The 57,671-nt window shown below is 70.4% G+C and carries 51 protein-coding genes and 1 tRNA gene; 25 read left to right on the plus strand and 27 right to left on the minus strand.

Translation table 11 applies throughout. The features are described from left to right. Window positions 1-43: 43 nt before the first annotated feature. The 13 genes from Vau01_RS13445 to Vau01_RS13505 all read right to left on the minus strand — a co-directional run bounded on the left by Vau01_RS13445 (window position 44) and on the right by Vau01_RS13505 (window position 14,268). Entirely contained in the window at window positions 44-1,336 is a 1,293-nt protein-coding gene (locus Vau01_RS13445) for a DUF4032 domain-containing protein (RefSeq protein ID WP_203991686.1), read from the minus strand. Window positions 1,337-1,389: 53 nt separating this feature from the next. Further along, a complete protein-coding gene (locus Vau01_RS13450; RefSeq protein WP_203991689.1) occupies window positions 1,390-2,604 on the minus strand; it encodes an ABC transporter ATP-binding protein in 1,215 nt (404 codons plus the stop codon). 7 nt (window positions 2,605-2,611) lie between these two features. Next, window positions 2,612-3,433, minus strand: coding sequence for a carbohydrate ABC transporter permease (locus Vau01_RS13455; RefSeq protein ID WP_203991691.1), 822 nt, complete (start codon window positions 3,431-3,433; stop codon window positions 2,612-2,614). Continuing rightward, on the minus strand, window positions 3,433-4,392 hold the full coding sequence (locus tag Vau01_RS13460; RefSeq protein ID WP_239151560.1) for a carbohydrate ABC transporter permease: 960 nt from the start codon (window positions 4,390-4,392) through the stop codon (window positions 3,433-3,435). The genes Vau01_RS13455 and Vau01_RS13460 overlap by 1 nt, the downstream gene beginning before the upstream one ends. Continuing rightward, window positions 4,389-5,705 carry an extracellular solute-binding protein gene (locus Vau01_RS13465; protein WP_203991694.1) on the minus strand — a complete coding sequence of 439 codons (1,317 nt, stop codon included), beginning with the start codon at window positions 5,703-5,705 and terminating at the stop codon, window positions 4,389-4,391. The genes Vau01_RS13460 and Vau01_RS13465 overlap by 4 nt, the downstream gene beginning before the upstream one ends. A gap of 250 nt (window positions 5,706-5,955) precedes the next feature. After that, window positions 5,956-7,089, minus strand: coding sequence for an ABC transporter substrate-binding protein (locus Vau01_RS13470; RefSeq protein ID WP_203991697.1), 1,134 nt, complete (start codon window positions 7,087-7,089; stop codon window positions 5,956-5,958). A 22-nt stretch (window positions 7,090-7,111) separates the two neighbouring features. Next, on the minus strand, window positions 7,112-7,876 hold the full coding sequence (locus Vau01_RS13475) for an ABC transporter permease (protein WP_203991700.1): 765 nt from the start codon (window positions 7,874-7,876) through the stop codon (window positions 7,112-7,114). Continuing rightward, window positions 7,873-8,670, minus strand: a complete 798-nt coding sequence (locus Vau01_RS13480; protein WP_203991702.1) for an ABC transporter ATP-binding protein — start codon at window positions 8,668-8,670, stop codon at window positions 7,873-7,875. The genes Vau01_RS13475 and Vau01_RS13480 overlap by 4 nt, the downstream gene beginning before the upstream one ends. Then, window positions 8,667-9,521: an ABC transporter permease gene (locus tag Vau01_RS13485; protein WP_203991704.1), complete on the minus strand. Its 855-nt coding sequence runs from the start codon at window positions 9,519-9,521 to the stop codon at window positions 8,667-8,669. Before Vau01_RS13485 ends, Vau01_RS13480 begins: the two co-directional genes overlap by 4 nt. Beyond that, window positions 9,518-10,516: a TIGR03842 family LLM class F420-dependent oxidoreductase gene (locus tag Vau01_RS13490; protein ID WP_203991706.1), complete on the minus strand. Its 999-nt coding sequence runs from the start codon at window positions 10,514-10,516 to the stop codon at window positions 9,518-9,520. The genes Vau01_RS13485 and Vau01_RS13490 overlap by 4 nt, the downstream gene beginning before the upstream one ends. 4 nt (window positions 10,517-10,520) lie before the next feature. Beyond that, window positions 10,521-12,005 (minus strand): CoA-acylating methylmalonate-semialdehyde dehydrogenase, encoded by a 1,485-nt coding sequence (locus Vau01_RS13495; protein ID WP_203991708.1) that lies wholly within the window; start codon window positions 12,003-12,005, stop codon window positions 10,521-10,523. 10 nt (window positions 12,006-12,015) lie between these two features. Beyond that, window positions 12,016-13,419, minus strand: coding sequence for a dihydropyrimidinase (hydA, locus tag Vau01_RS13500; RefSeq protein ID WP_203991710.1), 1,404 nt, complete (start codon window positions 13,417-13,419; stop codon window positions 12,016-12,018). Window positions 13,420-13,428: 9 nt separating this feature from the next. Next, on the minus strand, window positions 13,429-14,268 hold the full coding sequence (locus Vau01_RS13505; protein WP_203991712.1) for a nitrilase-related carbon-nitrogen hydrolase: 840 nt from the start codon (window positions 14,266-14,268) through the stop codon (window positions 13,429-13,431). Between the two features lie 246 nt (window positions 14,269-14,514). On the opposite strand from Vau01_RS13505, the gene Vau01_RS13510 reads away from it, so the two are divergent. The 5 genes from Vau01_RS13510 to Vau01_RS13530 all read left to right on the plus strand — a co-directional run bounded on the left by Vau01_RS13510 (window position 14,515) and on the right by Vau01_RS13530 (window position 19,472). Further along, entirely contained in the window at window positions 14,515-15,891 is a 1,377-nt protein-coding gene (locus Vau01_RS13510) for an aminotransferase-like domain-containing protein (protein ID WP_203991714.1), read from the plus strand. Between the two features lie 57 nt (window positions 15,892-15,948). After that, window positions 15,949-16,614 carry a DUF998 domain-containing protein gene (locus Vau01_RS13515; protein WP_203991716.1) on the plus strand — a complete coding sequence of 222 codons (666 nt, stop codon included), beginning with the start codon at window positions 15,949-15,951 and terminating at the stop codon, window positions 16,612-16,614. 202 nt (window positions 16,615-16,816) lie between these two features. After that, window positions 16,817-18,037: a cysteine desulfurase-like protein gene (locus tag Vau01_RS13520; RefSeq protein WP_203991719.1), complete on the plus strand. Its 1,221-nt coding sequence runs from the start codon at window positions 16,817-16,819 to the stop codon at window positions 18,035-18,037. Continuing rightward, window positions 18,034-18,471: an organic hydroperoxide resistance protein gene (locus Vau01_RS13525; protein WP_203991722.1), complete on the plus strand. Its 438-nt coding sequence runs from the start codon at window positions 18,034-18,036 to the stop codon at window positions 18,469-18,471. Before Vau01_RS13520 ends, Vau01_RS13525 begins: the two co-directional genes overlap by 4 nt. Next, window positions 18,468-19,472, plus strand: coding sequence for an NADP-dependent oxidoreductase (locus Vau01_RS13530; RefSeq protein WP_203991725.1), 1,005 nt, complete (start codon window positions 18,468-18,470; stop codon window positions 19,470-19,472). The genes Vau01_RS13525 and Vau01_RS13530 overlap by 4 nt, the downstream gene beginning before the upstream one ends. A gap of 85 nt (window positions 19,473-19,557) precedes the next feature. Here the strand turns inward: Vau01_RS13530 and Vau01_RS13535 are convergent, their stop codons facing one another. Beyond that, window positions 19,558-20,070 (minus strand): hypothetical protein, encoded by a 513-nt coding sequence (locus tag Vau01_RS13535; RefSeq protein WP_203991727.1) that lies wholly within the window; start codon window positions 20,068-20,070, stop codon window positions 19,558-19,560. An 820-nt stretch (window positions 20,071-20,890) separates the two neighbouring features. Next, complete coding sequence (locus tag Vau01_RS13540; RefSeq protein WP_203991729.1) at window positions 20,891-21,958, minus strand: NAD(P)/FAD-dependent oxidoreductase; 1,068 nt, start codon at window positions 21,956-21,958, stop codon at window positions 20,891-20,893. A 105-nt stretch (window positions 21,959-22,063) separates the two neighbouring features. Here Vau01_RS13540 and Vau01_RS13545 point away from each other — a divergent pair, with 105 nt between their 5' ends. Next, the gene (locus Vau01_RS13545; RefSeq protein ID WP_203991731.1) at window positions 22,064-22,840 is read left to right on the plus strand and encodes a maleylpyruvate isomerase family mycothiol-dependent enzyme; all 777 of its coding nucleotides are present in this window, start codon (window positions 22,064-22,066) and stop codon (window positions 22,838-22,840) included. 60 nt (window positions 22,841-22,900) lie between these two features. Here the strand turns inward: Vau01_RS13545 and Vau01_RS13550 are convergent, their stop codons facing one another. Continuing rightward, complete coding sequence (locus Vau01_RS13550) at window positions 22,901-23,479, minus strand: rRNA adenine N-6-methyltransferase family protein (protein WP_203991732.1); 579 nt, start codon at window positions 23,477-23,479, stop codon at window positions 22,901-22,903. A 120-nt stretch (window positions 23,480-23,599) separates the two neighbouring features. On the opposite strand from Vau01_RS13550, the gene Vau01_RS13555 reads away from it, so the two are divergent. Next, a complete protein-coding gene (locus Vau01_RS13555) occupies window positions 23,600-23,863 on the plus strand; it encodes a hypothetical protein (protein WP_203991733.1) in 264 nt (87 codons plus the stop codon). A 7-nt stretch (window positions 23,864-23,870) separates the two neighbouring features. Here Vau01_RS13555 and selD read toward each other — a convergent pair whose 3' ends face one another. After that, entirely contained in the window at window positions 23,871-24,869 is a 999-nt protein-coding gene (gene selD / locus Vau01_RS13560) for a selenide, water dikinase SelD (RefSeq protein ID WP_203991734.1), read from the minus strand. Between the two features lie 34 nt (window positions 24,870-24,903). Here selD and Vau01_RS13565 point away from each other — a divergent pair. The 7 genes from Vau01_RS13565 to Vau01_RS13595 all read left to right on the plus strand — a co-directional run bounded on the left by Vau01_RS13565 (window position 24,904) and on the right by Vau01_RS13595 (window position 32,251). Continuing rightward, window positions 24,904-24,999 (plus strand) — tRNA-Sec (locus tag Vau01_RS13565). 49 nt (window positions 25,000-25,048) lie between these two features. Then, window positions 25,049-26,347 carry an L-seryl-tRNA(Sec) selenium transferase gene (gene selA, locus Vau01_RS13570; protein ID WP_373320235.1) on the plus strand — a complete coding sequence of 433 codons (1,299 nt, stop codon included), beginning with the start codon at window positions 25,049-25,051 and terminating at the stop codon, window positions 26,345-26,347. Then, complete coding sequence (selB, locus tag Vau01_RS13575; protein ID WP_203991736.1) at window positions 26,348-28,126, plus strand: selenocysteine-specific translation elongation factor; 1,779 nt, start codon at window positions 26,348-26,350, stop codon at window positions 28,124-28,126. A 104-nt stretch (window positions 28,127-28,230) separates the two neighbouring features. Further along, the gene (mptB, locus tag Vau01_RS13580) at window positions 28,231-29,721 is read left to right on the plus strand and encodes a polyprenol phosphomannose-dependent alpha 1,6 mannosyltransferase MptB (protein WP_203991738.1); all 1,491 of its coding nucleotides are present in this window, start codon (window positions 28,231-28,233) and stop codon (window positions 29,719-29,721) included. 61 nt (window positions 29,722-29,782) lie between these two features. Then, entirely contained in the window at window positions 29,783-30,949 is a 1,167-nt protein-coding gene (locus Vau01_RS13585) for a glycosyltransferase (RefSeq protein WP_203991741.1), read from the plus strand. Window positions 30,950-31,027: 78 nt separating this feature from the next. Next, the gene (locus tag Vau01_RS13590; protein WP_203991744.1) at window positions 31,028-31,831 is read left to right on the plus strand and encodes a serine hydrolase domain-containing protein; all 804 of its coding nucleotides are present in this window, start codon (window positions 31,028-31,030) and stop codon (window positions 31,829-31,831) included. 30 nt (window positions 31,832-31,861) lie between these two features. After that, window positions 31,862-32,251, plus strand: coding sequence for a cupin domain-containing protein (locus tag Vau01_RS13595; RefSeq protein WP_203991746.1), 390 nt, complete (start codon window positions 31,862-31,864; stop codon window positions 32,249-32,251). A 145-nt stretch (window positions 32,252-32,396) separates the two neighbouring features. Here Vau01_RS13595 and Vau01_RS13600 read toward each other — a convergent pair whose 3' ends face one another. Both Vau01_RS13600 and Vau01_RS13605 read right to left on the minus strand, forming a co-directional pair. Continuing rightward, complete coding sequence (locus Vau01_RS13600) at window positions 32,397-33,446, minus strand: sugar phosphate isomerase/epimerase family protein (protein ID WP_308440458.1); 1,050 nt, start codon at window positions 33,444-33,446, stop codon at window positions 32,397-32,399. After that, window positions 33,443-34,582, minus strand: coding sequence for a Gfo/Idh/MocA family protein (locus tag Vau01_RS13605; protein WP_203991748.1), 1,140 nt, complete (start codon window positions 34,580-34,582; stop codon window positions 33,443-33,445). The genes Vau01_RS13600 and Vau01_RS13605 overlap by 4 nt, the downstream gene beginning before the upstream one ends. Before the next feature lie 158 nt (window positions 34,583-34,740). On the opposite strand from Vau01_RS13605, the gene Vau01_RS13610 reads away from it, so the two are divergent. Beyond that, on the plus strand, window positions 34,741-35,751 hold the full coding sequence (locus Vau01_RS13610; RefSeq protein ID WP_203991750.1) for a LacI family DNA-binding transcriptional regulator: 1,011 nt from the start codon (window positions 34,741-34,743) through the stop codon (window positions 35,749-35,751). 48 nt (window positions 35,752-35,799) lie between these two features. On the opposite strand, the gene Vau01_RS13615 is transcribed toward Vau01_RS13610, so the two are convergent. Continuing rightward, window positions 35,800-37,155, minus strand: coding sequence for a pectate lyase family protein (locus Vau01_RS13615; RefSeq protein ID WP_203991752.1), 1,356 nt, complete (start codon window positions 37,153-37,155; stop codon window positions 35,800-35,802). A 90-nt stretch (window positions 37,156-37,245) separates the two neighbouring features. Here Vau01_RS13615 and Vau01_RS13620 point away from each other — a divergent pair, with 90 nt between their 5' ends. Further along, window positions 37,246-38,634, plus strand: a complete 1,389-nt coding sequence (locus Vau01_RS13620) for a glycoside hydrolase family 88 protein (protein WP_203991753.1) — start codon at window positions 37,246-37,248, stop codon at window positions 38,632-38,634. Beyond that, window positions 38,631-39,428: a 3-ketoacyl-ACP reductase gene (locus Vau01_RS13625; protein WP_275423938.1), complete on the plus strand. Its 798-nt coding sequence runs from the start codon at window positions 38,631-38,633 to the stop codon at window positions 39,426-39,428. The genes Vau01_RS13620 and Vau01_RS13625 overlap by 4 nt, the downstream gene beginning before the upstream one ends. Window positions 39,429-39,436: 8 nt before the next feature. On the opposite strand, the gene Vau01_RS13630 is transcribed toward Vau01_RS13625, so the two are convergent. Genes Vau01_RS13630 through Vau01_RS13650 form a run of 5 tightly spaced genes read right to left on the minus strand, consistent with a single transcriptional unit; the run spans window position 39,437 to window position 46,186 of the window. Then, complete coding sequence (locus Vau01_RS13630; protein WP_203991757.1) at window positions 39,437-40,573, minus strand: Gfo/Idh/MocA family protein; 1,137 nt, start codon at window positions 40,571-40,573, stop codon at window positions 39,437-39,439. Continuing rightward, window positions 40,570-42,063 carry a mannitol dehydrogenase family protein gene (locus Vau01_RS13635; RefSeq protein ID WP_203991759.1) on the minus strand — a complete coding sequence of 498 codons (1,494 nt, stop codon included), beginning with the start codon at window positions 42,061-42,063 and terminating at the stop codon, window positions 40,570-40,572. The genes Vau01_RS13630 and Vau01_RS13635 overlap by 4 nt, the downstream gene beginning before the upstream one ends. Beyond that, on the minus strand, window positions 42,054-43,343 hold the full coding sequence (locus tag Vau01_RS13640) for an enolase C-terminal domain-like protein (protein WP_203991762.1): 1,290 nt from the start codon (window positions 43,341-43,343) through the stop codon (window positions 42,054-42,056). Before Vau01_RS13640 ends, Vau01_RS13635 begins: the two co-directional genes overlap by 10 nt. Before the next feature lie 2 nt (window positions 43,344-43,345). Next, window positions 43,346-44,782 (minus strand): glucuronate isomerase, encoded by a 1,437-nt coding sequence (uxaC, locus tag Vau01_RS13645; RefSeq protein WP_203991776.1) that lies wholly within the window; start codon window positions 44,780-44,782, stop codon window positions 43,346-43,348. Window positions 44,783-44,839: 57 nt separating this feature from the next. Continuing rightward, window positions 44,840-46,186 (minus strand): Gfo/Idh/MocA family protein, encoded by a 1,347-nt coding sequence (locus Vau01_RS13650; protein WP_203991778.1) that lies wholly within the window; start codon window positions 46,184-46,186, stop codon window positions 44,840-44,842. Between the two features lie 228 nt (window positions 46,187-46,414). Here Vau01_RS13650 and Vau01_RS13655 point away from each other — a divergent pair, with 228 nt between their 5' ends. The 8 genes from Vau01_RS13655 to Vau01_RS13690 all read left to right on the plus strand — a co-directional run bounded on the left by Vau01_RS13655 (window position 46,415) and on the right by Vau01_RS13690 (window position 56,343). Then, window positions 46,415-47,452: a LacI family DNA-binding transcriptional regulator gene (locus Vau01_RS13655; protein WP_203991817.1), complete on the plus strand. Its 1,038-nt coding sequence runs from the start codon at window positions 46,415-46,417 to the stop codon at window positions 47,450-47,452. Between the two features lie 91 nt (window positions 47,453-47,543). After that, complete coding sequence (locus Vau01_RS13660) at window positions 47,544-48,815, plus strand: ABC transporter substrate-binding protein (RefSeq protein WP_239151562.1); 1,272 nt, start codon at window positions 47,544-47,546, stop codon at window positions 48,813-48,815. Between the two features lie 132 nt (window positions 48,816-48,947). Beyond that, window positions 48,948-49,820, plus strand: coding sequence for a carbohydrate ABC transporter permease (locus Vau01_RS13665; protein ID WP_239151563.1), 873 nt, complete (start codon window positions 48,948-48,950; stop codon window positions 49,818-49,820). Between the two features lie 97 nt (window positions 49,821-49,917). Next, window positions 49,918-50,772: a carbohydrate ABC transporter permease gene (locus Vau01_RS13670; RefSeq protein WP_203991823.1), complete on the plus strand. Its 855-nt coding sequence runs from the start codon at window positions 49,918-49,920 to the stop codon at window positions 50,770-50,772. A gap of 204 nt (window positions 50,773-50,976) precedes the next feature. Next, window positions 50,977-51,567, plus strand: a complete 591-nt coding sequence (locus Vau01_RS13675; protein WP_203991782.1) for a DUF624 domain-containing protein — start codon at window positions 50,977-50,979, stop codon at window positions 51,565-51,567. Window positions 51,568-51,706: 139 nt separating this feature from the next. After that, window positions 51,707-53,689 carry a GMC family oxidoreductase N-terminal domain-containing protein gene (locus tag Vau01_RS13680; RefSeq protein ID WP_203991784.1) on the plus strand — a complete coding sequence of 661 codons (1,983 nt, stop codon included), beginning with the start codon at window positions 51,707-51,709 and terminating at the stop codon, window positions 53,687-53,689. Next, a complete protein-coding gene (locus tag Vau01_RS13685) occupies window positions 53,686-55,122 on the plus strand; it encodes an aldehyde dehydrogenase family protein (RefSeq protein ID WP_203991785.1) in 1,437 nt (478 codons plus the stop codon). Before Vau01_RS13680 ends, Vau01_RS13685 begins: the two co-directional genes overlap by 4 nt. A 108-nt stretch (window positions 55,123-55,230) precedes the next feature. After that, window positions 55,231-56,343 (plus strand): MBL fold metallo-hydrolase, encoded by a 1,113-nt coding sequence (locus tag Vau01_RS13690; RefSeq protein ID WP_203991787.1) that lies wholly within the window; start codon window positions 55,231-55,233, stop codon window positions 56,341-56,343. Between the two features lie 33 nt (window positions 56,344-56,376). On the opposite strand, the gene Vau01_RS13695 is transcribed toward Vau01_RS13690, so the two are convergent. Together Vau01_RS13695 and Vau01_RS13700 are read right to left on the minus strand one after the other, a co-directional pair. Next, a complete protein-coding gene (locus Vau01_RS13695; RefSeq protein WP_203991789.1) occupies window positions 56,377-56,760 on the minus strand; it encodes a VOC family protein in 384 nt (127 codons plus the stop codon). A 75-nt stretch (window positions 56,761-56,835) separates the two neighbouring features. Further along, window positions 56,836-57,594 carry a hotdog fold domain-containing protein gene (locus tag Vau01_RS13700; RefSeq protein ID WP_203991791.1) on the minus strand — a complete coding sequence of 253 codons (759 nt, stop codon included), beginning with the start codon at window positions 57,592-57,594 and terminating at the stop codon, window positions 56,836-56,838. Window positions 57,595-57,671 lie beyond the last annotated feature (77 nt).

Consider the following 57,671-nt stretch of genomic DNA (forward strand, 5'->3'; position numbering starts at 1 on the left):
GAGCCGGGCGACGGCAACGGCGTCCAGAACAACGCGACCGGAATCAGTCCACGTCCGGATCCAGCTCGGCCAGCACCCCGGGCGAAAGCGCGCGCATCTGGCCCGTCGACGCCTCGGCGACGAGCATCTTCGCGGCCGAGTCCGGTGGTACCGAGCTCTTCGACAGCGCGTCCAACGCGACCGTGTCACCGACGTCCTCGCCCGCCCGCTCGCTCAGCAACCAGCGGACCTCCAACAGGTCGCAGTAGGCCTGGATGGGCTCGCCGACCCCGCCCACGGCCTTGTGCGCGCGGTCCATGCCGGGATTGAGCACCTCGTCGGTCCACCGGCGCGCGGCGATCTGCTCGGAGATGAACGCGCTCGTCTCGCGTTGCAGCTTGCCCTGATAGGCCCGCAGGTCGGCGAGCAGGATCTTGGCCTGGCCCTCGCCCACGTCGAGGCCGGTGATGTTCTGCAGTTGCGTGGCGTGGAACCGGCGGGCCGCGACGACCAGTTTCAGTTGCAGCGTCTGGGTTCCGTCGCCGGTGAACTGGAGGTTGACCTCGTCGACGGCGAAGCCCAGTTCGTGGATTTTTCGGATCTGACCCTCGATCTGGAACCGCTCGTCGTAGGAGATCACCGGCTCGGCGTGCAACACGTCCCACAGCGCCTCGTACCGCGTCGCCACGCTGGCGGCCTCCTCGACCAGCGCGTCGAACATCTCTTCGGACTGGTCGAGACGGAGGGCCAGGTCGTACAGGCCGGCGGCGACGTTCTCCACCAGGATGTCGACGTCGTGCTGGCGCTGGCCGGAACTGAGCTGCGGGTGGATCTCGCTGGTCTCGGCGTCGACCAGCCAGGCCTGCAACACCTGGCCGTCGCGCGAGAACAGTGTGTTGGCGAGCGAGCAGTCGCCCCAGAAGACGCCGTTGCGGTGGAGGTCGACCAGGAGGCTCGCCATCGCGTCGAGCAACCGGTCGCGGTGGGCGCGTTGCTCGGGCGGGATGCGCATGAGCAACCGCCGGTACTGCCAGGAACGTTCAAGATACCGGGTGACGAGGATCGCGTTGCCCTCGTCGGGTTGCACCACCAGCCCAGCGGGGCGCACGGCGGGCAACGACCGCGCCTCCAGGTCACGCAGGACGGCGTACTCCTTCTCGGCGATACGTTGCGGAAGCTCCTTGAGCGCCCACAGCGCCCCGTCGGTCTCCACGAAGCGCACGAGGTGCCGGCTGGGGCCGACGGGGATGTCGCGGAACGGCACCTCGGTGGCGTCCCAGTCGCGCAGCGGTTCCAGCCACGGAAGCGCGAGAAGCCCGGGTGTCGGTACCCGCAGCCGTATGGCCGGTGCTGGCACGATGCAGCCTCCTATCCTGGGGACCCCGATGACAGGGTCCCCAGGATCCGATCCTAGGCGGGCGTCCGCGGGGCGGGCGTCCTGGGCACCGCCGGCTCCACCGGTTCCTGTTGCCGGGTCAGGTTCTCGCCGGTGCGCGGGTCGAACAGGTGCATGCGCGCCGGGTCGAGCCACAGGGAAGCGCTTTCCCCGTCGCGGATGCGGCTCATCGGATCGAGCGACACCACCATCTGCGTGCGCAGGTGCTCGCTGTCGAGCTCCTGCTCCAACTCGGTCAGCTGGGCCAGAATGTCCTCCGGCGCCTCGTACGGGATGTAGGCGTACTGCGAGTCGCCGAGCCACTCCGTCACGTCGACCGGGACCTCGAAGACGGCACCGCGGTCGCGCTTGCCGTCCTCGACGAGCGACGCGTCCTCGAAGTACTCCGGCCGGATGCCGGCGATGAGCAGTGTCCGGTCGCCGATCCGCTCGCGCATCTCGGGCCTCAGCGGCACCGTGAGGAACGGCAGTTCCAACTGGTCGTCGCGGACGGCGGCGGGCAGGAAGTTCATCGGCGGTGACCCGATGAAGCCGGCCACGAAGAGATTCACCGGACGCTCGTACAGCTCGCGCGGCGACGCGACCTGTTGCAGCACGCCCTTGCGGAGCACCGCCACGCGGTCCCCGAGGGTCATCGCCTCCGTCTGGTCGTGCGTCACGTAGACGGTCGTCGTGCCGAGCCGCCGCTGCATGCGCAGGATCTCGGTGCGCATCTGGCCGCGCAGCTTGGCGTCCAAATTGGACAGTGGCTCGTCGAACAGGAACGCGTCGGCCTGACGCACGATCGCCCGGCCCATCGCGACCCGCTGCCGCTGACCGCCGGATAGCTGGCTGGGCTTGCGTTGCAGGTGTTCGGTGAGCTCGAGCAGGCTCGCGGCGTTGCCGACGCGCTCCTTCACCTCCGCTTCGGGCGCCTTGCGCAACCGCAACGGGAACGCGATGTTCTCGAACACCGACAGGTGCGGGTAGAGCGCGTAGTTCTGGAAGACCATCGCGAGGTTGCGGTCGCGCGGTGCCTTCTCGTTGACGCGCTTGTCACCGATGATCATGTCGCCGGACGTGATGTCCTCCAGCCCGACGATCATCCGCAGCAACGTGGACTTCCCGCACCCGGACGGACCGACCAGGATCATGAACTCACCGTCGGCGATGTCGAGGCTGACGTCCTTGACCGCCTTGAAGCCGTCGCCGTAGGTCTTGGTGATGTTCTTGATGGTGATGGCAGCCATGTCTTCGCTATCCCTTCACTGCGCCCGAGGTGAGACCCGCGACGATCTTTCGTTGGAAGAGCAGCACCATGATGACGACCGGAATCGTGACGATGACGGCCGCCGCGGCGATCGCGCCGTACGGCTGCTCGAACTGCGTGGCGCCGGAGAAGAACGCCATCGCGGCCGGCACCGGGCGGGCGTTCTCGCTCGACGTCAGCGAGATGCCGAACAGGAAGTCGTTCCAGCAGAAGAAGAACGTCAGGATCGCGGCGGTGAACACGCCCGGCGCGGCCAGCGGCACGATCACCTTGCGGAACGCCTGCCACGCCGTGGCGCCGTCGACCTGCGCCGCCTGTTCCATCTCCCACGGGATCTCACGGAAGAACGCCGACAGCGTCCACAACGCCATCGGCAGCGAGAACGACATGTACGGGATGATCAGCCCCGGCCAGGTGTCGTACAGCCCGACCGAGCGCCAGATCGTGAACATGGGCCCGATCAACGACACCGCGGGGAAGATCGCGATCGCCAGCGCGGTCGACAGGATCACCTTCTTGCCCGGGAAGTTCAGCCGCGCGATCGCGTAGGCCGCGAGCGTCGCGATGACGACCGAGAGCGTGGTCGCGATCAGCGAGATGCCGATCGAGTTCCGCAGCGCCGACGTGAACAGGTCCTGACCCAGCACTGCCTGGTAGTTGTCGAAGCTCCAGTCGCGCGGGAAGAAGTTCCCGTCGGTGAGTTGCGCGCCGGTCTTGAACGAGAGACTGATGATCCACATGACCGGAAGCGCGGTGTAGACGATGATGGCGATCGACCCGATGATCCACCATCGTTGCTTCTTCTCCATCAGCGTTCACCCCTCGCGGCTCCGATGTCGGTCTTGAACCCCTTCACGAACAGCACCGCGATCAGCACCACGCAGATGAACAACAACACCGACACGGCCGAGCCGAGGCCGATGTTCAACCGGTTGATCATCTGGTTGTAACTGAGGAACGACAACGTTTCCGTGTCGTTCGCGCCGCGCGTCATGACGAACACCGTGTCGAAGATGCGGAACGCGTCGAGCGTGCGGAACAGCACCGCGACGAGGATCGCCGCCTTCATGTTGGGGATCGTCACGCGCCACAACCGTTGCCACGCCGTCGCTCCGTCGACCTCGGCCGCCTCGCCCAGCACGCTGGGCACCGTCGCGAGACCGGCGAGCAGCAGCAGCGAGATGAACGGCGTGGTCTTCCACAGTTCCGCGAGGAAGATAACGAACAGCGAGCTCCACCGGTCACCGAAGAAGTTCTTGTCCGTACCGAGGAGTGAGTTGACGAACCCGGCCGTCGGGTCGAACGCGAACTGCCACGCGAACGCCGACACGACCGTGACGATGCCGTACGGGATGAGGATCGCGACACGCACCGTCTTCCGGCCGAAGATGGCCCGGTGCATGACCATCGCGAAGATGAACCCGATGACCAGTTCCGCCGCGACCGTGAAGACCGTCAGCAGAACCGTGGTGAACATGTCGTTCCACCACAGCAACGACTTCAGCACCGTGACGTAGTTGCTCAACCCCACGAACTCGCGGTCGTCGGGCGACGCGAGCGTGTACCGGTTGAACGACAACCAGATCGAGTTGAGGACGGGGTAGAGCGTCACGATCATCATGAGCGCGAACGCGGGACCGGCCAGCAGCAGCCCGAGCCGGCGCTCGTGCCGCTCCCGCTCGCTGATGGGCGCCTTCGTGGCTTTGTCGGAGGCCGTTTCGGTGCGCTCGACCTCGGCTCCCGGCTGGGTGGGTACCTCGACACTCACAGCAGCACCTTGCCTTTCAACGCCTGTCCGATCAGCCGGTCGCTCCTGCGGGGTGTGTACGAGGGGTTCACCGACGACGGGGGATGCCAGGTGCGTTGGACCGCGATCGTCACGTCGTTGTAGAACGGCGAGAGCGGACGCGGTGCGGCCTGGTCGATGGATTCCCGGATCAACGGAGCGAACGGGTACTTCGCGAGGATGGCGGGATCGTCGTAGATGGCGGCCCGGGTGGCCGGTTCGCCGAGCGTGTCCATGCGTTGTTTCTGGCTCTCCGGCGACGTGATGCACGCGACGGCCTCGAAGGCCAGCGGTCGCTTGGCCGCCGGCGTGTACGCACCGACACCGATCATGGCGCCGCCGATGGGTGGTGCGCTAGCCCGGTTCGCGTCGACGCGCGGGTACCGGGCCCAGGCGTAGTCGTCGAAGATCGCCTTGAATTTGGGATCCTTCTTGGCGTTCTCGCTCCCGAGCCCGTAGATGTACGGCCAGTTCAGCATCGCCCAGGCGGTGCCGTTCTGGAACGCCGCCCGCGTGCTCTCCTCGACCGCCGTCGACAGGCCGAAATCGGCGGCCGGCGACTTCGCGAACTTCTCGATGATCTCGGCCGCCCGGCGTCCCGCGTCGCTGTCGATGTCCGCCGTGGCCTTCGAACCGAGGTCGACGTCCTTCAGGATCGAGCCGCCGGCGGAGCTCACGAGGCCGTTGATCCAGACCATGTAGCCCTCGTAACGGTTGCCCTGGATCTCCACGAAGCGCGAGTTCTCCGGCATCTTCGACGACGCGTCGATCAGGTCGTCCCAGGTGAAGTTCTCGGCGGTGGGGTCGACGCCGGCCTGCTGTGCCAACGACTTCCGGTACCAGAGCAGTTGGCTGTTCGACGAGAACGGGGCCGCGTACAGCTTGCCCTTCCAGGTGGCGGATTCCTTGGGACCCTCGAGCAGGTCGGCGGTCGCCTTCGCCTCGTCGTCGCCCTCGAACGGCAGGATCCACTTGGCTTCGGCGAACTCGGGGGCCCAGATGACGTCCATGAAGAGGACGTTCATCGTCTTGTCCTTGGCGGCCAACCGCCGCACGAGTTGTTCGCGCTGGGCGTCGGCGCTGTTCGGCAGCGTCTCCCGTCGGATGACGTAGCGGCCGTTCGCCTCCTGGTTGCATCTGTCGACAATCTTGCCCACGACGCCGGAGGAGTCCGGGCTCTGCCAGAACGTGAGGACGTTGGCGCCGTCGTCGCTTCCGCAGGCGACGAGGGTGGGTGCCGCGACGACGGCCGCGAGGAACAGGGCCAGTTTCTGTCGTGGCCGGGGATGGTTCATGCGCAAGACGCACCTCCCGGGGAGTGGAGCGCATCCGTCAGCCGGTGACGCTGACGGGAGTCGCACTCATCTGTGCAACTCCCTCACTGTGCGCTCAGCCCGGCGATCTCGCATGTCGACGGCCGTAACCTGGCGTCAAAGCTCCCGAAATATCCGTCGTGCTCGGCTGGCAGATCGACGCAGACAGAAACGGGCAGAAACAAACCGGGCATGGATCTTCATCCATGCCCGGCCAAAAGCTGGTGGACCGCTACGCGCCGCCGGCGTTCAACGTGACCGCCTTCGGGGTGAAGCCGCTCCCCGTGACGTCGACGCCGGCCGACTTGGCCTTGTCGATCGCCTTCTGGACGTACTCGTTCGTGAACGCCTGCCCCTCGGGCTTCTTGGTCAGCACGGTCTTGCCGTCCTGGTTCTTGGTGCTCTGTGACAGCTCGACCGTGCGGTTCCAGTCGCCCTCGTCGACCAGGCCGATGCCCTTCGACGACGGCCAGATCAGCTTGCTGGTCTCGTTCATCTGCCACAGCTGGTGACTGGCGCCGAGCTTGGAGCCCTTCTTCACCACCAGATCGCGGCACTCCTCCGGGTTGTCGCGGCAGAACGCCCAACCCTTGATCGTGCCCGTCAGCAGTTTGACCGTGGTCTCCTGGTACGCCTTGTCGCCCAGCCGCGACGTGTTGGCCCACACCGCGTCCTGCAACATCGCGGTGCCTTCCTTGTTCCAGTCGATGATGGCGAAGTCGGACGGCTGGTACAGCTTGCCCGTCGCCGGGTTGGTGGCCTCCAGCACCTGCGCGTACTCGTTGTAGCTCATCGCCTGTGCCGCGTCGATGTCACCGCGCAGCAGCGCCTGCATGTCGAACTGCTGCTGCACCAACGTGACGTCCTTGCCCGGGTCGAGCCCGGCCTTGGTCAGGCCGGCGAACAACTCGAACTCGTTGCCGAAGCCCCAGTTGCCGACCTTCTTGCCCTTGAGGTCCTTCGCGGAGGAGATCCCCTTGTTCGCGAACGCCACCTGGTACGTACCGGACCGGGCGAAGAACTGCCCGACGTCGGTGATCTGCACGCCCTGCTCGCGCGAGGCGAGCGCCTTCGGCACCCAGGCCACCGCGTAGTCGGCGCGGCCCTGGCCGAGCACGGTCTGCGGGACGATGTCGACCCCGCCTTCGATCAGCTCGACGTTGAGTCCTTCTTCTTTGTAGAAGCCCTTTTCCACCGCCGCGATGTAGCCCGCGAACTGTGCCTGGAAGAACCACTGGAGCTGGAGCTTGACGTTGGTCACGCCGTTGGACGTCGAGGGCGCGCCGTTGTTCTGGTCGGCCGTCCCGCACGCCGACACGGTCAGTGCGGTCACCGCCGCTAGGACAAGGAAACGAAATCTGGTCATCGGTCCTCCGCGAAGTCGAGGGTCAATGAGCCTGGCTACGCCGCCAGGGCATCGCGAAGCGTTCCGCCACGAGTGTGGCGAGGTAGAAGATCAGACCGAGAATGCACGCGCCGACCACGTAGGCCCACGCGCGCGGGTAGGCGGTGAACGCCGCCGCCGAGGTGATCCGCGAGCCCAGGCCGTCCTGGAGCCCGCCGAAGTACTCCGACACCACGGCGGCGATGACCGCGAGCGACGACGCCTGCCGCAGACCGGTGAACACGAACGGCAGCGCGCCCGGCAGGCGCACCAGCCGCGCGAACGTCCAGCCGGACGCGGCATAGCTGTCCATCAACTCCTGGTGGATGGGGTGGACCTCCCGCAGGCCCCGCAAGGTGTTCACGAACACGGGAAAGAACGCCACGATCGCCACCACGACGCGGCGCGGAATGCTACTGGTGGTGTCGAACATGTTGTTGAGAATCGGGGCGAGCGCGATGATCGGCAGCGCGTTGGCGAGCGCCGCGATCGGCACCGACACCTCGGCCAGGATCTGCAACCGGCTGGCCACCAACGCCGCCGCCAACGCGAGAGCCGAACCGAAGATCAGGCCCACCAACGCGTTGGCACCGCTGGCGAGGCCCGCCTCCCACACCACCGACCGGTCGAGCCACAGCTGTTCACCGATCGCCGACGGCGCCGGCAGGATGAACGGCGCGATCCGGCCGGCGCGCACGATCAGTTCCCACAAGGCGAGGCCCGCCAGCCCCACCACGAGCGGCGGGAGGACCGAACGGACCCATCTCATACGTCGACCTCGACGTCTTCGTCCACTGTGGTCTCGATACCGCGCAACGCCTTACGCACCTTGGTGATCGCGGTGAAGAACCCGGGCGACTGCCGGGTCGCGTCGGTGCGCGGTCCCAGATCGATCTTCACGGTGTCGGTGATCCGTCCGGGCCGCGCCGACATCACCACCACGAGGTCGGAGAGGAACACGGCCTCCGGTATCGAGTGGGTGACGAACACCGTGCTGGTTCCGGTTGCCGCGCAGACGCGCAGCAACTCGGACTGCAGGCGTTCGCGTGTCATCTCGTCGAGCGCACCGAACGGTTCGTCCATCAGGAGCAAAGGCGGGTGGACCGCGAGAGCGCGCGCGATCGCGACGCGTTGCTGCATGCCGCCGGAGAGTTGGGCCGGATAGTGCCCGGCGAAGTCGGACAGCCCCACGAGGGCGAGCATCTCCTCGGCCCGGGCCTTCCGCTCCGCGCGGCTCTGCCCGCGCAGTTCCAGCGGCAGCTCGACGTTGCGCCGCACCGTCCGCCAGTCGAACAGCCCCGCCTGTTGGAAGGCGATGCCGTACTCCTGGTCGAGCCGGGCCCGACGGGCGGGCTTGCCGGCCACGGTGACCGTGCCCGACGTGGGTGGCACCAGGTCGGCGATGAGCCGCAGCAGGGTGCTCTTGCCGCACCCGGAGGGCCCGATCAGCGACACGAACTGTCCACTGTCGACAACGAGGTCGATGTCGTGCAGCGCGGCGACCTCGTCGGGCCGCCCCTTGTTGAACGTCTTCGAGACGCCACTTACCTCAACAGCGGTCATGGCAACAGAACCCTCCGGCGGTGACGCGTGAGGGGCCATTCCACCAGAGCCACGAATCCGGCGACGGCCAGGCCCAGCAACGCCGCGCCGAGCATCGCCGTGTACACCTTGGCCGGGTCGCTGGTGGCCTCGCGGGAGTACTCGATGACGAGCCGGCCGATGCCTCCCCGCGTCCCCGTGGAAATTTCTCCGACCACCGCGCCCACGACCGCGGCCGCGCCGGCCAGACGCAGCGCCGGGAACAGGTACGGCGTCGCGGCCGGCATCCGCAGCTTCACGAGCGTGCGCCACCACCCGGCGGCGTAGCTGCGCATCAGTTCGACCCCGATCGCGGACGGCGACTGCAGGCCCCGCAGCATGCCGACCGCGACCGGGAAGAACGCGAGGTACGCGGCGATCAGCGACACCGACATCCACGGCTGCCACGGGTACGGCCCGAGCGACAGCGCGCCGCCCCAGCCGGCCACGAGTGGCGCCAGCGCCACCAGCGGCACGGTCTGCGACAGCACCACCCACGGCAGGAGACCCCGTTCGGCGACGCGGAACCGCTGCATCAGCACCGCGAGAAGCAGTCCGATGAACGTGCCGACGAGAAAGCCGACGGCGGTGATACCGAGCGTGAAGAGGCACGCGTCGAACACGACCCTCCACACCGGACGACCGCCGGCCAGTTCGGGCTCACCCAACCGGTTCAGGACGTCGAGCACGTGCGGCATCGCCGCGTCGTCGGTGCGCGGCAGGATCCGCACACCGAACAACGACGTGCCGTCGGTGTCGCCGACGGCCTTGTAGCCCTCCCACAGCGCGCCGCCCACGAGGAGCGCGAGCACCGCGCCGAGCACCTTCCTCACGCGAACGTCGGCAGGATCTCGGCGCCGTAGGCGTCCAATGTGGACTCCTTGGCGTCGTGCTGCAGGTACAGCGCGAACTGGTCGACGCCGAGTTCCTTCAGCTCGGTGAGTCGCTTGACGTGCTCGTCGACCGGACCCAGGAGGCAGAACCGGTCGACGATCCCGTCGGGCACGAAATCGGTGTGGGTGTTGCCCGCCCGGCCGTGCTCGGCGTAGTCGTAGCCCTTGCGGCCGGCGATGTAGTCGGTGAGCACCTGCGGCACTCCCCCACCCGCGGCGCCGTACCGGGACACGATGTCGGCCACGTGGTTGCCGACCATGCCGCCGAACCACCGGGTCTGCTCGCGTTGGTGCTCGATGTCGTCGCCGACGTAGGCCGGCGCCGCCACGCAGAACTTGATGGCGGCCGGGTCACGGCCCGCCTTCTCCGCGGCGGCGCGCACCGCTCCGATCATCCACGCCGCGATGTCCGGGTCGGCCAACTGCAGGATGTACCCGTCGCCGACCTCGCCGGTCAACGCGAGCGCCTTCGGCCCGTACGCGGCCACCCACACCTCTAGCCGGCTCTCCGGCGCCCAGAGGAACTGGAGATCGCGGTCGCGGTAGTTCACCGCGCGTCCGTTGGCCAGTTCCCGGATGACGCCGACGCACTCGCGCAACTCCGCCAGCGTCGTCGGGCGCGCACCGAGCACCCGCACGGCCGAGTCGCCGCGGCCGATGCCGCAGACCGTGCGGTTGCCGTACATCTCGTTGAGGGTGGCGAACGTCGACGCCGTCACCGTCCAGTCGCGGGTGGACGGGTTGGTCACCATCGGCCCGACCACCACCCGCTCGGTGGTGGCGAGGATCTGGCTGTAGATGACGAACGGCTCCTGCCACAGCACGTGCGAGTCGAACGTCCACACGTGACTGAAGCCGGCCCGCTCGGCCCGCTGCGCGAGCGTCACGAGGTCGCGCGCGGGCGGGTCGCACTGGAAGACGACGCCGAAATCCATTGGCCTATCTCACCTTCGGGAAGCCGAGGTCGACCTCGCTGGTGGCCGGGTCGGGCCAGCGGGAGGTGACCACCTTGGTGCGGGTGTAGAACGCCAGGCCGTCCGGCCCGTACATGTGCAGGTCGCCGAACAGCGACGCCTTCCAGCCGCCGAAGCTGTAGTACGCGACGGGCACCGGCACCGGTACGTTGACGCCGACCATGCCGCACACCACGTCGTACTGGAACTGGCGGGCGACGCCGCCGTCACGGGTGAAGATGGCCGTGCCGTTGCCGTACGGGTTGTCGTTGACCAGTTCGAGCGCCTCGGCGTAGGTGTCGACCCGGGTCACCGACAGCACCGGTCCGAAGATCTCGTCGGTGTACAGCGGCGAATCGGTCGGCACCTTGTCCACAAGGGACGGTGCGAGGAAGAAGCCGGGCTGGTTGCTGACGTCGGACTGCCGCCCGTCGACGACCACCTCGGCCGCGCCGGGTGACGCGAGGTAGCCGGCGACCTTGTCGCGGTGCTCGCGGCTGATCAGCGGGCCCATCTCGGCGTCCGGATCGCTGGCCGGGCCGGTGCGGATGCGACCGATGCGCTCGCGGATCGCGTCCACCAACGGGTCCGCGACGGCGCCGACGGCCACCACCACCGAGATCGCCATGCACCGCTCGCCGGCGGAACCGTAGCCGGCCGACACGGCGGCGTCGGCGGCCGAGTTCACGTCGGCGTCGGGCAGCACGACCATGTGGTTCTTGGCGCCGCCGAGTGCCTGCACGCGCTTGCCCGCTCTGGTGCCCGTCTCGTAGATGTGTTTCGCGACGGGCGTCGAGCCGACGAAGCTGACCGCCTGGATGTCGGGGTCGGCCAGGATCGCCTCGACCGCCTCGCGGTCGCCCTGCACGACGTTGAACGCGCCGTCCGGCAATCCGGCCTGGCGCAACAGATCCGCCAGCAGCAACGAGACCGACGGGTCCTTCTCGCTGGGCTTGAGCACGAACGTATTGCCGGCCACCAGCGCGTTGCAGAACATCCACATCGGCACCATGGCCGGAAAGTTGAACGGCGTGATGCCGGCGACGACGCCGAGCGGTTGCCGGATCGAGTAGACGTCGACGCCGGTGGACGCCTGCTCGCTGTAGCCGCCCTTGAGCAGATGCGGTGCGCCGCAGGCGAACTCGACGTTCTCCAGTCCCCGCGCCACTTCGCCACCGGCGTCCGCCACGGTCTTGCCGTGCTCCGACGACAGCAGCGACGCGATCTCCTTGCGGTTCGCGTCGACGAGTTCCCGGAAGCGGAACATGACCTCGGCCCGGCGGCTGAGCGACGCGGCCCGCCACGACGGGAAGACGCCGAGCGCGGTCTCGACGGCCGTGCGCACCTCGGCGGCCGTCGCCGCCACGATTTCGGCCTGCTGTTCGCCGGTTGCCGGGTCGAAGACCGGCAGCTTTCTGGTTCCCGTGCCGGCGACAGCGGCGCCGTTGATCCAGTGGTGGACGGTTCTCATGACCGCCTCCTTAAATGAGGTAGTCGCTGAGGCCGCGGCGCAGGAACTGCCCGTGACCCTTGCGGCCGTGGTAGTTGCCCGCGGAGTCGACGATCACCGTGCCGCGCGACAGTACGGTGTCGACCTTCCCCGCGATCTCGTAGCCTTCCCAGGCCGAGTGGTCCATGTTCATGTGGTGCGTCTCGACGCTGATGCGGGTGCGGCCGTTCGGGTCGTACAGCACGATGTCGGCGTCGGATCCGGGCGCGATGACGCCCTTGCGCGGGTACAGCCCGAACATGCGGGCCGGCGTGGTGGCGATGGTCTCCACCCAGCGGGCGAGCGACAGCTTGCCGTCGACCACACCCTGGTACAGCAGGTCGACCCGGTGCTCCACGCCGCCGATCCCGTTGGGAATCTTGGAGAAGTCGCCGACGCCGAGTTCCTTCTGGTCCTTCATGCAGAACGGGCAGTGGTCGGTCGAGACCACGGCGAGGTCGTTCGTCCGCAGGCCGCGCCAGAGGTCCGCGCGGTGCGGCTCGTGCTTGCTGCGCAACGGCGTCGAGCAGACCCACTTGGCGCCCTCGAAGCCGGGCGCGCCGAGCTGGTCCTCCAGCGTCAGGTAGAGGTACTGCGGGCAGGTCTCGGCGAACACGTTGCGACCGTCGTTGCGGGCCCGCGCGACCTGTTCGAGCGCTTCGCTCGCCGAGAGGTGGACGATGTAGAGCGGGCAGTCCTTCGCGACGTCGGCCAGCCAGATGGCGCGGCTGGTGGCCTCCGCCTCCAACTGCGTCGGACGGGTGATGCCGTGGTGGATCGGGTCGGTCTCGCCCCGGGAAAGCGCTTGCTGCACCAGAACGTCGATCGCGATGCCGTTCTCGGCGTGCATCATGATGATCGATCCGTTGTCGCGCGCCTTCTGCATGGCGCGCAGGACCTGGCCGTCGTCGGAGTAGAAGACGCCCGGGTAGGCCATGAACAGCTTGAAGCTGGAGATGCCCTCGTCGGTGACGAGCTGGTCCATCGCCTTCAGCGAGTCGTCGTCGACGCCCCCGAGGATCATGTGGAACGCGTAGTCGATGTGGCAGTTGCCCTCGGCCTTGCCGTGCCAGGCGGCCAGCCCGTCCTGCACCACCTCGCCGGTGCGCTGCACCGCGAAGTCGATGATCGTGGTGGTACCACCGTGGGCGGCGGCCCTGGTTCCGGTGTCGAACGTGTCGCTGGCGAACGTTCCGCCGAACGGCAGTTCCATGTGCGTGTGCGCGTCGACGCCGCCGGGGATGACGTACTTCCCTGTGGCATCAAGGGTTTCGACGCCTTCGGGACCGCGGCCGGGCGCGAATACGGCGGCGATCGTCTCGCCGTCGACGAGCACGTCGGCGGCGTACGGCCCGGACGGGCCGACGACGGTGCCGCCGGTGATCAGCAGAGTCATGCTCTCCCCTTACGGCTTGGTCAGGTCGTCGTAGGCGTCGGGGCGGCGGTCGCGGTAGAACTGCCAGCGGTCGCGGACCGTCTCCAGCAGGTCGAAGTCGAGGTCGCGGACGATCAGCTCGGGGTTGTGGGCGTCGCCCACCTCACCGACGAACTTGCCCTCCGGGTCGACGAAGTAGCTCGATCCGTAGAAGTCGTTGTCACCGAGGTCCTCGATGCCGGTGCGGTTGATCGCGCCGATGAAGTACTCGTTGGCGACGGCCGACGCGGGCTGCTCGAGCTTCCACAGGTACGACGACAGCCCGCGGCTGGTGGCCGACGGGTTGAACACCAGCCGGGCGCCGTTCAGGCCGAGCGCCCGCCAGCCCTCCGGGAAGTGCCGGTCGTAGCAGATGTAGACGCCGACCTTGCCGACGGCGGTGTCGAACACCGGGTAACCGAGGTTGCCGGGCCGGAAGTAGAACTTCTCCCAGAAGCCCTTCACCTGCGGGATGTGGTTCTTGCGGTACTTGCCGAGGTACTTACCGTCGGCGTCGACCACGGCGGCGGTGTTGTACAGGACGCCGGGCTGCTCCTGCTCGTACATCGGCAGCACCATCACCATGCCGAGCTCGGCGGCGAGCGCCTGGAACCGTTCGGTGGTCGGCCCCGGGATGCTCTCCGCGTACGAGTAGAACTCCTTGTCCTGCACCTGGCAGAAGTACGGGCCGTAGAACAGCTCCTGGAAGCAGATGACCTTCGCGCCCTGCGCGGCGGCCTGCCGGGCGTACTCCTCATGTGCCTTGATCATCGATTCTTTATCACCGGTCCAGTTGGTCTGGACGAGTGCGGCGCGGACGACATCTGCCATGGCTGCCGGTCCTCTCCTGATCAGGTGTCACGGCTCCGACCGACCGGTGCGGCTGGCCTTGTTTTGGAAGGTCGGATGGCGTAGGACTCTAGTGACACAACTCTAAGCGGACAATGGTGGGAATGTGTTTGGAGATTTGGAACGGGGAGTTTCGGAGACGTTAAGGACGGCGCCCGCTCCGGGCGCGTCTTCGCGTCTCCCGCCGTTCCGATCCATGAGCCGGGTGGCGCCGGCGCCGGGGCCACCGTGCTCCACCTGATCTCCGCCGCGGTCGACGACCGCAGCGCCCGCGGTATCGCCGCCGCGGTCAGCCGTCTCGTCACCACCGGCGTCCTGCCCGCCGGCGCCCGCCTGCCGACCGTCCGCGACGTCGCCCGCGAACTCGGCATCAGTCCCACCACCGTGAGCGAGGCGTGGCGCAGCCTCGCCCGCGCCGGCGCGATACAGACCCGCGGCCGCTCCGGCACGTTCGTCCTCACTCCGGCCGTGCCGCGGCAACGGCTGCGCTACGCGCGGGTCACCACCCGGCCGGCCACCCTGCCGCGCGACTTCTCCACCGGCGTCCCCGACCACGACCTGCTCCCCCACCTGGCCGAGCCGATGCGCCGGGTCGGCGACGCCCGCCTGACCACCAGCTACCTCGACGAACCCGTGCTGCCCGCGCTGGAGGCGGTGCTGCGGCAGCGGTTCCCGTTCGAGCCCGAGCGGCTCACCGTCGTCGACGGCGCGCTCGACGCGGTCGACCGGATCACCGCCGGCACTGTGCGCTTCGGCGACCACGTCCTTGTGGAAAACCCGGCCTTCCCGCCGGTGCTCGACCTGCTCGACCAGGTCGGCGCCGTTGTGGTCGGCGTTCCTGTGGACGGTTGCGGTCTGCGTCCCGACGCGCTCGCCGAGGCATTGGACGCCCACCGCCCGGTCGCGTTGTACCTGCAGCCGCGGGCGCACAACCCGACCGGCGTGAGCATGACCGACGAGAGAGCGGCCGCACTCGCGGTGGTGCTGAATCAGCACCCGTCGGTGCTGATCGTGGAGGACGACCACGCCGGCGACATCGCGTCCGCACTGCCGGTGAGCCTGGGCGCGCGGCTGCCCGCGTCCACCGTCCACGTGCTCAGCTTCTCCAAGAGCCACGGGCCCGACCTGCGCCTCGCCGCGGTCGGCGGACCGGCGTCGGTCATCGCGTCGGTGACCGACCGGCGGCTGCTCGGTCCCGGCTGGTCGAGCCGGATCCTGCAGGCCGTGCTGGTCGAACTGCTGACCGACCCGTCGACCGTCGCCGGCATCGCCCGGGCCCGCGGCGAGTACGCCCGGCGCCGCGAAGCGATGCTGGCGGCGCTGTCGGCCCGCGAGGTGACGGCGAGCGCCGACGACGGCATCAACCTGTGGATGCAGGTAGCCGACCAGCAGGTGGCGATGCTGTCGCTGGCGGCGCACGGGGTCGCGGTGGCACCGGGCGCGCCGTTCATGGTCACCCCGCTGCCCGTGGACCACGTACGGATCACGGTCGGCCTGGTCCGCGACGGCTTCGACGAACTCGCCGATCTCCTGGCCGAAGCGGCCGGCGCGGAGGCGAAGGCGAGTGGACGCCGTTCGGGTGCCCACCCGCGCGGCTGGCGGTAGCGGTTGCGGCAAGCGCTTTCCCGCAGCGCTTTCAGGAACGGGTGGCAGACTGACGCGATGGCACTGCCCCGTTGGCTGGCCCTCGCCGGCATCGCCGCGGTGGTCGTCGCGCTGGGGATGATCGGGGCGCTACACGTCACCGGGCCGTCGGCCGAGCTCGACCCGATGCGGCGCACCATCAGCCAGTACGCGTTGCTGGAGACCGGAAACGTGTTCAACGCGGCCGTGGTCGTGCTGGCCGCGGGGTCGGCGGCGACCCTGCTGGCCCTGATCCGCACGGCGCTGGTCCCGGTGCGGTCCGGTGCGACGGTGGCGTTGCTGCTGTGGTGCGTGGGGCTGGCCGCGGTCGTGTACTTCCCGAAGCACAACTGGGCCGTCGGCCCGTCGATCGAGGGGACCGTACACAGGTACGCCAGCGTCGTCGCGTTCCTCGGTCTGCCCGTCGCCGCGCTGTTGATCGGCCGCCGCTGGCGGGGCGACGCGCGCTGGCGCGGCCCGGCCGCGGTGACGACCGCGTTCGGCATCCTCGCGTTGCTGTGCTTCACGCCGATCGCGGTCGCGTTCGTGCTGCATCCGTTCACCGGCGTTCCGTGGTGGCGGGCGATCCCGTTGGGCGGTATCGAGCGGGTGTTGGCGCTGGTCGAGGTGGTGACCGTCGGGTACCTGGGTTACTGGGCGATTCGAGCCGTGGCCAGGCCGGCTGCTGTGGCCGTGCGGGGTTGAGGTCGGCGTCCTCACGCTGAGTGCGAACCACCCGGGCCATCCACAGCCGGCCATCCACACCTGGCAGACCGGCGCCGGCGACTGACATGTCACGGGTGCGCCTCCCGGCGTCCAGATAGCACAGTTGGCGCGCTCGGAGAGTGAGACGGGCCATCCCGCTCCACGATCGCCGCGAAAGCTACCCGCAAGTTAAGTTGGCCGCATGGGGTTCGACGTTGAGCGGGTCAGGGCGGCATATCCGGCCCTGGCCGAGGGGTTCGTCCATTTCGACGGAGCGGCCGGCACGCTCGTGGCCGGCCCGGTGGCCGATGCGATCACCGCTACCCTGCGGTCCGCCGTCGGTAACCGGACCACCGTGTTCGAGGCCGGGCGGCGGGCCGGCGCGATCGTGGCCACGGCTCGCGAGGCGGTGGCCGACCTGGTGGGCGGGGATCCGGCCGGCGTGGTGTTCGGCTCCAGCGCCACGGCGCTGACCTACCTCGTCGCCCGCACGTTGTCCACAACCTGGAACGAGCGCGACGAGGTGGTCGTCTCCCGGTTGGACCACGACGCCAACGTCCGGCCGTGGGTGCAGGCGGCCGAGCGGGCCGGCGCGACCGTGCGGTGGGCGGAGTTCGACGCGGCCACCGGCGAGTTGTCCACAGGCCAGTACGCCGACCTCGTCAATCCACAGACAAGGGTCGTGGCGGTCACCGCCGCGAGCAACGCGATCGGCACCCGTCCCGATGTCGCCGCCATCGCGAAGATCGCGCACGCGCACGGGGCGCTGGTGTACGTCGACGGCGTTCACGCCACCGCCCACGTGCCCACCAACGTGGCCGAACTGGGCGCCGACTTCTACGTGACCAGCGCGTACAAGTGGTCCGGCCCGCACCTCGCCGCCTGCGTCGCGGCACCCGCCACCTGGGAACTCATGACACCGGACAAGCTCATGCCGGCCCCCGACACGGTGCCCGACCGGTTCGAGTTCGGCACGCTCAGCTTCGAACTCCTGTCCGGCATCACGGCGGCGGTCGACCACCTCGCCAGCCTCGATCCCGGCGACGCGCCGACCAGGCGGGAGAGGGTCCTGGCCTCCATGTCGTCGGCGCACGCGTACACGTCCGGCGTCTTCGAAGCGCTGGTCACGGGGTTGCGCGCCATCAACGGGGTCACCGTTATGGCGGCGCCGCCGGGCCGCTGCCCGACGGTCTCCTTCCGGGTGGACGCCGAAGCGCCGGCCGCCACCGCAACCGCCCTCGGTGACCAGGGCATCTGCGTCTACTCCGGCGACTACTACGCGTACGAGTACTTCCAGTCGACGGGCCTGCGCGACAGCGGCGGCGGGGTGCGGGCCAGCGTGTACCACTACAACACCGCCGCCGAGGTCGACCGGCTGCTCGAAGCGGTCGAAAACCGGGCAAAGGGAGAGGACAACCAGTGAAGGTCCTGTACACGGCAGAGGTGACCGCCACCGGCGACGGCCGCAGCGGGCACGTGACCTCGTCCGACAAGCTGATCGACGTCGACGTCGCACCACCCGCCGAGCTCGGCGGCGCGGGCGGCGCGACGAACCCGGAGCAGCTGTTCGCCGCGGGGTACTCGGCGTGCTTCCACTCGGCGCTGCGCCGGGTCGCCAAGCAGTCGGGGGCCGACGTCACCGGATCGCAGGTCACCGCGCGGGTCGGGATCGGCGCGATCGGCGAGGGCCGGTTCGGGCTGACCGCCGCGCTCGACGTCGCGCTGCCGGCCGTCCCCCGCGACCAGGGCGAGGAGTTGGTGCGAAAAGCGCACCAGGTGTGCCCGTATTCGAACGCCACCCGCGACAACATCGAGGTGACCGTCACGCTTGTGGACAGCGCCGAGGTCGCACAATGAAAGGTCGGGAGGTGCGGCTGGTCGCGCGTCCCGTCGGGGTACCGGCCGACGAGTGCTTCGAGCTCGCCGAGGTCGACCTGCCGGACCCCGCCGACGGACAGCTCCTTGTCCACAACCGGTACATCTCCGTCGACCCGTACATGCGCGGGCGGATGACCGACGCCAAGTCCTACGTCCCGCCGTTCGAGCTGGGCAAGGCCATGGAGGGCGGCGCGATCGGCGAGGTCGTCGCGTCGGCCAGCCCCGACTTCGCGGCCGGCGACCTGGTTATCCACAACCTCGGTTGGCGGGACCTCGCGCTCGTCCCGGCCGGCGGCGCCCGGAAGATCGAGCCGACGCCGGGCGTCAGCCCGTCGGCCCATCTCGGGGTCCTCGGGATGCCGGGCCTCACCGCGTACGTCGGTCTGCTCGACATCGCGGAGATGAAGCCGGGCGACACCGTGTTCATCTCCGGTGCGGCCGGCGCGGTCGGCAGCGTCGCCGGGCAGATCGCGAAGGCGCGGGGCGCGGCCCGCGTGGTCGGCAGCGCGGGGACGCCCACCAAAGTGGCCTGGCTACGCGAGAACGGCTTCGACGCGGCGTTCGACTACCACGACGGACCGGTACGCAAGCTGCTGAAGGAGGCGGCACCCGACGGGATCGACGTCTACTTCGACAACGTCGGCGGCGACCATCTCGAAGCCGCGATCAGTGCTCTCAAACCGTTCGGACGGGCGGCGCTGTGCGGAGCGATCAGTTCCTACAACGCGACCGAGCCGCCGGCCGGCCCGAACAACCTGTCGCTGGCGGTCGGCAAGCGGCTCACGCTGCGCGGGTTCATCGTCACCGACCATGGCCGGCGGATGAAGGACTACCTGCCGGAGATGGCCGGTTGGCTGCGCGAGGGCACGGTGCGCTGGCAGGAGACGGTGGTCGACGGGCTGGAGAACGCGACCGGGGCGTTCCGGGGACTGTTGGCGGGCGAGAACCTTGGGAAGATGGTCGTACGGCTGAACGGTTGACGACCGGCCGAGCTCACGTGCGTCAACAATTTCTTGAAACGACGGTGGCCGGCCTCCGCGTGGAGGCCGGCCACCGATTCAACATTTAGTTGCGGGCGTACGGGTTGGTGTCGTTGTCGCCGTAGTGGACCGTGTCGGCCACACCGTCGAAGTCGGTGTCGGTCACCGTGCGGTCGATGTTGCCGTCCTCGTCCGGGTCCACCTGAACCTGGTCGACGCGGCCGTCGAAGTTACGGTCGAACGCGGCCAGGTCGAGCTCGCCGTCGCCATCGGTGTCCGCGGCGGCGGCGTCGACAGCGCCGTCCTCGTTCGTGTCGGCGTAGACCCGCTCCGGGTCGCCGTCCTCGTTGGCGTCGACGTAGGCGGTGTCGAGCGCGACGCCGCCGTGCTCGTCGGTGTACACGACCTCGGCGTGGCCGTCGCCGTCGGCGTCGGTGGCCGCGATGTCGGCGTAGCCGTCGTGGTCGGTGTCGGAGACACCCAGCTGCGACCCGTCGGTGAACTGCGCGACGATCGTGTGGTCGTGCGGCTCCTCGTAGGAAGGGGCGTCGGTCCCGTAGTCGTCGCCGCCGGCATTCGGGTCCTCGTACTCGCTCATGCCATCTCCAGCGTTTCGTGGTGGGGATGGCGGTCTCCCCTGGGTGGTGCCGCCATCGTGGTGCTGTCGGAAAGAGTACGGATGCCAGCCCGCCGGAAGATCCCACGTTCGTGCCACCTCGGCCGTCCTGGTGGACCACACCGGGTCACGCGCGGGGTCGTGGTCCGGGCCGCTTCCGGGCTCCATACTTTCCGCACCCGTCACTGTGCCTTCTGTGCGGCCAGCTTCCGGGTGCCCCAGGGGGAAAGCGGTTTCACACGCATGGAGAGTCGTGGCCTCAGGAACCGGGATCGTGCGCGCGCGACACCGGACGGGTCGTCGCCGGACGCCAGTCGACCGGAGCGCGCGCCTCCGGGACGGATCGGGAAGGCCGGTGAAGCCGTCGCGGAACGACGGCCTGGCCACACACGTACACCGCCGGGGCACAGTGCTTTCTGACCCTTCCGGCAGCCACCGGTCGGCTCCGCCTTTCAGGTCGTGACAGCCCGCCGGCTCCGGCTGGGCGGGCATCCCGGGGGAGAGGTGCTGAGGTCCATGCCGGAGCCGGCGGTGAATGGCCGGCCGGGTCCGACGCTAGGCGCGGCCGTGACGCTGGTCCATCCGGTAGACGACGCTTCCTATCCCGTTGGCGCGCGTGTCATGCATACGGTGCGTGATCGGACACGCTGATTCAGGTAGCTCCACGTTGTTGCCGGGAACGCGCTTCCACGCGTGCGCTCCCGCCAGCCAAAGGCTCCGAACAGCGCACCGTTCGGGCCTTTTGGTCCAGGAAAGCGCATTCCTGCTGCCGGAAGCCGCTCCTGGCCGAGTAACGCATTCCTCACGCGTCCCGGAAGCGGGCGACGGACAGCGCCTCCGGAATCTCCCCGGTGCCGTTCAGGACAGCGCTTGCCGCGAGCCGTGACAGCTCCGGTGCCGTCTGAATGCCGAACCCGCCCTGACCGGCGAGCCAGCAGAACGACGGCTCGGCCGGGTCGGGGCCGACCACCGGGTCGCGGTCCGGGGTGAACGTGCGCAGCCCGGCCCAGGCGGTGGACACCGAACGCAGGCCCAACGTGGTGGCGGCGTTCACCCGTTCCAGCGCGAGCGCGACGGCCAACTCCTCGGCGCGGGCGTCGTGCGGATCGGCGGGGGTCTCGTCGGCGGGCGAGATGAGGAGGCCCTGGCCTTCCGGGCGGAAGTAGAACGTCTCGGCCAGGTCGCCGACCAGCGGCCAGTTCTGATCGGCCGCCGAGTACCGGGCCACCGCCGCGGTGCGGACCAGCGGCGTGAGGCCGATCGGTTCGATCCCGAGTCGGGTGGCGATCACGTCGGCCCAGGCGCCAGCGGCGTCGACGACCGCGGCGACCCGCACCGGGCCCGCGGTGGTGTCCAGGAGCCAGGAGCCGCGGTCGCGGTGGCCGGCGAGCACCTCCGTCGACAGGTGCACGCGGACACCCCGCCGCCGCGCGCCGCCCAGGAAATGCTGATGCAGCCCCAGGACATCGATTTCCTGGGCGGACCGTTCGAGCATCGCGCCCTCGGTCCACTCTGGACGGAGCACCGGACACAGCGCCAACGCCTCGGCAGGAGACAGCGGTTCGAGCGAGTCACCGTCAGCGGCTTCGTGGCCGCCGTCGGGTCCGGCGGGGTCGCGGAGCACGAGCCAGGGGCGCGGGCGCAGCAGCGTCCCGACTCTGTCGAACACCGGGCGGCTCGCTGCCGTGAGCGGTCCGACCCGCTCGCCCCCGTAGCTCGTGAGGAACATCGCGGCCGAACGACCGGTCGTGTGATACGCGGGTTCGCGCTCCTGTTCCAGCAGCACCACCGACGCGGACGCCGACAGTTCGTACGCCGCGCCCACACCCGCAATGCCCGCACCGATCACCGCGACATCTGCCTCGATCACGGTTCGATTGTGCCCGGATGTCCGCGTTCCCGGCTCGGTAAGCTCGTTCGCGTTCCGGTCGCTAAGCTCGAAAACGTTCCGACCGTCGAGGGAAAGGCCTTTCCCATGTCCGTGCCCGTGCGTGCTCTGCGCTCGTCCCACGAACTGCTCGTCAGCCTCGCCAGCACCCTCGACGACGCGGGTGCGACCCGCATGTCGTACTGCTCCGACTGGACGATCGCGCAGGTCTACTCGCACCTCGGCAGCGGCGCCGAAATCAATCTGGAGTGGCTCAAGGCGGCACGCGAACACACCGACCCGATCGGTCAGGACGCGATGCAGGCGATCTGGGATCAGTGGGACGCCCGCGGCCCGCTGGAACAGGTCACCGAGGCGGTCAAGGCCAATGCGCGACTGGTCGAGGCGTTCGAGGCGATGTCCGCCGAGGAACTGGCCGCGGCGCACATCACGCTGTTCGGCGGCGCGATCGAGTTGGACGGCGAGGGGATCGCGCTGTTCCGGCTGCCCGAGCACGCGGTGCACACGTGGGACGTGGCGGTGGCCCTCGACCCGTCCGCCCGGGTCGCGCAGTACGCGGTCGACCTGCTGATCGACGCGCTTCCCGGGCGCATCGGCTGGATGGCTAAGCCGTCCGGCGCACGCTGGTCGGTCCGCGTCGAGACCACCGGTCCGGCCCGCACGTTCGTACTGGCCGCCACCCCGGAAGCGGTGTCGTTGGAGAGCGGCGACTCGGATCAGCCCGACGGCGTGGTCCGGATGCCGGCGGAGGCACTGTTGCGGCTCACGTTCGGCCGGCTGGACGACTCGAACGCCGAGGGCGTCGACCCGTCCGGCGCGAAGATCGCCCTGGCCGACGTTCGCGCCGTGTTCCCCGGCTTCTGACGCGTCCGGGCTCGCTCCGGCTCCCGATCGGACTGACGCGTCGCTCGCCGCGTCCGGTCGTCAGCGTCGGCGGATGACCAGTACATCCGAGTCGACCTGTGGCGGCACCCGGAAGGCACTTCGTGGTAAGCGCTTTCCTACCGTGGCCGTCCACCGGCCGTTGAGCGTGGGGCCCGGCGCCCGGCCCGAGGCGGCCGTGCCCGGGTCGGCCGCCCAGCGTCGGACGACCGCGCGTTGCAGGACGAGGTCGGCCGCGGTCAGGCGCGACCCGCGTGCCAGCAGCAACCGCAGCAGCGCGCTACCGATGCCGTAGGGCGGGCTCGCCACCACCCGGAACGGGCGGTGCGGCAGGCGCAGGTCACGCGCGTCCATCCGCAGGACCGAGACCGGAGCGTCCGCGAACCGGACAGCCAGCCGGTCGGCCCGACCCGGATGCAGTTCGACCGCGAGAACCCGCGCACCGGCGCGCACCAGCGGAGCCGTGAGCGCTCCCGTGCCGGCGCCGATGTCGAGCACCAGCTCGCCGGGGCGCACCCCCGCATCGGCGACAACGCGGGTGGCCCACCGGTCAGTGAGTGGGTGCCAGCCCCAGCTCCGCCGGGATCCGCCCTGCGGGGCGACGGGCTGCCCCGCGGACACGACGCACCATCACCATGAACATTCCGCGACCGTAGACGTCGCCCGCCGCACCCCTCAATCGAATTTCGCGGAAAGCGCTTGCCCACACATCCGGCGGCGCCACGGCACCGAATGTCAGGCATGAATGTCTACCGATCGACGGCCGCGTCGGCGGCGGTGGACGCGCAACGTCGACGCCTCGACCTGCACCGCACCAGCCTGGTGACCGGCGCGTGCGAGGCCTGCGGACGGGACGGCCCGTGCCCGGACGCCAACGAGGCGGCCGAGTTCCTCGCCGAGCGCGGTCTGCTGGTCCCCGAGTCGGCACGACCGGAGCCGCGCCGGCGTCGCACAGGGCTGCGGCGTTTGGTCCACCGCGTGCTGCGCGCCCTCAGAATCGCCTGATGGCGCCTCAGCGGACGACCAGCGTCGTGCCCGGACGCGCCTCGATCAGTTCCCCCACGACCGGGTGGCCGGGCAACTCGCCCGCAACGAGCAGACCTCCGGACGTCTGCGCGTCGGCGAGGAGCAGCAACTCGTCCTCGCCGACCGACGCCGACAGATGCGGCCGCACCCAGTCGAGGTTGCGCCGCGTCCCCCCGCTCACGAACCCGTCGGCAAGCGCTTTCCGCGCGTCCTCCAGGTAGCGGACGGCCGCCGCGTCGATCACCGCCGTGACCTTGCTCGCCCGCGCCAGCTTGTGCAGATGCCCGAGCAGCCCGAAGCCGGTCACGTCGGTGGCGCAGCGGACGCCCGCGGCGAGCGCGGCCCGGGAGGCGTCCCGGTTCAGCGTCACCATCGTCTCGACCGCGTGCGGGAACACGTCACCGGTCGCCTTGTGCCGGCTGTTGAGCACGCCGATGCCCAGCGGCTTGGTGAGCGTCAACGGCAGTCCGGCCACGCCGGCGTCGTTGCGTAGCAGGCGCTGCGGGTCGGCGATCCCGGTCACCGCCATGCCGTACTTCGGTTCCGGGTCGTCGACGCTGTGCCCACCCGCAACGTGGCAACCGGCGGAGCGCGCCACGTCGAGCCCACCACGGAGCACCTCGGCGGCGAGCGTCATCGGCAGCAGATCCCGCGGCCACGCCAGGAGATTGACCGCCACCACCGGGGTGCCGCCCATCGCGTACACGTCGGAAAGCGCATTCGCGGCGGCGATCCGCCCCCAGTCGTAGGCGTCGTCGACCACCGGGGTGAAGAAGTCGGCGGTCGCCACGACGGCGGTGCCGTCTGCGATGGTGACGACCGCGGCATCGTCGCCGTCGTCGAGCCCGACGACGAGCTCGCCGTTGCCCGTGCCGCCCGATCCGCGCAGGTCGGCCACCACCGCCTCCAGTTCGCCCGGCGGAATCTTGCAGGCGCATCCCCCGCCGTGTGCGTAGCCGGTGAGCCGCTTCGTCGATGTGGTCACACTCCGACCCTAGCGGGGTACTAGGCTTCGACGCGGAGGTGTTTGGGCGGCTGGTGCTCCTCCCGGTCTTCAAAACCGGTGTGGCCCGGAATCCGGGCCAGGCGGGTTCGATTCCCGTCCGCCTCCGCCAACACGCCCCCGCCGAGCATTCGCCGCCGTCGCAAGGAGGGTTGAGCGGGGTGACCGATCCGCGTCGTGGGGTGCCGCGCACCGACGCCGTTCTCGACGACCCCCGCCTGCGCGCCGCGATCGCCACGCTCGGCCGCTCGACGGTGAAGGCCGCGGTCGTCGCGGCGCAGGAACGCGCCCGCCGCGGCGAGATCCCGCCGGCGCAGGTGGCCGACTCCGCGGTCGCCGGGCTGCCCGATCGGGCCGCGAGCCTTCGGCCGGTGCTCAACGCCACCGGCGTGGTCGTGCACACGAATCTGGGGCGGGCACCGCTTTCCGCCGCCGCGGTCGAGGCCGTCGTCGCGGCGACGGGATACACCGACGTCGAACTCGACCTCGCCACCGGGCGCCGGGCGCGGCGGGGGCGAGACACTCTCGCGGCGCTCGCGGCCCTGGTTCCGGCCGCCGCCGCGGTCCATGTGGTCAACAACGGTGCGGCCGCGCTCTCCCTCGCGGCAACGGCATTGGCGACGGGACGCGAGATCGTCGTCAGCCGCGGCGAGATGGTCGAGATCGGGGACGGCTTCCGCCTGCCCGACCTGCTCGCGTGCACCGGTGCCCGGCTACGGGAGGTCGGTACCACGAACCGCACCACGCGCGCCGATTACGAGGCCGCGATCGGCCCGGGAACCGCTTTCCTATTGAAGGTGCACCCGTCGAACTTCGTGGTACGCGGATTCACCTCGTCGGTGCCGGTACGGGACCTGGCCACGCTGCCGGTGCCCGTCGTCGTCGACATCGGGTCGGGCCTGCTCGGGCCGGACCCGCTGCTCCCCGACGAGCCCGACGCCACCACCGCGTTGCGGGCCGGTGCCGCGCTCGTCACCGCAAGCGGCGACAAGCTTCTCGGTGGCCCGCAGGCCGGCCTGATGCTCGGCACCGCCGACGTGATCGAGCGGCTGCGCCGTCACCCGCTGGCCCGCGCGATGCGCGTCGACAAGCTCACGTTGGCGGCGCTCGAAGCGACCCTGCGCGGGCCCGTGCATCCGGTGCGGCAAGCGCTTTCCGCCGATCCGGCCGAGTTGCGGGCCCGGGCGGAGGCACTGGCCGCGAAGCTGCCGGGCATCGGTGCCGAGGTGGTGCCGGCGAGGTCGGTCGTGGGCGGCGGCGGCGCGCCCGAGGTGGAGCTGGCGTCGTGGGCGCTGGCCCTGCCGGTCGGATACGCGGCGCCGCTGCGGCTCGGCGACCCGCCGGTCGTCGGACGCGTCGAGCACAACCGTCTGCTGCTCGATCTGCGCTGTGTGCCGGCGGCGCTCGACAAGCCGCTCGGCGAGGCGATCCTGGCCGTCGACGACGCATCCGTCACGTAGATGTTCGTCGTTGCGACCGCGGGTCACGTCGACCACGGCAAGTCCACTCTGGTCCGGGCGCTGACCGGGATGGAGCCGGACCGGCTGGCCGAGGAGCAACGCCGCGGCATGACAATCGAACTCGGATTCGTGTGGACCGCCCTGCCGTCGGGTGCCGTGGTGGCGTTCGTCGACGTGCCCGGGCACCAGCGGTTCGTCCCGACGATGCTGGCCGGCGCCGGACCGGTTCCGGCCGCGCTCGTGGTGGTCGCCGCCGACGAGGGCTGGATGCCGCAGTCCGCCGAACATCTCGCCGCCCTCGACGGGCTCGGCGTGCGGCACGGGCTGATCGCGGTCACCCGCAGCGATCTCGCCGATTTCGGTCCGGCATTGGAAAGGGCCCGGGCCGAGGTCGCCGCGACGTCGATGGGCACGGTCGAGGCGGTGGCGGTCAGCGGGACCACCGGCTCGGGTCTCGCCGAACTGCGGGCCGCCCTGGACCGGTTGGGCGCCGCACTGCCACCGCCCGATCCCGGTGCGCCGGTGCGGTTGTGGGTCGACCGGTCCTTCACGATCCGCGGCAGCGGCACGGTCGTCACCGGAACACTCGGCGCCGGAACCCTGACGGCGGGCGACGAACTGGAGATCGACGGCCGGACCGTCCGGGTGCGGGCGCTGGAGTCGTTGGGCCGACAGGCATCCACGGTGGCGCCGGTCGCGCGGGTCGCGGTGAACCTGCGCGGGATCGACCGGTCCGCCGTCCGGCGCGGGACGGCGTTGGTGACGCCGGACCGCTTCACGTTCGTCGACGTGATCGACGTGCGCGTGCACGGTGATCCGGTGACCGACCTGCCTGCCACCGTCGCCCTGCACGTCGGGTCGGCGGCGGTGCCGGCGCACGTCCGTCCATTGGGGACGGACACCGCCCGCCTGCGCCTCGACCGGCCGCTGCCGCTGCGCATCGGCGACCGGGCGCTGCTGCGCGACCCCGGCCGGCACCACGTCGCCGGCGGTCTCACCGTCCTCGATGTCGCGCCGCCGCCATTGGGGCGGCGCGGTTCGGCGCGCGACCGGGCCGACGAACTGTCCACGATGGACGCCCGACCGGACGCGACGGGTGAGATCCGACGGCGACGCGTGGTCCGGCGCACCGACCTGATCCGGATGGGCGTTCCCGACCCGCCGGCGCCGCTCGCCGGCGACTGGCTGATCGACCCGGCACACGCCGACCGGCTCGCACAGCGGTTGGCTGACGCCGTCGCCGCGCACGACGCCGCACACCCGCTCGACCCCGGTCTGCTCCTGGAGGCGGCCAGACACACGCTCGGACTTCCCGACCGCACCGTCGTGACGGCGGTCGTCCGGCCGCCGTTGACGGTCCGCGGCGGACGCGTCACCGCACAATCCGTAGCTGGAAACGGCCTGCCGGAACCGATCGCGCGCGCCGTCGCCCAGGTGGAACGCGACCTCGCGAGCCGCCCGTTCGCCGCGCCGGACGCCAACCGCCTGACCCAACTGGGTCTGGGCCGCCGTGAGGTGGCGGTCGCGGTGCGGGCCGGCGCCCTCGTGCGCGCCGGTGACGTGGTGCTGCTGCCCGGCGCGGTGGAGCGCGCGGCCGACGTGCTGGCGAGTCTCCCCCAGCCGTTCACCCTGAGCACCGCCCGGCAGGCGTTGGGCACCAGCCGACGCGTCGCCGTCCCGCTGCTCGAACTTCTCGACCAGAAGGGCGTCACCCGCCGCCTGCCCGACGACACCCGCGTCGTCGTCGACTCCCCCGCCACCGGGCCGTCGGGTCGATGACGGAGCGCGGTCCGCGATCGCGCAGACGGTGATTCGCCAACAGTTCTTCCGGTGGACACAACGCGGCAGTGTCGCGGCGCACCCCGTCCGGGCACCTTGACACGGTGAAGATCCGGCGGCCAGGACAGTGCACGGCACTCGTCGCGACGGGCGGCTTCGCATCGACAGGAGTGGTGGTCGGCCACGTGGGCGCGGGGCCGCCCGACAGCGTGGTCCTTCCGAAGGGACCCGCGGACCTGTGGACGCCGGCGGTGTCCGGCCGCGTCTGGTTCGCCGTCCTGGTCGCGGTTTCGGTGTGCGTGCTCGCGGTGACGTTCGTCGTGCTCCACCGGCGCGCCGGCACCGGTCGCATCGGGATCCGGACCGTCGGGACCGCGGCCGTCATGTGGACGCTGCCCGTCCTGCCCGCCCCACCGCTGCTGAGCCTCGACGCGTACTCGTACCTGGCACAGGGGACGATGCTGCTGACCGGGCTCGACCCCTACGAGTCCGGTCCGGATCGGCTGGGCGGTCCGCTGCTCGCGGCCGTGGCACCCGTCTGGCGGGCGACCCCGGCGCCGTACGGGCCGCTGTCGCTCGGCCTGCTCCGGATGATCGTCGACTGGGGCGGTGGAAGCGTGGCGGTAAGCGTTTTCCTGCTCCGAGCCGTGGCGCTCGTCGCGGTCGCCGGGTCGGCGCTGCTCGCCGTCCAACTGGCGACACAGGCCCACGCGGCCCGGACGCTCGACGCGGACGCGGACGCGGACGCCGCGTCCGACGGACGCGGGGCCGGGCCGGCGCGTGCCGCGGCGCTGGCGCTCGTCGCGGCGAATCCGTTGGTGGTGCTGCATCTGGTCGGTGGCGTTCATCTGGACGCGCTGCTGACGGCGCTCGCCGCGCTGACGGTGTTCGCGGCCGGGCACCGGGTGTGGATCGTGGCGGGGCTCGCCGCCGCGATCGCGTTCACGGTCAAGGCGACCGGCGCCGTGCTGATCGCCTACGTACTGTCGGTCCGGGCGCGGACCGACGGCGTCTTCTCCCGCCGCACGACGGGCACCGGGTTCCTGATGACGGGGGCGGTGGTCGTCCTGTCGGCGTTGATCCCCAACGGATGGGGGTGGCTCGGCGCGATGGACACGCCCGGCCTGATCCGGCATCCGTACGATCCGGCCACGGTGGTGGGTTGGCTGCTCCACTGGGCCGGTGCGCTCACACCGTGGACACCCGATCTGGCGCGGTCGGTGGCGATCGCCCGCGTCATGCTGCTCGCCGGTGGCGCGGTGCTGGTGGTGCGCCTGCTGTGGTTGCCCCGCCGGCCGGCACGGGCGGGAACCGCCCTGCAGGTGACCGCGCTCGTCGCGCCGACGGTGCACGCCTGGTACCTGACCTGGGGGCTGTCGCTCGCCGGGACCACGGGCCGATGGGCACAGCAGGCGACGGTCGCGGTGTGCGTCGCCCTGTGTTTCACCGCGATGCCCGAGACGCTCTCGCGACGGCCGGCCGGGATCGCGCTGACGGTGGCGCTGCTCGTCGTGGCGCTCGCGGCGGTGGCCCTTCCCGTGCTGCGGGCCGGCTGGACCGGCTGGACCGACCGGGTCGCCCGGATGACGGCGTGACCGTGGTCGTGTGGACGTCCTGGGAAAGCGCTTGCCGCGCGTCTTGGAGGGGAAGAACGGCGTGAGGATCGTACGGCTGGCGAACTTCGTCACCGATACCTCGGGCGGGCTGCGCACGGCGCTGCGCCAGCTCGGTATCGGATACCGCGCCGCGGGACATGAACCGGTCCTGATCGTCCCCGGCGCGACCGCGAGCGACGAGTGGACGCCGCAGGGCCGGGTGATAGCGCTTTCCGGACCGATCGTCCCCGGCACCGGCGGCTACCGGGTGATGGTCAACCGGTTCGCCGTGCGTCGCCTCCTGGAGGAACTCGCACCGGACCGGATCGAGGTGTCCGACCGCACCACGCTGCGGTGGACGGGTGCATGGGCGCGCCGCGCCGGCGTCCCGTCGATCATGGTGTCGCACGAGAGTCTGCGCGGCCTGGCCCGCCTCGCGACCGGCGGCGGGCGGGCCACGGAACTGGCCGCCGACCTGGTATCCGACCGGCTCAACCGCCGCACCGCCGACGCCTACGACCGGATCGTGTGTACGACGGCGTGGGCCGCCGCCGAGTTCGAGAAGCTGGGTGCGACCAACCTGCGGCGGGTCCCGCTGGGCGTCGACCTGGAGCAGTTCCACCCCGGCCGGCACGACCCGGCCCTGCGCGCCGACCTGGCCCGCGATGACGAGATCCTGCTGATCCACTGCGGCCGGCTGTCGCCAGAGAAGCAGCCCGAGCGGTCGCTCCGGGCGCTGGCCACGCTGCGCGCTCGCGGGGTGCCGGCGGTGCTGCTGGTGATCGGCACGGGTCCGCGCCGCACGGCGATGCGGACCGCGGCCGCGCGGGCCGGGCTGCCGGTGCGGTTCACCGATCACGTCGCCGACCGCAACCACCTCGCGGCCCTGCTCGCCACCGCCGACGTCGTGCTCGCGCCCGGCCCGGTCGAGACGTTCGGGCTGGCCGCACTCGAGGCGCTGGCGAGCGGCACCCCGGTCGTGGTCAGCGCGGAAAGCGCTTTACCGGAGGTGGTCGGTGACGCGGGCCGCGCCGTCGCCGGCCTCGGACCGGAGTACGCCGACGCGATCGTCGACCTGATCGCGGTTCCGGAGACGCAGCGACGGGCGTCCGCCCGCCGCCGGGCGGAGTGCTTCCCGTGGTCGGCCGCGGCAAGCGGTTTCCTGGCGGCCCACGGCGTCGCGGCGCCGGCCGAGGTTGTCACGCACCAGCCGCAGGGAGGTTTCTGAGTCCCCCGTGGCGCCATGTCCGGCACCGGCAGCGGCGCCGCGGTCGGTGGGCTTCCGGCGGGCCGTTAGGGTTGGGTCATGCGGGCTTTGGACTCGGTGCGCGAATGGCCGGTCGACCACGCCGCCGTGGTGGTGCTCGACCGTACCGGCGAGATCGCCCGGACCGGTCCCGACGAGCCGATGCCGTGGGCGTCGGTCACCAAAATCGCCACGGCGCTCGGGGTGCTCATCGCGGTGTCGCGGGGCGACGTGTCGCTCGACGAACCGGCCGGTCCACCCGGCGCGACGGTGCGGCACCTCCTCGCGCACGCCTCCGGCGTCGGGCCCGAGGACGACACCGTGCTCGCCCAGCCCGGCAAGCGGCGCATCTACTCCAACCGGGGCTTCGAGCTGCTCGGCGAGCTCGTCACCGAACGGGTGGGAAAGCCCTTTCCCGAGTACCTGGACACCGAGGTGTTCGGCCCGCTCGGCATGGACCGTACGCGGTTGGACGGCTCACCGGCGCGCGCTGTCACCGGTCCCATAACCGACCTTGCCGCGCTCGGAGCGGAACTTCTGACACCGACCCTGGCCACCGATCTTCGATCGGAGGCCACGCGGGTGGCGTTCCCCGGCCTGGCCGGCGTACTGCCCGGATTCGGACGGCAGGCGCCGAACGACTGGGGACTCGGGTTCGAGATCCGGGACGGGAAGAGTCCACACTGGACGGGCAGCCGCAACTCCCCCGAGACGTTCGGCCACTTCGGACAGACGGGCTCGTTCCTGTGGGTGGATCCGGTGGCCGGCCTCGCGTGCGCCTGCCTCACCGGGACGCCGTTCGGCGAATGGGCCGCCACGAACTGGCCGCGACTGAGCGACCTCGTGCTCGAAGAACGGGCATGAGGCGACCCGCACGCGGGTAAGGGGTCCGGCATGGAGCATTACACGATCGCCACCGTTGCCGAGCAGCACTCGGACTTCCGTCGGGTGCTGTGGACCGGCAAGCACAGTCAGCTCGTCATCATGACCGTTCCGCCGGGCGGTGAGATCGGCGAGGAGGTCCACGAGGTCGACCAGATCCTCTCCTTCGTCAGCGGCGTGGGCGAGGCGGTGGTCAGCGGCGACAAGCGGAAGGTCGCGCAGGGCGACCTGGTCATCGTTCCGGCCGGCCGCAAGCACAACTTCATCAACACCGGACCCAACCCGCTGGTGCTGTACACGGTCTACGCCCCGGCCGAACACGCCGACGGCGCCATCCACCGCACCAAGGAGCAGGCCGACGCGATGGAGGAGGCCGGCAAGGACGAGCCGCCGTCGTCCTGAGGCTGTCACCTGGGCTTACGCTATGTAGATCTTGGACTCCCGGCGCATGGCACGCGGGAGTCCAAGATCATTTCTGGCGGCGCCGCTTCCCCGCCGCTTCCCCGCCGGCTCCTCGCCGCCTTCTTCGCCGTGACGGCAGGTTCGCCTAGGTGGCGGACCTCTCGGTGGCGGCCCGGTAGCCCTCCACCGCCTCGGCCAGGACCTCGGCACCCGGGCGGGCCCAGACCTCGGTGTTGAACACCTCGATCTCGATCGGACCGGCGTAGCCGGCCGAGTCCACATAGGACACCCAGGCCGGCAGGTCGACGCAGCCGGTACCCGGCATCCCCCGTCCGGTGAGGACGCCCTCCGGCAGCGGCGTGATCCAGTCGGCGAGCTGGAAAGCGCTTACCCGGGCACCGGCCCGCCGGACGAGTGCGGGCGCGCGGTCGTCCCACCACAGGTGGTAGGTATCGATCACGACCCCGACCTCGCCGACGTCGTGCCGTTCGGCGATCGTCAATGCCTGCTCGAGGGTGCTGATCACGCACCGGTCCGAGCAGAACATCGGGTGCAGCGGCTCGATCGCGAGCGTCACTCCGGCCGCCCGGGCGTAGGGCACCAGTCGCCCGACGGCGTCGGCCACGTGCGCTCGGGCTCCGGCCAGGTCGCGGCCGCCGAGCCCGCCACTGACCAGGACGAGCACCGACGTCCCCAGCGTCGCCGCCTCGTCGATCGCGCGCCGGTTCTCGTCGTACCAGCCGGCGTCGGCGAAGAACCCGCCCCGGCACAGCGAGGTAACCGCTATCCCGGCGTCGCGCACCAGGCGTGCGGTCTTCTCCAGCCCGTACTCCGCGACCGGGTCCCGCCACAGCCCGATGCCGGGAACCCCCGATCGCACGAGCGCGTCGACGAGGTCGGGCAGCGGCCAGCCCTGGGTGGTCGCCTGGTTGAAGGAGAACCGGCGCAGGCCGGACGCGGCCGGAAAGCGCTTTCCGGCCGGACGGGTATCGCCGGCGACGGTCGTCGGGGCACCGGCGGCGGGCCGGGCACCACCGGCGGCGGTCGCCGGAAAACCGCCTGCGCCGGCGGAGCCAGAGCCGGCCGAGCCAGAGCCGGCCGAGCCAGAGCCGGCCGAGCCAGAGCCGGCCGAGCCAGAGCCGGCCGAGCCAGAGCCGGCCGAGCCGCCCGACGCGGCCGGGGTCGCGGTCGTCACTGCGGGACCTCGATGCGCCGGCCCTCGCGCGCCGACTGCAGCGCCAGCTCCGCCAGCCGGACGCCCCGGGTGCCCGAGGCGAAGTCCCAGTGGTACGGCCCGTCCTCGGCGACGTGCCGCAGGAAGGCCTCCCACTGGGCCTTGAAACCGTTGTCGAACTCCTCGTTGTCGGGCACCTCGGCCCACTGGCCCCGGAACGGGACGGAGTTCGGCAGATCAGGGTTCCACACCGGCTTCGGCGTCATCGAGCGGTGTTGCACGCGGCAGTGGCGCAGACCCGCGACGGCGCTGCCCTCCGTGCCGTCGACCTGGAACTCCACGAGTTCGTCGCGGTACACGCGGACGCACCAGGACGAGTTGATCTGGGCGATCGCCCCACCGGCGAGCTCGAACACCGCGTAGGCCGCGTCGTCGGCGGTCGCGGCGTAGGGCTCGCCCTGCTCGTCGACCCGGGTGTCGATGTGGGTGGCCATCGTGCACTGCACCGACCGGACCCCACCGAACAACTCCTCGAGCAGATAGTTCCAGTGGGGCAGCATGTCCATCACGATGCCGCCGCCGTCGGCCGTCCGGTAGTTCCAGGACGGGCGCTGGGCGGGCTGCCAGTCCCCCTCGAAGACCCAGTAGCCGAACTCACCCCGGACCGACAGGATGCGCCCGAAGAACCCGCCGTCGATGAGCCGCTTGAGCTTGCGCAGGCCGGGCAGGAACAGCTTGTCCTGCACGACGCCGGTCTTGAGGCCGGCGGCCGCGGCCAGGTCGGCCAGCTCGGTGGCGGCCACCGCGGTCTCGGCCAGGGGTTTCTCGGTGTAGACGTGCTTGCCGGCCTCGATCGCCTGGCGGATAGCCTTTTCCCGGGCCTGGGTGACCTGGGCGTCGAAGTAGATGGAGACGTCGGGACGGGCCAGCGCCGCCCCGAGATCTGTGGTCCACTCGGTGAGCCCGTGCCGGCCGGCGATCTCGGCGAGCTTCGCCTCACTGCGCCCGACCAGGACGGGTTCGGGCCACAATGTCCCGTCACGGGTCGGAAGGCCGCCCGCCTCGCGGATGGCCAGCAGTGAGCGCACCAGGTGCTGGCGGTACCCCATCCGCCCGGTGACTCCGTTGAGCACGATGCCGATCGAACGGCGCGTCATCCCATGGCTCCCTAGTTCCCACATTCCTTGAGGAAAGCGCTTTCCTGGGAGGCTAACCGAACGTGCCGGACCCGACAAGGGCCGGACCATTACACTGCTGCCACACCGCATGGAAGGGCACTAGATTGGCGCGCCCAGACGACGAGTCGTCAACCAATGTGACGCTGGCCGATGTGGCCCGGCGCGCGCGGGTCTCCCCCGCGACCGCGTCCCGGGTCATCAACGGCAGCAACAAACCCGTCGCCGACGGCCTCCGCGAGCGGGTGCTCAAGGCCGTCGCCGACCTGAGGTACGTGCCCAACGCACACGCCCAGAACCTGGCCCGCGCGCAGCGAAGCGCGGTGGGCGTCATCGTTCACGACGTGTCCGACCCCTACTTCGCCGAGATCACCCGCGGCCTCCAGCGGATCGCGTCCTCGTTCGGTCAGCTGCTGGTGATCTGCAACAGCTACCGCGACCCGCAGCGCGAGCTGGAGTACGTGGCGCTGCTGCGCGCGCAACAGGCCGGCGCGCTGGTGCTCGCCGGATCCGGGTACCACGACGCCGAGTTCACCCGTCAGCTCAACGGCCAGTTGCGCGCATACGCCGAAACCGGCGGACGGGTGGCGTTGATCGGCCGACACGAACTGGTCGGGGCGGCCGTCCTGCCCGACAACGAGAACGGCGCCTACGCGATCGGCTTGGGGGTGTTCGGCCTCGGGCACCGGCGGGTCGCCGTGATCGCCGGTCCACGCAACTTGACCACCACCACCGACCGGCTCTCCGGTGTCCGCCGCGCGGCGGAGGAGAAGGGTGTTCCGCTTCCGGCCAAGCGGATCAACTACGCCGACTTCACCCGTGACGGCGGCGCCAGCGCGGCGTTCGATCTCCTGCAGGCCGAACCCGACCTCACGGCGATCATCGCCTTGAACGACTCGATGGCCGTCGGCGCGCTCTCGGTGCTCCGTCAACGCGGAGTGGACGTTCCCGGCCAGGTGTCGGTCACCGGGTTCGACGACATGCCGATCGCCCGCGACGTCACCCCGGCTCTCACGACGGTGCGGCTGCCGCTCGTGGAGATGGGCGAACGGGCGATGTCGCTGGCGTTGGGCGGCACGCAGATCGGCCACGTGGAAAGCGCTTACTCCGAGCTGATGTGGCGCTCCAGTCTCGCCGCACCGTCGTCCTGACACGGCGTCTGGAGAGCCCCGGCCGGGGCTCTCCAGAACCGGCCCGGGCTACAGCTTTCCGGCGCCGGCCCGCGCGGACACCCTGCCCGGAACGGCGGCGGTGGGGTCGACGCCCCCGCTGCGGAGCGTGGGGACCCAGCCGGCATCGCTGCCGAGGTCCGGCTCGTGCGTAGCGTTGTACTCGGCGAGCAGGCTGACCGGAACCGGCCGCTGGGTGCCGATCCGCGCCAGGGTGCCGATCTCCGTCATCGCGGTGCCGCCCCAGTCGAAGACGACGGCGTCGAGCGGGATGTCGGCGCTGCGCAGGAGGAAGTTGTTCTCGGCGTAGATCGCCGACTGCACGCCGACGCCCCACGAGTAGGAGTAGACGTCCTCGTCGGTCTCGTAGAAGTAGTTGTTGTAGACGTCCACCTGGCCGAAGCGCACCCGCGGCGCGCGCTGGCCCACGTTGGCGAAGCGGTTGTGGTGCAACGTCACCCGTAGCTTGCCGACGTCGACGCCCGGCGTGTTCGTCGACCCGATCAGCATCGTCTTGTCGTGCTCGAACAGGTTGTTCCAGCTCGCGGTGACGTAGTCGGAGCCGCGGATGATGTCGAAGAGTCCATCGTGGACCTGGTACGGCCGGCCGAAGTACACCGGTTGCGTCGCGTCCTGGTTCGAGCCGTCGGTGAACGTGTTGTGGTCGACCCACACGTTCGTCGCGGCGGTGAGGGTCAGGGTGTCGTGCAGCGAGTTCCAGTTGCCCTCGGCGCCGTCGGTCGGGGTCCAGGCGGGGAAGCAGTCGTAGGCGTCCTCGAAGCTGAGGTTGCGGACGATCACGTTGCTCACGCGGTCGAGGATGAGGTTCGCGCCGGCGAGCTTCGCCGTGCGGCCCAGACCGATGATCGTGGTGTTCGGGCCCACGTTGATGCGGATCCGGTCGGTCTGGTTACGGGCCGAGCGCACCCGCGCGTCCTCCAGCGGTCCGCTCGGCGCGACCCGTCCCCACGTCGCCGGGTCGTAGGTGGCCAGGTAGGCGGCGAGGTCGTACTCCGGGTCGGCGTAGTTCCCGCAGGAAAGCGGATTCCCGGTGTCGTCGGTGTTGGCGTCGATGCGACCGGCGATGAAAACGATCTTCGGCGTCGCGTTGGTGCGGTTGGCGACGTTGTCGCCGCCGAGCGCGGCGATGAGGCTCGACCTGTCGGTGGCTACGCGGATGTCGGCCGGTGCGGCGGCCGATCCGCCGGTGGTGCCGGTACCGGCCGATCCCCAGCCGTCACCGGCGGGGAGCGTTTGGCGGGCGAGCGCGAGGGCGGCGGTGGTGACGGCGGGCGCCGCGCCGGCGGGATTGATGGGAGCGGCGGTGGTGATCGCGAAAGCCGTTGCTGCACAAGCGGTAGCGGCCGCGACAGTGCGGAGACGCATGGGGGCTCCTATATAGGAAAGCGCATTCCTGAGGTACCGTGACACGCCCCGGGTGTCGAGTCAACGTCCCCGGTGTGCAGTTTTGTTGCAGTGCGACAGGGAGGCTCCACAGTGGAGATCGACGAGAAGCTGACCCCCACCGACCTGCTGCCGAAGATCGAAAGGCTGTGGGCGGCCTCCGGCGGAAAGATCGAGTCCATCGAACAGACGTGTCCGCCGGAGAGCGGTGCGCCCGTGTTCACCGTCGACGGCCGGTACACCGCCCGCGGCTGGACGGAGTGGACGGAGGGCTTCCGTTACGGGGCGGCACTCCTGCAGTTCGACGCCACCGGCGACGAGCGGTTCCTCACCATCGGACGGGACGCGACGTTCGGCCGGATGGCCAGTCACGTCAGCCATGTCGGCGTCCACGATCATGGATTTACGAACGTCAGTACGTACGGCGCGCTGTTGCGGATGATGCGCGAGGGCAAGATTCCGGGGGACGCGGGTGAGCGCGCCGCCTACGAGATCGCGCTCAAGGTCAGTGGTGCCGTGCAGGCGGCGCGGTGGCGGACCACTGCCGACGGCACCGGCTACGTGTACTCCTTCAACGGCCCGCAGTCGTTGTTCGTCGACACCATCCGGTCGTGCCGCGCGCTGGCGATGGCGCACCAATTGGGGCACGTGCTGATGGGCGAGCAGGACCGGCCGATCTCGCTGCTCGGCCGGCTGGTCGACCATGCGCGGAACACGGCGCGCTGGAACGTCTTCTACGGCGAGGGCCGCGACCGCTACGACGTCCGGGGCAGGACGGCGCACGAGTCGATCTTCAACGTGAACGACGGTGCGTTCCGGTGCCCGTCGACCCAGCAGGGCTACTCGGCGTTCAGCACCTGGACGCGCGGGCTGGCCTGGGCGATGGCCGGCTACCCCGAGTTGCTGGAGTGGATCGACACCCGCTCCGACGAGGATCTCGACGCCGTGGGCGGGCGCGCCGACGTCACCGCGATGATGCTCAGGGCGGCGATCGCCACGTGCGACTTCTATCTGGCGAACACGCCGACCGATGGCGTTCCCTACTGGGACACCGGCGCGCCCGGCCTCGCCGCGATGGGCGACTACCTCGACCGCCCGGCCGACCCGTTCAACGACCACGAGCCGGTCGACTCGTCGGCGGCCGCGATCGCCGCGCAGGGTCTGCTGCGGTTGGGGCGTTATCTCGGTGACGAGGGCACGAAGTACTGGCAGGCCGGCCTGACGGTGTGCGACACGCTGTTCGGCGAGCCGTACCTGAATACGGATCCGGAGCACCAGGGGCTGCTGTTGCACTCCGTGTACCACCACCCGAACGGGTGGGACCACGTCCGGCCGGGACAGCGCGTTCCCAACGGGGAGGCGTGCATGTGGGGCGACTACCACCTCCGCGAGGTGGCGCTGTACGTGGGACGCGTGGCCAGGGACGAGCCGTACTACACGTTCTTCGGCGGGTCCCGGTGAGCGGCGGGGAAAGCGCTGTCCCGCGGCGGCCGGTAGCGTTGGTGACCGGTGCGTCCCGGGGAATCGGGCGCGGGGTGGCGATGGCGATCGGCGGTGCCGGCTACGACGTCGTGGTCAACTATGTGCGGGATGCCGACGCGGCGGGGAGGGTAAGCGCTTTCCTGGCCGAGCTCGGCGTGCGGGGGCACGTGTCGCAGGCCGACATCTCGGTGGCCGCCGACCGGGAGCGGCTGGTGGCGGACGTCTACGACACGTTCGGCCGGCTCGACCTGCTGGTCAACAACGCCGGCGTGGGGCCGAAGGTGCGGGCGGACATCCTCGAGGCGTCGGAGGAGTCGTTCGACCACATGATCGGCGTGAACCTGCGCGGACCCTACTTCCTGACTCAGCTCGTGGCGAGGCGGATGGTGGAGCGCGTGGGCAAGGGCGATCCCGCGCCGAAGATCGTCATCATCTCCTCGATCAGCGCCTACACGGCGAGCGTCAACCGGGGCGACTACTGCGTGGCCAAGGCGGGCCTGGGGATGACCGCGAAGCTGTTCGCTGCGCGGCTGGCCGGGCACGGCATCAACGTCTACGAGATCCGGCCGGGCATCATCGAGACCGACATGACCGGCCCCGTCCGTGACCGGTACGACGATCTCATCCACAACAAGGGCCTCACCCCGATCGCCCGGTGGGGGGTGCCGGACGACGTGGGGCGGGCCGTGGTCGCGGTGGCCACGGACCTGCTGCCGTTCAGCACCGGCCAGGTGATCGACGTCGACGGCGGGTTCCACCTCCGCACCCTGTGAGCGGGGGTTCAGGAGAGGCGGTGGCGGTACGTCGTTCCGCCGGCGGTCCACGGGAAAGCGGTTTCCGAGAACAGTGCCCCCGCCGCGGCGGAGGCGGCCACGGCCGGCTCCACGCCGTCGACGGCGTGACCGCCTCCGTCGTGGGTCACGAGGAACCGGGGATCCACCGGCACCGGCGGAGGTGCGGCGATCACGGCCTCCAGCACGGCGGTGAAGGCCCGCGTGCGATCCAGCTCCGCCCGCAGCGGCACCGCGGGATCGGCGCGGTGGGTCAGCAGGTTCAGCAGCAGGTCTTCCCGACCGGGCAGCTTCTCCCAACCGGCGCCGGGTAGGCGCAGGCGATCGGTCGGGTACTCGAGCACGGCGGTGCCGGCCGTGCCCGTCACCGTGATGTCGCCGGCACGGAACTCGCGGGCCGCCAGCGTCACCGCGACCGTGAGGCGCCGGCCGTTGGCGAACGTCAGGCGGAGGCATCCGGTGTCCTCGACCTCGATGTCGCCGGCGCGGTAGCGCTCCACCTCGGCGTCGGCGGGTTCACCCCAGCCGGCGCCGGCCGCGATGGCCAGCCCCTGCATCACCGCGTGGGCGAACGCGTTCAGCAGGGCGCCGTCGATGACCGGGCGCCCGTCGAGCAAGCGCTTTCCCGACCACGGCGAGCGGACCCAGTACGTCGGCGGGCGCCACCACGTGCCGGCGACCCCGATCGCCTCGATCTCGCCCAGCGAGCCGGCGTCGATCTCGGCAAGCAGGCGGGCCAGGGCGGCCGAGCCGAGGGCCTGGAAGTTCACCTGCACCGGCAGCTTGGCCCGCTCGGCCTCCGCCGCCAACGAGGCGTGTTCCACCAGCGAAGCCACCGGCGGCTTCTCCAGCAGGAGGTCGCGGCCGGCGCGCAGGACGTCGAGCGCGATCGGGAGATGGGTGTGCGGCGGGGTGCAGATCACCACGGCGTCGGGCGTCGTCGCGGCGAGCAGCTCGGTGTGGTCGGTGAACACGGCGACGCCGTCGAGCGGTGCGTCGGGGTCGGGCTCCGGCGGGCGGACGTCGCTCAGGGCGCACAGGGTCAGGCCGGGGGTGCGCTCGATCAGCCGCCGATGCCAGAGACCGTGGCCGGAGGCCCCGATGAGAGCGACGGCGGCGGAGTTCACGACGACGCCTCGGCCAGCGCCGCCGCCACGCCGCCGCGGTCCAGCACCGTCAACCAGTGCTCGACCAGCCCGCGCACCTCGTCGTCGCCCGCCAGGTCGGCCGGGAACACGGCGTCGATCGCGAACAGCGCGCCCGCCAGGTCGGACGGCTTGTCGTCCACTGTGGACACGGCCGCCCGCAGCCGGTCAGCCAGCGGGTCGTCGAGCGGCAGGGCCGAACCGTCGTCGGCGTAGCCGCGCACGAACCGCATCCACGCCGCCAGCACGAGGCAGGCCCACACGGGACGCGAGCCCGCGGCGCGCCGGTCGAGGATCGTGCCGAGCAGCCGCTGCGGCAGCTTCTGCGACCCGTCCATCGCCACCTGCAGGGTACGGTAACCCAGCGCCGGGTTGGCGAACCGCTCACGCACGGTGCGGCCGTAGCCTTCCACCGTCTCCCCCGGCGGCGGAGCCAGCGTGGGCGCGATGTCGGTGGTGATCAGCCGGTCGAGGAAAGCGTCGATCCCGGGCAGCCGCAGCACCTCGTCGATGGGACCCACACCGGCCAGCGCACCGAGGTACGCGAGTGCACTGTGGACACCGTTCAGCATCCGCAACTTCAGCCGCTCCCACGGCTCGGCGTCGGTGGTGAGCACCGCACCGGCGTGTTCCCAGGCCGGGCGGCCGCCCGGGAACTCGTCCTCGATCACCCATTGCGAGAAGGGCTCGGCCGCGACCGGAACGAGGTCCGCGACGCCCAGGGCGCGAGACGCCAACGCACGGGTCACGTCGGTGGTCGCCGGAACGATGCGGTCGACCATCGTTCCGGGGAACGACACGGAACCGTCGAGCCACCAGCGGGCCCGCTCGCCGGCCGGGCCGGGCACGACCGCAAGCGCCGCCTCGATCAGAGCCCGCGTGCGCCGCCCGTTCGACGGCAGGTTGTCGCAACTGACCACCGCCAGCGGCGCACCGGTCGCGGCCCGCGCGAGCAGTCCGCGCGCCAGCAGTCCGGGGACGGTCTTCGGCGGCCGGCCGGTGACCACGTCGGCGCGGACCTCGTCATCGATGCGCGGCCGGCCGGTGGCCGGGTCGAGCCGGTAGGCCTTCTCCGTGACGGTGAGCGTGACCACCCGGATCGCCGGATCGGCCAGGCGGGACACCACCGCCAGCGGGTCGGAAGCGGCGTGCATGAGGTCGACGTGCACCCCGACCGCGCGCGGCACCACCGTCCCCGACCCAACGGTCAGCACGCTGTAGAGCCGGTCCTGGGCCTCCATCGCGGAGAGCACGTCGACCGAACGCGGGGCGACACCGACGATTCCCCAGTCGCCACCGGCCGCCGCGATCGCGTCCTCGGTGAAGACGGCCTGGTGCGCCCGGTGGAACGCGCCGAGGCCGAGATGAACGATGCCGGCGCCCACGTCGGCACCCAGCACGGGACGGGCGGCCGACGGCAACCGGTCCACAGTGGATCGACGAAGGCGGCCGACAGCCGCGTCTACCGCCATGCCGGCCCCTCCGGGAAGGAGAACTCCGCGACGGACGAGGGTTTCATCGCGACGCTGTACCCGGGCGCGGTCGGCAGCAGGTACCGCCCGCCGCGCACCGAGACCGGATCGACGAAGTGCTCGTGCAGGTGGTCGACGTACTCGACCATCCGCCCGTCGAGCGACGTGCCGACCCGCAGGAAGTCGAAGATCGCCAGGTGCTGCACGTACTCGCACAGCCCGACGCCGCCGGAGTGCGGACACACCGGCACGCCGAACTTGGCCGCCATCAACAGGATCGACAGCACCTCGTTGACACCGGCCACGCGGCACGCGTCGATCTGACAGACCCGGATCGCCTCCGCCTGCAGCAACTGCTTGAAGATGACCCGGTTCGCGGCGACCTCACCGGTGGCGACCCGGATGCCGCGCGACGCCAACGCCGAAGCGATCCGCGCGTGGCCGAGAACGTCGTCGGCGTGCGTGGGCTCCTCGATCCAGTACGGGTCCGCCTCGGCGAGCCGCTCCATGTTGGCGATCGCCTCGTCGACGTCCCAGATCTGGTTCGCGTCCATCATCAGCAGCGCGTCCGGACCGATCTCCGACCGGATCAGTCGCGCCCGGCGGACGTCGTCGTCGATCTCGCCGCCGACCTTCATCTTCATGGCCCGCCAGCCCTCGGCGTACGCGGCCCGGGTCAGGTCACGGACCTTCTCGTCGGGGTACCCGAGCCAACCGACCGAGGTGGTGTACGACGGGAACCCCTGATCCTGCAGGAGCGCCAGCCGCTCGCCGTAGCCGTCGCGGCCCTTGTCCAATATGGACCGTGCCTCGTCGGGCGTGATCGCGTCGCTGATGTGCCGGAAGTCGACGGAGTTCACCAACTCGTCGGTGTCCATCTCGGACAGGAACCGCCACATCGGCTTGCCGGCGAGCCTGGCCCGCAGGTCCCAGACCGCGTTCACCATCGCGCCGGCCGCCATGTGGATGACGCCCTTCTCGGGCCCGAGCCACCGCACCTGCGGATCGGCGGTCAACGACCGGAAGAAGGCGACCTGGTCGAGCCCCTCCAGCGACAGCCCCACCAGGTGGTGCGAAAGCGCGCGCACCGCACCACAGGTGAGCTCGTTGCCGCGTCCGTTCGTGAACGTCAGGCCGGAACCGACGACGCCGGAGGAGGTCTGCAGCTCCACGTAGGTGGCCGAGTAGTCGCCGCGGTTGATGGAGTCGGAGCCGTCGCCCGCTTCGGCGGTCGGGAACCGCACGTCGTGCACGTCGACGGCCGTGATCGTGGTCGCCATGGTCAGCCTTCCAACCGGAACACGTTCTTGGGCAGGTGGTACGCGAGGTCGGCGATCGTCTGCGCCGCCTCGTCGAGCGGGAGCCGTTCCTCGGCCACGAGCCGGGCGAGGAACGCGGCGTCGATCCGGCGGGCCACGTCGTGGCGCACCGGGATGGAGCAGAACGCGCGGGTGTCGTCGACGAACCCGGACGTGTTGTAGAACCCCGCGGACTCGGTGACCGTCTCGCGGAAGCGGCGCAGGCCCTCCGGCGAGTCGAGGAACCACCACGGCGCGCCGAGGTAGACGGCCGGGTAGCCGCCGGCCAACGGCGCCAGCTCCCGCGAGAACGTCGTCTCGTCCAATGTGTACAGAACGAGCCGGAACCGGGGATCGTTGCCGAACCGGTCGAGCAGCGGCGCCAGCCCGCGCACGTAGTCGGTCGACGAGGGGATGTCGCCACCGGTGTCGCGGCCGTGGGTGGCGTGCAGCCAGCGGTTGTGGTTGCGGTTGGCGCCCGGGTGCAGCTGCATCACCAGACCGTCCTCGATGGACATCTCGGCGAACGCGACCAGCATGTGGGCGCGGAACGCCTCGGCGTCGACCGCGTCTGCCGTGCCGTTGAGTCCCTTCTCGAACAGCACCGCGGCCTCGTCGCGGCTGAGGTCGAGGGTGAGCGCGGTCGGGTGACCGTGGTCGGACGACGTGGCGCCCGCGGCGATGAACGCCTCCCGACGTGACCGCAATGCGGCCAGGAACCCGTCGTAGGACGTGGTGTTCTCACCGGTGAGGGCGCCGAGCGCGGCGACCCGGGCGGGCCAGCCGGCCCACTCGAAGTCGACGAGGTCGTCGGGGCGGAACGTGGTGACCACCCGGCCGCCCCAGCCGTCGGCGGCGAGCCGGGCGTGCGACTCCAGCTTGTCGAGCGGGTACTCGGTGGTGGCGAGCACCTCGATGTTGAACCGCTCGAACAGCGCGCGGGGCCGGAAGTCCGGTTTGGACAGTCGGTCGGAGATCGCGTCGTACACCTCGTCGGCGTTGCCCCACCCGGCGGTGCCGCCGGACCGCAACGCCGGAACGTCGAACACGTCGCTGAAGACGCGCTCCAGCCACATCCGCGACGGCGTGCCGCGGAAGAGGTGCCAGTTCGCCGCGAACCGGCGCCAGATCTCGCGCCCGTCGGTCTCCACGTCGGTCTCCGGATCGGCGCCGGGAACCGTTGGCACGCCGAGCTTCGACGGCGGGATGCCCTGGCTCAGCAGCATCCGGGTGACGTAGTGGTCGGGCACCACGATGAGCCGCGCCGGATCGGAGAACGGTGTGTCGTCGGCCAGGATCGCCGGATCGACGTGACCGTGCGGCGAGATCAGCGGCAGCGGCGCGGCGACGCCGTACAACTCGCGCGCGATCGCGCGCTGCGTGGGGTCGACCGGGAAGAGGTGGTCGCTGTCGGTCTTCACGTGGACTCCGTGCCTTTCAATCGAATCAAACCCTTCGGCATGACCACCTCCGCTTCGCTACGGCGGCCATGCCGAGAGATCGGCCACCCGCACGTGCTGCCCGGTGGCGATGGATCGGTTGGCGGCCAGCCCGACCAGGAGCGCCTGCGCGCCCTCCTGTTCGGTGGCGCGGCGGCCCAGCGGGTCGGCCGGCGGATCGGGACGCAGCAACGCCGCGAGCATGCGCGAGTCGGCGCCGCCGTGGCCGTGCCGGCTGTGCCCGGTGATCGGCACCTCCGTCGGCGGTTCCCAGAACGGCCGCAGCAGCACCCTGATCCACCCGTTCTCGGCCGCGCCCTCGACGCCGTGCAGCGCCGCCGACCGGCCCTTCACCTCACCCGCGACCGCCGGCGAGACGTGGTCGTTCTCCACGACCTCCACCTCCAGCCGGCCGCGACTGCCGTTGAACCCGATGCGGTAACCCTCCCACGGCGAGTACGCGGTGAGGTGGTACGTCATCGTCGCGCCGCTCGAATAGTTCACGAGCACGGCCATGTCGTCCTCGATGGACACACCGGGCGCGAACACGTTCTGGTCGCGGTGGTAGCCGTCGTGCGTCTCCGCGTCGAGGTACAGCTCGCGCAGCGCGGGTTGGCCGGCCATGTGCAACGCGAAGGGATCGTCGCGGGCTTCCGGCGCGTCGTGGGCGCGGGCGTAGGGCCGCGCGTAGCCATGCCGTCCGCCGGCGTCTGGTCCGTAGAAGGCAAGGCGACCGGACGCGGTGACGCCGACCGGTTCGGCGCCGAGCCACCAGTTGACGAGGTCGAAGTGGTGGCTCGCCTTGTGTACCAGCAGTCCGCCGGAGTTCGCCTTGTCGCGGTGCCAGCGCCGGAAGTAGTCGGCGCCGTGCCGGACGTCGAGCAGCCACTCGAAGTGCACCGAGGCGATCTCGCCGATCGCGCCGGAGGCGAGCACCTCGCGCACCTTCTCGTGCACCGGGTTGTAGCGGTAGTTGAAGGTGACCGTCACCGAACCGCTGCTCCTCCGCGCGGCCTCGAGAACGCGACGGCACTTCTCCTCGTCGGTGGTCATCGGCTTCTCGACGATCACGTCGCGACCCGCGTCGAGGGCGGCGACGATGTACCGGTCGTGGGTCGCGTCCACTGTGGACACCACGACCGCGTCGACCCGCTCCTTGGCGAGCATCGCCTCGAAGTCGTCGGCGGCGTACGTGGGCACCGGCGCGACGCCGAGCGCTTCCAGACGGCGGTTGTGCGCGGCCAACCGGGCCGGGTTGGTGTCGGCCAGCGCCACGAGCTCGGCGACATCGGAGTGATCGACGGTGATCCCCGATGTGAACAGCTCGGCCCGGGCACCCGTGCCAACGAGCGCGAACCGCCGGCGCCCAGAAAAGGCGGGGGGCATCTGCTCCTCCTCGGTGCAGAGCGGCACAACGGCGGGGGGCGGCCCACCGAGGCAGCAAACGTTTGCAGCGAACTATCGACGACGGCCACCCCGGACGTCAACGGTTCACGGCAGAAAGTCCATTACGCGCCAGTTTCAACCGGTGTCCTCGTGTAACCATCAGGCATCGACCCGTTGACATGGGCGCAACCGTTTGCATTAATAGCTCCACTCATGAGGGAGGCTGTGGTGCCGGTCACCATCCGAGATGTCGCCCGGGCGTCGGGCGTCCACGTGTCCACCGTCTCCCGAACCTTCTCCGCGCCGCACCTGGTGAACCCGGAGACACGCGACCGTGTGCTCGCCTCGGCCGAGGAGCTGGGCTACCGACCCAACCGGGCCGCGCGGGCGCTGATCACCGGGCGCACGCACAACCTCGGCCTGATCGTGGCCGACATCGCCAACCCGTTCTTCCCACCACTGATCAAAGCGGCCGAGAGCCAGGCGCGGCTGCGCGACTACCACGTGTTCATCGCCGACACCAACGAAGACCCGGTGGTCGAGGCGGAGGTCGTCCAGGCCCTCGCCAAGCAGGTCGACGGGATCCTGTTGTGCAGCCCGCGAATGAGCAACGACCTCATCGAACAGTCTCGACGTGTCGTGCCGCTCGTCGTGGTCAACCGGATGGTCGACTCGATCCCGTCGGTCGTCATGGACGTCGGACAGGGCGCACGCCGCGCCATGGAGCACCTCGTGGAGCTGGGACACCGTCAGATCGCGCTGCTCGCGGGTCCACGAGGATCCTGGACCAACCGCGAGATCCGCCGCGCCGCGGCCGCAACCGCGCGTGGAGCCGGCGCGAATCTTCAGGTGATCGGCCCCAACCAACCCAACCAGACCGCCGGATCCGCTGCGGCGGAACAGGTTCGGCGTGCCGGCGTCACCGCCGTGCTCTGCTACAACGATCTCCTGGCGTTCGGCCTCCTGGACGGCCTCGAACGCCTCGGTGTCGCGGTGCCGACCGAGCTGAGCGTGGTCGGTATCGACGACACGCTCGCGCGGTTCGCCCGCCCCAGACTGACCACGGTCGCCACTCCGGCGGCGGCCGCGGGTCGGGCGGCCGTCGACATGCTTCTGCAACATGACGACGACCGCCGTACCACCGCACAGGTCACGCTGCAGACCGAACTGGTCGTACGCGCCTCAACCGGACCGGCTCCGCATCGCCCTGCGGGACCGACCGGCGCGACCGCCGGCTATGCGGTCGCTGGCCACCTCAAGGAGTAGACCCATGTCACCCGAGAACCCACCCCTCACGAGAGTCACGAGACCCGTGCAAGATCACGCTACAACGTCCCGCCGCCGCCTGCTATCGCTCATGACGGCGTTCGCCGTCGCCGTTCCGCTGACCCTGACCGCGTGCGGCGGGGACGACGAAGACAAGGCGACCGCCGATCCCAACCGGAAGATCGAGTTGCAGGTCTTCTGGTGGGGCGGCGCCAAGCGCGCCGAGAACACCCAGAAGGTCCTCGATCTCTACACCCAGAAGCACCCGAACGTCACGTTCAAGGTCGAGCAGCAGCCGAACGCGGGCTACTACGACAAGTTGGCCACGCGCGCGGCCGGCGGCAACGCGCCGGACATCTTCCAACTGGACGACGGTGGGCTCGCCGAATACGCGCAGCGCAACGTCACGCTCGATCTCACCAAGTACGTCAAGAACAACAAAATCGACACCAAGGACATCCCGAAAGGGCTCATCGACTACGGCGTCGTGAACGGGAAGAACGCGGGGATTGCGGCCGCGCAGAACACGCCCGGCATGATCTACGACAAGACGGTGCTGCTGCAGTACGGGCTCAACGAGCCGAAGATCGGCACGTCGTGGGAAGAAATCATCAGCCTCGGCGAACAGTTGGCGCAGAAGAGCGGCGGCAAGGTCCAGGGCATCATGGACCCGAGCGCCGACTACAAGGCGCTGTGGCTCTGGCTTCGCCAGCAGGGCAAGGAGCTCTACACGGCCGACGGCAAGGTCGCGGTGACCACCGAGGACGTGAAGAAGTGGTTCGACATGTGGGCCGACGCCCGCGCCAAGAAGGCCGTTCCGACGGCCGACCTGGTGCACACCGCCAATACCGGTGACGTCACCAAGCAGCTCGTCGTCACGAAGCAGGCCGGTGCCGCGTTCCTGTGGTCGAACCAGCTCGCCGAACTGCAGAAGAGCACGCAGAACACGCTGAGCGTTACCGCGTACCCCGGCGACCCGAAGGGCCAGTTCGCCCGGGCGTCGTTGTACTGGGCGGGTTCGCGCACCACGAAGGAAGCGGACACCGTCGCCGATGTCCTCAACTTCATGGTGAACGACGCGGAGGCCGCGAAGATCCAGGGTGTCGAGCGCGGTCTGCCGTCGAACCTGAAGAACCGCGACCTGGTGGCGCCGACGCTGTCGGAGCCGGAGAAGATCACGGTCGCGCTGGAGCGTGACCTGAACGACAAGTTCGGCAAGGCCCCGCCGGCGCCGCCGAAGGGCCACGTGAAGCTGCGCTCCGAGCTGATCACCGCCGCCGAGACGGTGCAGTACGGCAAGGCGACCACGCAGCAGGCCGCCGAGGAGTTCATGTCCAAGGCGAAAGCCGCGGTCGGCAGCTGAGTCACGGCGGCGGCCCGGGTCCCGGATCCGGGCCGCCGCCAGACATAGGGAGTGCGCGTGGCCACCACCACATCGGTTCGCCCGCCGGTTTCCACCGAGAAACCGTCGCGCCCGTCGAAATGGCGGGAAGGGCTGGCCGGGTACGTCTTCCTCAGCCCGTTCCTGCTGGGGTTCATGGGAATCACCGCGATTCCCATGCTGTACTCGCTGTATCTGAGCTTCACGAACTACGAACTGCTCGGCAAGACGTCGGACTGGATCGGCTTCGACAACTACAAGGAACTGTTCACCAACGACCTGCAGTTCTGGCACGCGGTGCGGGTGACGCTCGTGTACGCGCTCGTCGCGGTGCCGCTGAAGCTGGCCGCGGCGCTCGGCGTGGCGATGCTGCTGAACCGGGAACGGCGCGGCACCGGGCTGTTCCGCGGCCTCTTCTACCTGCCGTCGCTGCTCGGCGGAAGCGTCGCGGTCGCCATCATCTGGCAGGCGATGTTCGACCGGAACGGCGCGTTCAACAGCCTGCTGGCCGTTTTCGGCATCGAGGGCAAGCCGTGGGTCAACGACCCAGACTGGGCGCTGGAGACCATCATCCTGTTGGGGATGTGGCAGTTCGGCGCGCCGATGGTCATCTTCCTCGCCGGTCTGAAGCAGGTGCCGCAGGAGCTGTACGAGGCGGCTGCCGTCGACGGCGCCAGCGGGTGGCGGCGGTTCATCAACATCACGCTGCCGATGCTGTCGCCGGTCATCTTCTTCAACCTGGTGCTGGAGACCATCCACGGTTTCCAGGGCTTCACGTCGGCGTTCGTCATCAGCGGCGGCACGGGCGGCCCGACCGACTCCACCCTCATGTACACGCTCCAGCTCTACATCAGGGCGTTCACGGAGTTCGAGATGGGCTCCGCGTCGGCGATGGCGTGGGTGTTCCTGCTCACCATCGGTCTGCTGACCATGGTGCTGTTCAGCACCGGACGCATGTGGGTCCACTACGCCGACGAGGAGGGCTGATATGACCGGGCAAGCGCTTTCCCGTCGGCCGCCGGCACCCCCCGGCCCGCCGACGTCGACCGGGTCGGGGCACCACCGCCAGCCCGACCGTGCCGCGATGCTACGCAAGCGCAGGCGGGCCAACGCGATCCGGAGCACGATCCGGTTCGCCGCGATCGTGGCCATCCTCGCGATCGTGCTGTACCCGATGCTGTGGATGCTCGGCACGTCGTTCAAGGCGCCCACCGAGGTCAACAGCAACAAGGGTCTGGTGCCCGAGGACTTCTGGCCGGCCAACTACACCGACGGCTGGAACGCGCTTCCCGGCGTGACGTTCGGGCGGTTCTTCCTCAACAGCGCGTTCATCGCACTCGCGACCGTGGTGGCCAACGTCGTCTCGTGTCTGGTGGCCGCGTACGCGTTCGCGCGGCTGCGGTTCCCGTTGCGGGGACTGTGGTTCGCGGTGATGATCGCGACGCTGCTGCTGCCGCACCACGTCCTTCTGGTGCCGCAGTACATCCTGTTCAACAACTTCGGCTGGATCAACACACCGTTGCCACTGATCGTGCCGAAGGCGTTGGCGACCGAGGCGTTCTTCATCTTCCTCATGGTCCAGTTCATGCGGGGCATCCCGCGCGATCTCGACGAGGCCGCGAAGATCGACGGGTGCAGCCCGTACGGCGTGTTCTGGCACATCATCCTGCCGCTGTCGCGCCCGGCGATCGTCACCACGGCGATCTTCTCGTTCATCTGGACGTGGAACGACTTCCTCACCCAACTGGTGTACCTGTCGGGTGTGGAGAACTACACGATCCCGATCGGGCTACGGATGTTCCAGGACTCCGGCGGGCAGAACTCGATCGGCCCGATGTTCGCGATGTCGGTACTGTCGTTGCTGCCGGTGTTCCTGTTCTTCGTCGCGTTCCAGCGCATGCTGGTACAGGGCATCAACACGTCCGGCCTGAAAGGCTGAGCGGTGTCCCCCAGCGGCCCTGCTCCGCCCGTTCGGACCGCTTCGCCCCGTGACGCGGGTGGAGCGGCGGCATGGCCGCGCCGAGCGAAGGGAGGAGCGGCCATGGCCGAGCACTTGTGCGAGGCCACAACTCGACGGCGCCGCTTCGCACGCGGAGCGGGTGAAGCGGCGAAATGGCCGCGCCGAGCGAAGGGAGGAGCGGCCATGGCCGAGGGCGCCACACGGGTCCGCACCGATTGGCGGGAAGGGCTTTCCGTCGCCGCCGACCTCGCGCTGATCGGCATCGGGGTCACCGTGGCGAGTGCGCTCGTGCTGACGGCCGGTGCCGCGGTACGCGCGGGCTCGGTGGCCGTGCGGAGCGTCGTCGACGGCGAGCGCATACCGTCCATTGTGGACCTGTGGCGGGTGTTCCGCCGCGCGCTGGCACCGGGTGCGGTGGCGTCCGTCGTGGTGCTGGCCGTCGCCGGCCTCCTGGCCGTCGACCTGGCGGTCCTGGCGAACGGACGCGTGCCCGGCGGCACGCTCGTGCTCGTCGCGACGGCGGTGGTGACCGCCGTGCTCGTGACACTCGCCGCTCTCACGGCGGTCCGTCTGGGCGGCGCTTCCGAAGACACCTGGCGGGCCGCGGCGAAATGGGCGTTCGCCGCGGCCCGTCGGGCACCGGTGGCCGCGGTGGCGACATTCGGGGTGTGCGCGCTGGCGACGCTGATCGCCGCGCTGGTACCGATCACCGCTCCCCTGCTGGTCGGCTTCGCGCTGTACGCGCTGCACGTGGTCGCGGTGCGCTTCGCGTAGTTCGGCGTCCATCTTGCACTGAGGGTGTTGAAATCCGCCTCCGTGGGCCTAGACTGCGGCCATTCGCGACGCTTCGCCGCAGCCCCGCCAGGCTGCCGCGACGGCTCCGGCGCCGCCTGCCCACAGGGAGGATCCGCCCGTGACCGACATCCTCACCGAGAACCAGACGGGGGTGCTACGCGTCCTCTGCGACACCGTCGTACCCGCCATCGAACGCGCCGAGGATCCCGACGGATTCTGGGGTCGCCGGGCGACCGATGTCGGCGCCGACCAGGGCGTGCTCTTCGTGCTCTCCACGCTGCCGCCCGAGCAGCGGGCCGCCCTCGGCGGGCTCCTCGACATCCTCGGCAGCCAGGGCTTCGTCGGCGCCTCGCAGGAATCACGCGAGCAGATCCTGGCGACCCTGTCGCTCGCGTCGGTGCTCGCCGCGGCCGGGATCCAGTCGCTGATCCGCCTGATCCTGTTCGTCACCTACGGCATGCCCGACGGCTCGGGGGGCAACCCGAACTGGGAGCATCTCGGCTACCCCGGCCCGATCTCGCCGGCGCCCGCCCAGGAAAGGGCTTTCCAGCCGCTGCGACCCGCGGGCGGCGACCTCGACCTCACCGCCGACGTCGTGGTGGTCGGGTCGGGCGCGGGCGGTGGCCTGATCGCCGGGCGCCTGGCCGCCGCCGGCGCGAACGTGGTGGTGCTCGAGGCCGGCCGGTACCGCACCGAGGCCGACTTCGCCCAGCTCGAGGTGGTCGCCTACCTCAACTCGTACTGGCGCGGCGGGCCGACGCCGACCGGCGACCTCAACGTCACGCTGATGGCCGGCAGCGGCCTCGGCGGTGGCACGGTCATCAACTGGACCAACTGCCTGCGGACCAAGGACTGGGTGCGTCGCCAGTGGGCCGGGAAAGGCCTTTCCGACGTCGACACCGACGCGTTCGACCGGCACCTCGACGCGGTGTGGCACGAGCTGTCGGTCACCGACAAGTGCTCGGAACTGAACGGGCCGCAGCAGGCCATGCGCCGCGGCGCCGAGGCACTGGGGTGGTCGTTCGCGACCGTCAACCGCAACTGGGACGAGGCCCGGCACGACCCGGCGATGGCCGGCTACCTCGGCTTCGGCGACCAGTCCGGCGCGAAGCGCTCGACGCTGAAGGTGTACCTCGAACCGGCCGTCGCCGCGCACGGAACCCGCGTCGTCGACGGGTGCTTCGTCGAGCGGGTGCTCGTCGAGGGCGGGCGGGCCGCCGGCGTCACCGGTCGGTGGACCGCGGAGGACGGCAGTGCTTCGGCCGCCGTGACCGTGCGCGCGCCCGTCGTGGTGCTCGCCGCCGGTGCGCTGGAATCTCCGGGGGTGCTGCTGCGGTCCGGGATCGGTGGGCCGGCGGTCGGCGACTACCTGCGGCTGCACCCGTGCACGGTCACGATGGGCGACTACGGCACCGACCAGAAGGGGTGGTGGGGCGCGCCGCACGCCGGGCTGGTCAACGAGTTCGCCAACGTCGAGGACGGGTACGGCTTCCTCATCGAGGGGGTGCAGCACACCACCGGGCTCGGCGCGTCGTCCGTCCCGTTCACCACCGGCCTCGCCCACAAGGAGGCCATGACCGACTACCGCAACTCGGGGTCGTTCATCGGCCTGGTGCGCGACCACGGGCACGGCCGGGTGACGCTCGACGCGGCCGGGGGCACGGTCGCGTGGTACTCGATGACCGACGAGCGGGACGTGCGGATGATGCGGAAAGCGCTTGCCGCGCAGATCCGGCTGCATCACGCCGCGGGTGCGCGGGGCATCCAGGTGCTCGCCGACGGCAGGCCGTCGTGGCGACACGGCGACGACCTCGACGCGTTCATCGCGCGCGTGCAACGGATCCCGTTGCGGGCCGGCGGCGCGACGCTGTTCTCCGCGCACCAGATGGGCAGCTGCCGGATGGGCGCCGACCCGGCCACGAGCGTCGCCGACCCGCGCGGCGAACTGCACGACACCCCGGGTGTGTGGATCGGTGACGCGTCGGCGTTCCCGACCCCGTCCGGCACCAACCCGATGATCACGATCATGGCCCTGGCGTCACGCACCGCGGAGAACATCGGCGCCGCGCTGGGCGCCCGCGTTTCGGAGGTGGCCTCATGACGTCCACGCAGAACCTCATCGACCGGGAAAGCCTTTTCCTCGGCGGCGAATGGGTGGCGCCCGCGAGCGGCGAGACCATCGACGTCATCAATCCGACCACCGAAGAGGTCATGGCGCGCGTGCCGGCCGCCACCGCTGCCGACGTCGACCGCGCGGTCGCGGCGGCGCGGGCGGCGTTCGACGGCTGGGCCGCCACGCCGTTGGCCGACCGCGTCGCCCTGTGCACCGCCGTGTCGCTGAAACTGCAGGAGCGGCAGGGCGAACTGGCCGACCTCATCGCACGCGAAATGGGCTCGCCGTTGGCGTTCGCGGTGGGCGTCCAGACCGCGTTGCCGGTGATGTCGTTCGCGGCGATCGAGCGGATGGTCGAGGATCTGCCGTGGGAGGAGCGGCTGGGCAACTCGCTGATCGTGCGCGAACCGGTCGGCGTGGTGGGCGCGATCACCCCGTGGAACTACCCGCTGCACCAGGTCGCCGCGAAGGTGGCGCCGGCACTGGCCGTCGGGTGCACGGTCGTCGTGAAGCCGAGCGAGGTCGCGCCGCTGAGCGCGTTCGTGCTCGCCGAGATCATGGCCGACGTGGGACTGCCGCCGGGCGTGTTCAACCTGGTGACGGGCTACGGCCCGGTCGCCGGGGAAGCGCTTGCCGCGCATCCGGGCGTCGACATGATCTCGTTCACCGGGTCGACGCGGGCCGGTCGGCGGGTCAGCGAACTCGCGGCGGGCACGGTCAAGAAGGTGGCGCTGGAACTGGGCGGCAAGTCGGCGAACATCATCCTGGACGACGCCGATCTCGAACGGGCCGTCGCCGACGGCATCGCCAAGTGCTACATCAACTCGGGGCAGACGTGCTCGGCGCTCACCCGCATGCTGGTCCCCCGCGCGAGCCTGCCGGCCGTCGAGCAGATCGCCGCGGCCGTCGCCGGCCAGGTGCGGGTCGGTGACCCGTTCGCCGCCGACACGCGGCTGGGGCCACTGGTGTCAGAGGTGCAGCGCGACCGCGTCCGCTCGTACATCGCCCGCGGTCCCGCGGAGGGCGCCCGGTTGGTGTGCGGCGGCGGCGAACCGCCGGCGGACCAGCCCCGCGGGTACTTCGTGCAACCGACGGTCTTCAGCGACGTCACGCCGGACATGACGATCGCCCGCGAGGAGATCTTCGGTCCGGTGCTGGTCCTCATTCCCTACGAGGACGAGGACGACGCGGTGCGGCTGGCCAACGACACCGACTACGGTCTCGCCGGTGGTGTCTGGTCGGGCGACCGGGAAAGGGCTATCCGCGTGGCTCGGCGGCTGCGCACCGGTCAGGTGGAGATCAACGGTGCGGCGTTCAACCCGCTGGCGCCGTTCGGCGGGTACAAGCAGTCCGGTCACGGGCGCGAGCTCGGTCCGTACGGGGTGCTCGAGTTCACCCAGGTGAAGGCGATCCAGTTGTAGGAACTCCTCAGGTCACGCCCTCAGCAGCCGCTCAGCCGGGTCGGGCACACTGGACTACCGGTCCGGTATCCACACCGGTCCGGTATCCACAGACGGAGGGCGCGGCGGATGGCTTCGAGATGGCGGCTGGTTGCCGGGGTTGCCGCCGGCGGTGCGCTGGCGGCGGCCACGGCATGGGCACTGCGTGAGGTGGTCGAGCAGTTCGGCGAGCGGCGTCGGCTCGACGACGATCCCCGTGTGGCCGCCTCGCCGCAGTTCCGGGACGGCGTTTTCCACAACGTCGTCCCGGCGGCGGTCGTGCCGCCCGGTTCGGCCGGCCCGATCCTGCGGGACCTGCTGTTCGGCAAGCAGAAGCGCCGGCCGACCGGCGCGGTGCCGCTGCGCACCACCGACATCGACCCGCCCGACCCGGACGGGCTGTATGTCACCTGGTACGGGCACTCCTCGGCCCTCATCGAGATCGACGGCCGTCGGATCCTGTTCGACCCGGTGTGGAGTGAGCGGTGCTCTCCCTCGCGCCTGGCCGGCCCGCGGCGGCTGCATCCGCCGCCGGTCCCGCTCGGCCTGCTGCCCGCGCTCGACGCGATCGTGATCTCGCACGACCACTACGACCACCTCGACCTGCCGACCGTGCGCACGCTGGCCCGCGAGCACGACGCGCCGTTCGTCGTGCCGCTGGGCGTGGGCGCCCACCTGCGGCGATGGGGCATCCCGGACGAGCGGATCATCGAACTGGACTGGGACGACCGCGCCGAGATCGGCGGCGTCACTCTCGTCGCGACGGCCGCTCGGCACTTCTCCGGACGCTCGTTCAGTCGCAACCGGACGCTGTGGGCATCGTGGGTACTGGCGGGCCGGTCGGCGAAGGTCTTCTACACCGGCGACTCGGGCTACTTCGACGGCTACGCCAAGATCGGCGCCGAACACGGCCCCTTCAACGCGACGTTGATGCAGATCGGCGCCTACGGCGACGCCTGGCCCGATATCCACATGACGCCCGAGGAGGGCGTGGCCGCACACGTGGACCTGCGCGGCGACGTGCTGATCCCGCTGCACTGGGCGACCTTCAACCTCGCCCTGCACGACTGGGCCGAACCCGCCGACCGGGTATGGCGCGAGGCCAAGGCCCGCGGAGTACGCCTGACCGTGCCGAGGCCCGGCGAACGGGTCGACGTGGCAGACCCACCCGCCGTCGACGGGTGGTGGCAGGAGATCGCCTGACGCTCCGTGGCGGCGGCTTCCTCCGCTGCGCGGTTACGGGTTGACCCACAGGCAGAACGGATGACCCGCCGGGTCCAGCCACACGCGGACGTCCTTCTGCGGCTGGAACTCGGCGAGCGTCGCGCCGAGCTCCCGGGCGTGCTTTCCGGCCGCGTCGAGGTCGTGGACCTCGATGTCGAGGTGCAGCTGCATCTGCTGGTCACCGGGAGTGCCCGGCCAGACGGGCCGGACGTGGTTCTCCTCGGTCTGGAAGGACAGCCGGGTACCGCCGCCCGGAGGACCGATCGTGACCCAGTCCGGCTCGTCGGTACGGATCTCGTAACCCAGCAGTCCACAGTAGAACCGTGCCAGCGCCCGGGGGTCGGGTCCGCCGAGGACGGTGCTGGTGAGACTGGTCCACGGTCGTTCGTCGGTCATCAGCCGATGCTAGGTGCGGTCGCCGCCGGGCGCTCGCCGAGCGCGCGGCTTTGGGGTAAGCGCTTTCCGCGCCTGTCAGATCGTGATCCAGGTGGCCGCGCTCTTCGCGACCAGGGTGCCGGCCTCCGTGTAGAGAGCGGCGGTCGAGAACCTCTTGCGGCGTTCGGCACCGGTGGCGGCCGCGACTATCACGAGCGGTTCGCCGGGGGCAGGCGGCTGGTGGGCCGTCATGGTCAGCCGGCCGAGGAGTGCCATGGGAGCGTGGTCGGTGACGTGCACCAGGCCGGTCGGGCAGTCGAGAGCCGCCCACACGTACCGTGGCTGCAGGGCGCCGAGGGTGGGCGGCGGGCTCCAGACTCCGGCGATGGGTCCGCCGGCGGAGGTCGGGCCTACCGTGATGCGTAGGCCGCCCGGGCGGTCGGTGCCGCACACGTAGCAGGTGGGGAACGGCGTCGGGATGCACGCGTCCGGAGCGCCGGCCCGTCGGGCATCGGCCAGCGGCACGAACGCCGGGGGCGGCGGCAGCGCGGCGGTCTCGTCGTCATCCAGAAGTCGGGCCTGGGCGAGAAAGCTACCGGTGCCGTTGTCGTCGGGGGGACCGGTGAGGAAAGCGCTGTCCCCGTGCCGTTCACCCCGTATCGGCGTCTCCAGCGGGACCGGTGCCCGAAGCGTCACCTCGACGGCCGCACCCGGCGAGGTCTCGGGTCCGGTCAGCAAACCGGCGACCAGGCCGCACGCCCAGCCACCGTTGGTCGTGCCCGGCGGTCCCTCGTAGTGCCGGTCGACACGGATCTCGACGTCGGGCAGCGTGTCCGTTCCGTACACGGCGGTCACCGGCCCGTCCGATGGAAGCGCACCATGGGCGTGAACGGTACTACCGCCGCGAGCCGGACCGCGATCGCAAACGCGAC

Source organism: Virgisporangium aurantiacum (genome assembly GCF_016863635.1).
GTDB classification, from domain to species: Bacteria; Actinomycetota; Actinomycetes; order Mycobacteriales; family Micromonosporaceae; genus Virgisporangium; species Virgisporangium aurantiacum.

Bases quoted from the DNA above. Each gene is read 5' to 3' on its own strand.
- Vau01_RS13450 (WP_203991689.1), bottom strand. From the start codon at position 2,604: ATGGCTGCCATCACCATCAAGAACATCACCAAGACCTACGGCGACGGC.
- Vau01_RS13455 (WP_203991691.1), bottom strand. From the start codon at position 3,433: ATGGAGAAGAAGCAACGATGGTGGATCATCGGGTCGATCGCCATCATC.
- Vau01_RS13465 (WP_203991694.1), bottom strand. From the start codon at position 5,705: ATGAACCATCCCCGGCCACGACAGAAACTGGCCCTGTTCCTCGCGGCC.
- Vau01_RS13470 (WP_203991697.1), bottom strand. From the start codon at position 7,089: ATGACCAGATTTCGTTTCCTTGTCCTAGCGGCGGTGACCGCACTGACC.
- Vau01_RS13475 (WP_203991700.1), bottom strand. From the start codon at position 7,876: ATGAGATGGGTCCGTTCGGTCCTCCCGCCGCTCGTGGTGGGGCTGGCG.
- Vau01_RS13480 (WP_203991702.1), bottom strand. From the start codon at position 8,670: ATGACCGCTGTTGAGGTAAGTGGCGTCTCGAAGACGTTCAACAAGGGG.
- Vau01_RS13490 (WP_203991706.1), bottom strand. From the start codon at position 10,516: ATGGATTTCGGCGTCGTCTTCCAGTGCGACCCGCCCGCGCGCGACCTC.
- Vau01_RS13495 (WP_203991708.1), bottom strand. From the start codon at position 12,005: ATGAGAACCGTCCACCACTGGATCAACGGCGCCGCTGTCGCCGGCACG.
- hydA (WP_203991710.1), bottom strand. From the start codon at position 13,419: ATGACTCTGCTGATCACCGGCGGCACCGTCGTCGGCCCGTCCGGGCCG.
- Vau01_RS13505 (WP_203991712.1), bottom strand. From the start codon at position 14,268: ATGGCAGATGTCGTCCGCGCCGCACTCGTCCAGACCAACTGGACCGGT.
- Vau01_RS13515 (WP_203991716.1), top strand. From the start codon at position 15,949: ATGGCACTGCCCCGTTGGCTGGCCCTCGCCGGCATCGCCGCGGTGGTC.
- Vau01_RS13520 (WP_203991719.1), top strand. From the start codon at position 16,817: ATGGGGTTCGACGTTGAGCGGGTCAGGGCGGCATATCCGGCCCTGGCC.
- Vau01_RS13530 (WP_203991725.1), top strand. From the start codon at position 18,468: ATGAAAGGTCGGGAGGTGCGGCTGGTCGCGCGTCCCGTCGGGGTACCG.
- Vau01_RS13535 (WP_203991727.1), bottom strand. From the start codon at position 20,070: ATGAGCGAGTACGAGGACCCGAATGCCGGCGGCGACGACTACGGGACC.
- Vau01_RS13545 (WP_203991731.1), top strand. From the start codon at position 22,064: ATGTCCGTGCCCGTGCGTGCTCTGCGCTCGTCCCACGAACTGCTCGTC.
- Vau01_RS13555 (WP_203991733.1), top strand. From the start codon at position 23,600: ATGAATGTCTACCGATCGACGGCCGCGTCGGCGGCGGTGGACGCGCAA.
- selB (WP_203991736.1), top strand. From the start codon at position 26,348: ATGTTCGTCGTTGCGACCGCGGGTCACGTCGACCACGGCAAGTCCACT.
- Vau01_RS13590 (WP_203991744.1), top strand. From the start codon at position 31,028: ATGCGGGCTTTGGACTCGGTGCGCGAATGGCCGGTCGACCACGCCGCC.
- Vau01_RS13595 (WP_203991746.1), top strand. From the start codon at position 31,862: ATGGAGCATTACACGATCGCCACCGTTGCCGAGCAGCACTCGGACTTC.
- Vau01_RS13605 (WP_203991748.1), bottom strand. From the start codon at position 34,582: ATGACGCGCCGTTCGATCGGCATCGTGCTCAACGGAGTCACCGGGCGG.
- Vau01_RS13615 (WP_203991752.1), bottom strand. From the start codon at position 37,155: ATGCGTCTCCGCACTGTCGCGGCCGCTACCGCTTGTGCAGCAACGGCT.
- Vau01_RS13635 (WP_203991759.1), bottom strand. From the start codon at position 42,063: ATGGCGGTAGACGCGGCTGTCGGCCGCCTTCGTCGATCCACTGTGGAC.
- Vau01_RS13640 (WP_203991762.1), bottom strand. From the start codon at position 43,343: ATGGCGACCACGATCACGGCCGTCGACGTGCACGACGTGCGGTTCCCG.
- Vau01_RS13650 (WP_203991778.1), bottom strand. From the start codon at position 46,186: ATGCCCCCCGCCTTTTCTGGGCGCCGGCGGTTCGCGCTCGTTGGCACG.
- Vau01_RS13660 (WP_239151562.1), top strand. From the start codon at position 47,544: ATGACGGCGTTCGCCGTCGCCGTTCCGCTGACCCTGACCGCGTGCGGC.
- Vau01_RS13670 (WP_203991823.1), top strand. From the start codon at position 49,918: ATGCTACGCAAGCGCAGGCGGGCCAACGCGATCCGGAGCACGATCCGG.
- Vau01_RS13675 (WP_203991782.1), top strand. From the start codon at position 50,977: ATGGCCGAGGGCGCCACACGGGTCCGCACCGATTGGCGGGAAGGGCTT.
- Vau01_RS13685 (WP_203991785.1), top strand. From the start codon at position 53,686: ATGACGTCCACGCAGAACCTCATCGACCGGGAAAGCCTTTTCCTCGGC.
- Vau01_RS13690 (WP_203991787.1), top strand. From the start codon at position 55,231: ATGGCTTCGAGATGGCGGCTGGTTGCCGGGGTTGCCGCCGGCGGTGCG.
- Vau01_RS13695 (WP_203991789.1), bottom strand. From the start codon at position 56,760: ATGACCGACGAACGACCGTGGACCAGTCTCACCAGCACCGTCCTCGGC.